52 protein-coding genes (2 of these 52 running past the window's edge) are annotated in these 57671 nt (G+C 57.2%); 22 read left to right on the top strand and 30 right to left on the bottom strand.

Features of this window, described 5'->3' with window-relative positions; translation table 11 throughout:
- The 5 genes from motA to A0U92_RS11925 all read right to left on the bottom strand — a co-directional run.
- Window positions 1–166, bottom strand: partial view of a flagellar motor stator protein MotA gene (gene motA, locus A0U92_RS11905; RefSeq protein ID WP_077813417.1) — the start only. 701 nt of this gene lie to the left of the window's left edge; only the first 166 of its 867 coding nucleotides appear in the window; the start codon lies at window positions 164–166; its stop codon lies beyond the left edge, outside the window.
- A 50-nt stretch (window positions 167–216) separates the two neighbouring features.
- Window positions 217–1455: a flagellar motor protein MotB gene (locus A0U92_RS11910; RefSeq protein WP_149026456.1), complete on the bottom strand. Its 1239-nt coding sequence runs from the start codon at window positions 1453–1455 to the stop codon at window positions 217–219.
- A gap of 83 nt (window positions 1456–1538) precedes the next feature.
- Window positions 1539–3047, bottom strand: coding sequence for a glycosyltransferase family 39 protein (locus A0U92_RS11915; protein WP_236748119.1), 1509 nt, complete (start codon window positions 3045–3047; stop codon window positions 1539–1541).
- Window positions 3048–3069: 22 nt separating this feature from the next.
- Window positions 3070–4239 carry a glycosyltransferase family 2 protein gene (locus A0U92_RS11920; RefSeq protein WP_077813419.1) on the bottom strand — a complete coding sequence of 390 codons (1170 nt, stop codon included), beginning with the start codon at window positions 4237–4239 and terminating at the stop codon, window positions 3070–3072.
- Window positions 4236–4736, bottom strand: coding sequence for an Lrp/AsnC family transcriptional regulator (locus A0U92_RS11925; RefSeq protein ID WP_077813420.1), 501 nt, complete (start codon window positions 4734–4736; stop codon window positions 4236–4238). The genes A0U92_RS11920 and A0U92_RS11925 overlap by 4 nt, the downstream gene beginning before the upstream one ends.
- Before the next feature lie 225 nt (window positions 4737–4961).
- On the opposite strand from A0U92_RS11925, the gene trxB reads away from it, so the two are divergent.
- Window positions 4962–5924: a thioredoxin-disulfide reductase gene (gene trxB, locus A0U92_RS11930; protein ID WP_077813421.1), complete on the top strand. Its 963-nt coding sequence runs from the start codon at window positions 4962–4964 to the stop codon at window positions 5922–5924.
- A gap of 84 nt (window positions 5925–6008) precedes the next feature.
- The gene (locus tag A0U92_RS11935) at window positions 6009–6893 is read left to right on the top strand and encodes a LysR family transcriptional regulator (protein WP_077813422.1); all 885 of its coding nucleotides are present in this window, start codon (window positions 6009–6011) and stop codon (window positions 6891–6893) included.
- A 76-nt stretch (window positions 6894–6969) separates the two neighbouring features.
- Here the strand turns inward: A0U92_RS11935 and A0U92_RS17815 are convergent, their stop codons facing one another.
- On the bottom strand, window positions 6970–7125 hold the full coding sequence (locus A0U92_RS17815) for a hypothetical protein (RefSeq protein ID WP_187668760.1): 156 nt from the start codon (window positions 7123–7125) through the stop codon (window positions 6970–6972).
- 41 nt (window positions 7126–7166) lie between these two features.
- Window positions 7167–7649 (bottom strand): manganese-binding transcriptional regulator MntR, encoded by a 483-nt coding sequence (gene mntR / locus A0U92_RS11940; RefSeq protein ID WP_077814418.1) that lies wholly within the window; start codon window positions 7647–7649, stop codon window positions 7167–7169.
- Window positions 7650–7917: 268 nt separating this feature from the next.
- Between mntR and A0U92_RS11945 the strand changes: the two genes are divergently transcribed.
- A complete protein-coding gene (locus tag A0U92_RS11945) occupies window positions 7918–10128 on the top strand; it encodes a TonB-dependent receptor (protein WP_236748120.1) in 2211 nt (736 codons plus the stop codon).
- Between the two features lie 472 nt (window positions 10129–10600).
- On the top strand, window positions 10601–12373 hold the full coding sequence (locus tag A0U92_RS11950; protein WP_077813424.1) for a putative bifunctional diguanylate cyclase/phosphodiesterase: 1773 nt from the start codon (window positions 10601–10603) through the stop codon (window positions 12371–12373).
- Between the two features lie 92 nt (window positions 12374–12465).
- Here the strand turns inward: A0U92_RS11950 and A0U92_RS11955 are convergent, their stop codons facing one another.
- Window positions 12466–13440, bottom strand: coding sequence for a 2-hydroxyacid dehydrogenase (locus A0U92_RS11955; RefSeq protein WP_077814419.1), 975 nt, complete (start codon window positions 13438–13440; stop codon window positions 12466–12468).
- Window positions 13441–13863: 423 nt separating this feature from the next.
- Between A0U92_RS11955 and aat the strand changes: the two genes are divergently transcribed.
- From aat to A0U92_RS11975, 3 genes are all read left to right on the top strand, one after another.
- Window positions 13864–14535, top strand: a complete 672-nt coding sequence (gene aat, locus A0U92_RS11965; protein ID WP_077813426.1) for a leucyl/phenylalanyl-tRNA--protein transferase — start codon at window positions 13864–13866, stop codon at window positions 14533–14535.
- A gap of 61 nt (window positions 14536–14596) precedes the next feature.
- Window positions 14597–15343, top strand: coding sequence for a DUF4412 domain-containing protein (locus A0U92_RS11970; protein WP_077813427.1), 747 nt, complete (start codon window positions 14597–14599; stop codon window positions 15341–15343).
- 10 nt (window positions 15344–15353) lie between these two features.
- Entirely contained in the window at window positions 15354–15959 is a 606-nt protein-coding gene (locus A0U92_RS11975) for a hypothetical protein (protein WP_077813428.1), read from the top strand.
- On the opposite strand, the gene A0U92_RS11980 is transcribed toward A0U92_RS11975, so the two are convergent.
- A complete protein-coding gene (locus tag A0U92_RS11980) occupies window positions 15932–16531 on the bottom strand; it encodes an acyltransferase (RefSeq protein ID WP_077813429.1) in 600 nt (199 codons plus the stop codon). The two genes, A0U92_RS11975 and A0U92_RS11980, sit on opposite strands and share 28 nt — an antisense overlap.
- A 467-nt stretch (window positions 16532–16998) precedes the next feature.
- Between A0U92_RS11980 and A0U92_RS11985 the strand changes: the two genes are divergently transcribed.
- The 6 genes from A0U92_RS11985 (at window position 16999) to A0U92_RS12010 (ending at window position 25524) form a co-directional block, all read left to right on the top strand.
- The gene (locus tag A0U92_RS11985) at window positions 16999–20289 is read left to right on the top strand and encodes an efflux RND transporter permease subunit (protein ID WP_077814420.1); all 3291 of its coding nucleotides are present in this window, start codon (window positions 16999–17001) and stop codon (window positions 20287–20289) included.
- 462 nt (window positions 20290–20751) lie between these two features.
- Window positions 20752–20880 (top strand): hypothetical protein, encoded by a 129-nt coding sequence (locus A0U92_RS18445; RefSeq protein WP_257788147.1) that lies wholly within the window; start codon window positions 20752–20754, stop codon window positions 20878–20880.
- Between the two features lie 619 nt (window positions 20881–21499).
- Window positions 21500–21967 (top strand): Ros/MucR family transcriptional regulator, encoded by a 468-nt coding sequence (locus A0U92_RS11990; RefSeq protein ID WP_077813430.1) that lies wholly within the window; start codon window positions 21500–21502, stop codon window positions 21965–21967.
- 103 nt (window positions 21968–22070) lie between these two features.
- Window positions 22071–23039: a signal peptide peptidase SppA gene (gene sppA / locus A0U92_RS11995; RefSeq protein WP_077813431.1), complete on the top strand. Its 969-nt coding sequence runs from the start codon at window positions 22071–22073 to the stop codon at window positions 23037–23039.
- Between the two features lie 18 nt (window positions 23040–23057).
- Window positions 23058–23354 carry an integration host factor subunit beta gene (locus tag A0U92_RS12000; RefSeq protein ID WP_010666494.1) on the top strand — a complete coding sequence of 99 codons (297 nt, stop codon included), beginning with the start codon at window positions 23058–23060 and terminating at the stop codon, window positions 23352–23354.
- Window positions 23355–24090: 736 nt separating this feature from the next.
- A complete protein-coding gene (locus tag A0U92_RS12010) occupies window positions 24091–25524 on the top strand; it encodes a mannose-1-phosphate guanylyltransferase/mannose-6-phosphate isomerase (protein ID WP_236748121.1) in 1434 nt (477 codons plus the stop codon).
- 123 nt (window positions 25525–25647) lie between these two features.
- On the opposite strand, the gene A0U92_RS12015 is transcribed toward A0U92_RS12010, so the two are convergent.
- Window positions 25648–26493, bottom strand: a complete 846-nt coding sequence (locus A0U92_RS12015) for an EcsC family protein (RefSeq protein ID WP_077813434.1) — start codon at window positions 26491–26493, stop codon at window positions 25648–25650.
- Window positions 26494–26636: 143 nt separating this feature from the next.
- Here A0U92_RS12015 and A0U92_RS12020 point away from each other — a divergent pair, with 143 nt between their 5' ends.
- A complete protein-coding gene (locus A0U92_RS12020; RefSeq protein WP_236748122.1) occupies window positions 26637–27182 on the top strand; it encodes a hypothetical protein in 546 nt (181 codons plus the stop codon).
- Window positions 27183–27285: 103 nt separating this feature from the next.
- A complete protein-coding gene (locus A0U92_RS12025) occupies window positions 27286–28632 on the top strand; it encodes an autotransporter strand-loop-strand O-heptosyltransferase (protein WP_077813435.1) in 1347 nt (448 codons plus the stop codon).
- A 222-nt stretch (window positions 28633–28854) separates the two neighbouring features.
- Here A0U92_RS12025 and ssb read toward each other — a convergent pair whose 3' ends face one another.
- The gene (gene ssb, locus A0U92_RS12030) at window positions 28855–29406 is read right to left on the bottom strand and encodes a single-stranded DNA-binding protein (RefSeq protein WP_077813436.1); all 552 of its coding nucleotides are present in this window, start codon (window positions 29404–29406) and stop codon (window positions 28855–28857) included.
- Between the two features lie 197 nt (window positions 29407–29603).
- On the opposite strand from ssb, the gene A0U92_RS12035 reads away from it, so the two are divergent.
- Window positions 29604–30011, top strand: coding sequence for a hypothetical protein (locus tag A0U92_RS12035; RefSeq protein WP_236748123.1), 408 nt, complete (start codon window positions 29604–29606; stop codon window positions 30009–30011).
- A 96-nt stretch (window positions 30012–30107) separates the two neighbouring features.
- Here A0U92_RS12035 and A0U92_RS12040 read toward each other — a convergent pair whose 3' ends face one another.
- The 4 genes from A0U92_RS12040 to A0U92_RS12055 all read right to left on the bottom strand — a co-directional run bounded on the left by A0U92_RS12040 (window position 30108) and on the right by A0U92_RS12055 (window position 33604).
- The gene (locus A0U92_RS12040; RefSeq protein ID WP_077813437.1) at window positions 30108–30593 is read right to left on the bottom strand and encodes a helix-turn-helix domain-containing protein; all 486 of its coding nucleotides are present in this window, start codon (window positions 30591–30593) and stop codon (window positions 30108–30110) included.
- Window positions 30594–30674: 81 nt separating this feature from the next.
- Entirely contained in the window at window positions 30675–32258 is a 1584-nt protein-coding gene (lnt, locus tag A0U92_RS12045) for an apolipoprotein N-acyltransferase (protein WP_077813438.1), read from the bottom strand.
- Between the two features lie 27 nt (window positions 32259–32285).
- The gene (locus A0U92_RS12050; protein WP_077813439.1) at window positions 32286–33134 is read right to left on the bottom strand and encodes a GNAT family N-acetyltransferase; all 849 of its coding nucleotides are present in this window, start codon (window positions 33132–33134) and stop codon (window positions 32286–32288) included.
- The gene (locus A0U92_RS12055; RefSeq protein WP_257788166.1) at window positions 33131–33604 is read right to left on the bottom strand and encodes a Fur family transcriptional regulator; all 474 of its coding nucleotides are present in this window, start codon (window positions 33602–33604) and stop codon (window positions 33131–33133) included. The genes A0U92_RS12050 and A0U92_RS12055 overlap by 4 nt, the downstream gene beginning before the upstream one ends.
- A gap of 214 nt (window positions 33605–33818) precedes the next feature.
- On the opposite strand from A0U92_RS12055, the gene A0U92_RS12060 reads away from it, so the two are divergent.
- Window positions 33819–34070: a sulfurtransferase TusA family protein gene (locus A0U92_RS12060; RefSeq protein ID WP_077813441.1), complete on the top strand. Its 252-nt coding sequence runs from the start codon at window positions 33819–33821 to the stop codon at window positions 34068–34070.
- Between the two features lie 5 nt (window positions 34071–34075).
- Here A0U92_RS12060 and A0U92_RS12065 read toward each other — a convergent pair whose 3' ends face one another.
- The 6 genes from A0U92_RS12065 to A0U92_RS12090 all read right to left on the bottom strand — a co-directional run bounded on the left by A0U92_RS12065 (window position 34076) and on the right by A0U92_RS12090 (window position 39716).
- Window positions 34076–35161, bottom strand: a complete 1086-nt coding sequence (locus A0U92_RS12065; RefSeq protein WP_077813442.1) for a glycosyltransferase family 4 protein — start codon at window positions 35159–35161, stop codon at window positions 34076–34078.
- A gap of 94 nt (window positions 35162–35255) precedes the next feature.
- A complete protein-coding gene (locus A0U92_RS17820; protein ID WP_187668761.1) occupies window positions 35256–35417 on the bottom strand; it encodes a hypothetical protein in 162 nt (53 codons plus the stop codon).
- Between the two features lie 65 nt (window positions 35418–35482).
- The gene (locus tag A0U92_RS12075; RefSeq protein ID WP_077813444.1) at window positions 35483–36079 is read right to left on the bottom strand and encodes an HAD family hydrolase; all 597 of its coding nucleotides are present in this window, start codon (window positions 36077–36079) and stop codon (window positions 35483–35485) included.
- Window positions 36079–36549: a hypothetical protein gene (locus tag A0U92_RS12080; RefSeq protein ID WP_077813445.1), complete on the bottom strand. Its 471-nt coding sequence runs from the start codon at window positions 36547–36549 to the stop codon at window positions 36079–36081. Before A0U92_RS12080 ends, A0U92_RS12075 begins: the two co-directional genes overlap by 1 nt.
- A gap of 15 nt (window positions 36550–36564) precedes the next feature.
- Window positions 36565–37704, bottom strand: coding sequence for a DegT/DnrJ/EryC1/StrS family aminotransferase (locus A0U92_RS12085; protein WP_077813446.1), 1140 nt, complete (start codon window positions 37702–37704; stop codon window positions 36565–36567).
- The gene (locus A0U92_RS12090; protein WP_077814423.1) at window positions 37701–39716 is read right to left on the bottom strand and encodes a polysaccharide biosynthesis protein; all 2016 of its coding nucleotides are present in this window, start codon (window positions 39714–39716) and stop codon (window positions 37701–37703) included. The genes A0U92_RS12085 and A0U92_RS12090 overlap by 4 nt, the downstream gene beginning before the upstream one ends.
- Before the next feature lie 109 nt (window positions 39717–39825).
- On the opposite strand from A0U92_RS12090, the gene A0U92_RS12095 reads away from it, so the two are divergent.
- Window positions 39826–40839 carry an MraY family glycosyltransferase gene (locus A0U92_RS12095; protein ID WP_236748124.1) on the top strand — a complete coding sequence of 338 codons (1014 nt, stop codon included), beginning with the start codon at window positions 39826–39828 and terminating at the stop codon, window positions 40837–40839.
- A gap of 89 nt (window positions 40840–40928) precedes the next feature.
- On the opposite strand, the gene A0U92_RS12100 is transcribed toward A0U92_RS12095, so the two are convergent.
- From A0U92_RS12100 to A0U92_RS12115, 4 genes are all read right to left on the bottom strand, one after another.
- Window positions 40929–41867, bottom strand: coding sequence for a GIY-YIG nuclease family protein (locus A0U92_RS12100; RefSeq protein ID WP_077813448.1), 939 nt, complete (start codon window positions 41865–41867; stop codon window positions 40929–40931).
- Window positions 41868–42195: 328 nt separating this feature from the next.
- Window positions 42196–42642 carry a hypothetical protein gene (locus A0U92_RS12105; protein ID WP_077814424.1) on the bottom strand — a complete coding sequence of 149 codons (447 nt, stop codon included), beginning with the start codon at window positions 42640–42642 and terminating at the stop codon, window positions 42196–42198.
- 196 nt (window positions 42643–42838) lie between these two features.
- The gene (locus A0U92_RS12110) at window positions 42839–43297 is read right to left on the bottom strand and encodes a MarR family transcriptional regulator (RefSeq protein ID WP_077813449.1); all 459 of its coding nucleotides are present in this window, start codon (window positions 43295–43297) and stop codon (window positions 42839–42841) included.
- 150 nt (window positions 43298–43447) lie between these two features.
- Window positions 43448–44857: a leucyl aminopeptidase family protein gene (locus A0U92_RS12115; RefSeq protein WP_077814425.1), complete on the bottom strand. Its 1410-nt coding sequence runs from the start codon at window positions 44855–44857 to the stop codon at window positions 43448–43450.
- A 152-nt stretch (window positions 44858–45009) separates the two neighbouring features.
- On the opposite strand from A0U92_RS12115, the gene A0U92_RS12120 reads away from it, so the two are divergent.
- Together A0U92_RS12120 and fdxA are read left to right on the top strand one after the other, a co-directional pair.
- Window positions 45010–47631 (top strand): helicase-related protein, encoded by a 2622-nt coding sequence (locus A0U92_RS12120; RefSeq protein ID WP_077813450.1) that lies wholly within the window; start codon window positions 45010–45012, stop codon window positions 47629–47631.
- Window positions 47632–47804: 173 nt separating this feature from the next.
- A complete protein-coding gene (gene fdxA / locus A0U92_RS12125; RefSeq protein WP_077814426.1) occupies window positions 47805–48137 on the top strand; it encodes a ferredoxin FdxA in 333 nt (110 codons plus the stop codon).
- Window positions 48138–48510: 373 nt separating this feature from the next.
- On the opposite strand, the gene cyoD is transcribed toward fdxA, so the two are convergent.
- From cyoD to A0U92_RS12150, 5 genes are all read right to left on the bottom strand, one after another.
- A complete protein-coding gene (gene cyoD, locus A0U92_RS12130; protein WP_077813451.1) occupies window positions 48511–48846 on the bottom strand; it encodes a cytochrome o ubiquinol oxidase subunit IV in 336 nt (111 codons plus the stop codon).
- The gene (gene cyoC, locus A0U92_RS12135) at window positions 48846–49451 is read right to left on the bottom strand and encodes a cytochrome o ubiquinol oxidase subunit III (RefSeq protein WP_077813452.1); all 606 of its coding nucleotides are present in this window, start codon (window positions 49449–49451) and stop codon (window positions 48846–48848) included. Before cyoC ends, cyoD begins: the two co-directional genes overlap by 1 nt.
- On the bottom strand, window positions 49451–51442 hold the full coding sequence (cyoB, locus tag A0U92_RS12140; RefSeq protein WP_077813453.1) for a cytochrome o ubiquinol oxidase subunit I: 1992 nt from the start codon (window positions 51440–51442) through the stop codon (window positions 49451–49453). The genes cyoC and cyoB overlap by 1 nt, the downstream gene beginning before the upstream one ends.
- 7 nt (window positions 51443–51449) lie before the next feature.
- Window positions 51450–52373 (bottom strand): ubiquinol oxidase subunit II, encoded by a 924-nt coding sequence (gene cyoA / locus A0U92_RS12145; RefSeq protein ID WP_077813454.1) that lies wholly within the window; start codon window positions 52371–52373, stop codon window positions 51450–51452.
- A gap of 469 nt (window positions 52374–52842) precedes the next feature.
- On the bottom strand, window positions 52843–53607 hold the full coding sequence (locus A0U92_RS12150) for a Bax inhibitor-1/YccA family protein (RefSeq protein WP_077813455.1): 765 nt from the start codon (window positions 53605–53607) through the stop codon (window positions 52843–52845).
- A 575-nt stretch (window positions 53608–54182) separates the two neighbouring features.
- Here A0U92_RS12150 and A0U92_RS12155 point away from each other — a divergent pair.
- Both A0U92_RS12155 and A0U92_RS12160 read left to right on the top strand, forming a co-directional pair.
- A complete protein-coding gene (locus A0U92_RS12155) occupies window positions 54183–56414 on the top strand; it encodes a PQQ-dependent dehydrogenase, methanol/ethanol family (protein WP_077813456.1) in 2232 nt (743 codons plus the stop codon).
- Window positions 56415–56470: 56 nt separating this feature from the next.
- Window positions 56471–57671: the 5' portion of a c-type cytochrome gene (locus A0U92_RS12160; protein WP_187668952.1), read on the top strand. 230 nt of this gene lie beyond the right edge of the window; the window shows 1201 of its 1431 coding nt (coding positions 1–1201); its start codon is at window positions 56471–56473; its stop codon lies beyond the right edge, outside the window.

Genomic DNA, 57671 nt, shown 5'->3' on the forward strand with positions numbered 1-57671 from the left:
TATCCGCCATCGAATTGGCCATGGCAAACGTGCCGATACCCGCACCAAGAATCGTAATAAGCTCGAACGGCATGGATTTGACAAGCGGCCCGATCGCGCCACCCGATGCGGCAAACGACCCGAACACACAGAGCAGCAGAAACACCAGCCCACCGATTAGCAACATCTAGTCTATCCTCGTTTCAAGGCCGGACAATTGCGCCGCGCCACTTGTCTTCACTGTGTATTCGGCGCCTGGGTTGCCGCGTCTGCGGCAGACTTCGGCTGATCACCGCTTCCTGTCAGGGGAGAGGCATCATCAGGCAATTTCACTTCATGTTCCCGATGCAGCACGAGGACCACGCGCCTGTTCACCGCCGAGGCCGGGTCATCCGCATCCGCCAGATCGTGCGCCGCGCGTCCGACAACTTCAGCCAGCCGCTGTTCAGGGAAACCCGCAGCCGACAGGACTTCACGAGCCGAATCCGCCCGCGCCGCGGATAATGTCCAGTTGGAAGCACCCTTTTTCTTGTAAAGAGCGCCATCGGTGTAACCGTAGATTGAAAGATTCTGCGGCATCGCCGTCAGATACGGTGCGATCTTTTGCAGCAGGCGGGTCGCCCGCTCGTTCAGGCGCGCAGAGCCCGTATCGAACATGGGGTTACGATCGCTCTCCGCGAGCTGGATACGCAGCCCGACAGGAAGCACATCGACCGAGATCTGCGACTTCAACTGTGCCGTAGACGGGTCCTGCGCCAGCGCCTGCTCGATCTGCTTCCGGTCCGCCTGAAGATCCGCTTCTTCCTTTTGTGCCGCGGAATTTTCGCCATCACCAATAGACGTAGCCGCTCCGCTCTTCTCGCCACCAATCGGTACGATACGAGGAAGATCAGGAGGCAGCGTCACTATTTTTCCTATACTTCGATCAGGAAACGCCGGATTGGGTACAGCGAAAACGCCACGTGTGCGGGCGTCAGTGCCTGTGCCGGAATTCTCATTGCCGACAACAATGGAAATACCGGCTCCCATGCCTTCCGCCGTAGCATTCTTGTCTTTTTTACTGAGAGTCAGTGCGCCCGGCGGCAGAATCGCATTCTTCGCGTTCTGAGAAACCTGCAACTTCTCGGACGCCTGCGCCTGCTGGGAGGCCTGTTCTCCAGTCATCTCGGAACCGGTCGCATGTCCGGCATTATCCGCGTCGCCCTGCACGACGGAAGATGAGCGCCCCGGACCACTCGTTGTCTGCGCTGCGGCATCCCCGGTGGTGGCCATCGGATTGAAGAAATTGGCAATGCCCCGCCGGCGCTGTTCCGTAGTGGCGTTGATCAGCCACATCACAAGAAAGAACGCCATCATGGCGGTCACGAAATCCGCGTAAGCGATCTTCCATGCGCCGCCATGATGACCCGCCGCACCTCCGCCGCCACGCTTGACGACTATGATTCGCGCTTTGTTATCCCCGTTTTTACGTGGCATCTGCCTCTCCAACCGCCAGGCCATGCTGGAGGAAGCGGCTTAAAACACGCTTAACAAGGACGTGATGGCGTTACATTGCCGTTTCAGCCACGCCCTGCACCGGGGAGTTTCCGCAACCAGCCCGCAGGCTCCGGCGGTATCGGGCAAGGGATCTGGTAAAGATCATACCGCTCGGCTTCACGCCCTCCGCGCGAACGCACGATGGTCCCGACCGGTTTTGCGAGAGTCGCCCAGGGGCTGCCGGGGGGAAAGGAGCGACGCCCGTTCCGCACAAGCAGGCCCCAACCTGCCCTGCAGGACCAGACAGGCAGATCAAACAGCGTCCAGCGCGGCTCAGCGCCGAGCACCACACGGTTGGGCAGGCTGAAGGCCAGTTCCGACGCAAGGCCATATTCGTCAGAGGCGATAAATGCGGCCTCCTGAGAGCGCAGCGCAATATTTTCGGAAAAAGTCGTCCAACCGCCACCCTGCCGCAAGGCAACGTCAAAATGCCTGTTCAATGGCAGAAACCCTGTCGCCGCCTGACACACCAGCAGTCCCCACAGCGCGTATCCGAGGCGGACAGCCCCTTTCCACCTGCGTTCAGCCTGCACACCGATCAGGCACATAAGAGCCGGATAGATCAGCACGGGCCAGTTCGGCTGCACGCGATCGCCCAGAGCGTGCTGAAGAAACACAGCTCCCGGCACGCACGTCAGACACAGCAACAACCGGTCAACGTCGGTGCGTCTGCGAAACGCAGCAACAAGCGCCATCCCGGCCAGCAGAAAAACGCCCGGCGTCAGCAATCCGAACTGCCCGGCCAGCAGTTCGCCGAGATACCCGGGAGCACTCGCCGGATGCCAGTCGCCCGTGCGACCGCCCTGCCGGACAAAACTGGCCCAGCCATGCGTGGCATTCCACCAGACCACCGGGGCGGTCAGCGCTGCGCCTATGCCCAATCCGGACCACGGCCATGGGGTGAGCAACTGCTTTCGCCGCACTGAAGACAGCAGGCACCACAGACCCAGTCCGGCGACTGGCAGGATCATGGTGTATTTACTGTCGAATCCAAGGCCGGCGCTGACACCAAGCAGCACCCACCAGCGAAGATCGCCGGTCCGCACCAGTCGCGCCGCAGCCCGGAGAAACAGGGCCATGAAAAAGAGCAGCGGCGTGTCGGGGGTCATCAGGGTCGCCCCAACGCCGAGCGCCAGCGTGGCATTGAGCAGGATTCCGGCAGCTACCGGATCCAACATCCGTACCAGCGGCCTGTCCCGTAACAGGACAGTCTGAAAGTCCCGGCAGGCCAGAACGGCCAGAATGGTGCCGACCGCCGCTGCGATCGGGGCTGTCAGCCTGATACCAAGGCCGGTATCGCCGCAGATCAGCGTGCTGATGTAAATCCACCACGCCACCATCGGTGGATGGTCCAGATAACTGGCCTGAAGAGTATGCGACCAGATCCAGTAATAGGCTTCATCGGGGGTAACCGGCAGGCAGGCTGCAAGCAGCAGACGCACGACCGTCAGCGCCACCAGACACATCAGTGGACGCGTCATGGGAACTTTCAGGAATCGGGCCAGCGCACTCCGCGCAGGGCGCAGACTCACCGCCGCATTCCTGACGGATGCGTCACTTCCTGCGCCAGATCAACGTCGAGGACACCGCATAATTCCAGACGACACCGATCACCGCCCCGGTGGCGCTTGCCCGGTCGAAAGTCTGGCCATCATCACGGAAGAGTTGCGCAATACCGATATTGGCCCATGCGCCTGCCGAACACACGACAAGAAACACCAACAGGCCACCGTACAGCCGGATACCCCTGAGCCTGCGGTCACGATAGGTCAGCGTATTGTCGAGCCAGAAATTGACCAGCATGGCGGCGAAGGTGCCCACCGTCTGGGCGACTGAAAAGTCGGTGCCAGACAGACGCAGCACATTCATGATGGCGATGTTCACGATGATGCCGATCAGGCCGACAAACGCAAAGACCAGAAAACGCATCGGCAGCCAGCCATGAAACAGCTTGTCGAGCATCAGCCCGAGGAACTGGAGCATGACAAGGATGTCGAGCTTGCTCTCTCCGGCAAGGCGCGGCTTGAACGTGCAGGGAATCTCTTCCACACGCACTTTTTCAGGTGCGGACAGAACCAGGTCCATGAGGATCTTGAAACCCGCTCCGGACAGACGCGGGGCCGTACGCACGAACAGATCCCGGCGCAGGGCGAAAAATCCGCTCATCGGATCACCCAGCTTCACCGGCAGGATCATCTGCGCCAGCGTGATGCCGCCGTTGGACAGGGCATGTCGCCACACATTGGCAAGACCACTGTTATCGCCACCCGCGACATGCCTGCTCCCGACAGCAATATCACAATGTCCGCCTGCAAGCGCGTCGAGCATGACTCCCAGCCGGGTTTCATCATGCTGAAGATCGCCATCCATCACGGCGATATAGGTCGCGGAGGAAGACAGTGCGCCTTCGATCACGGCCGTTGACAGCCCACGCCGCCCGATGCGGGAGATGCCCCGCACACGCCAGTTGCTGCGCGCAAGCTCCCTGACAGCCTCAATGGTGCCGTCAGGAGAATTGTCATCGACAAAAACAACTTCCCAGTCGCGTCCGGCCAGAGCCTGCGTGAGCGCGTCCACCAGAGGCCGCACATTCGGCGCTTCCCGGTAGCAGGGCACCACAACCGTGATCTCGGGACTTCCTGCACGCATGTCTTCAACAGCGGTGAAGGTGGAGGTGGCGGTGGCGGTTCGTGACAACTGATCCGGCAGGACGAGAGTGGTCACGGCAGTTTGCCGTCCGCCGCCCCTTCCGGTGACGGAAAACGCGAAAGGGTCGTACGGATTGTCTGGAGAGTCTGCACGCGCACCACGTGAGGAGCCTCTGTCAGGCGGCGGGTCATTTCATTCTCCTGCGTCGTGTTCCGTGCAACCATCCGGACCAGAAAGTCGGTGCTGCCACGCATCATGTGGCATTCGACAGCCTCAGGCCATGACGACACCATGGCCTCGAACTGTGACAGAACTGTTTCTTTCTGACTGTCGAGGCCGATCAGGGCGAACAGCGTGATGGGCCAGCCAAGCGAGTTGGCGTCGACTTCGGCATGATATCCCTTGATGACGCCGATTTCTTCCAGCCGCCGCACGCGACGAAGACAGGGAGGCGCGGAAATACCCACTCGACGGGCGAGTTCCACATTTGTCATGCGTCCGTCCGCCTGCAGTTCGACAATAATCAGCCGATCCACCGCATCGAGCTCCGCTTCCGTCACCAGCCTCTCCATCCGCGACCTCGCGTGCATATAGGACGAACCCCGTCATCTGTCCAAAACCCTTTAGCGTCTGCCAGTCCTGCATCAGAAGCTTTCCGCCGGCGCTTGCCCCAGGCGGAAAACAGGACCATATCGCTCCTCAATCAGTTCCATCGGGCAACACGATGGATGCAGGAACAGGGCACTTTCTCCAGACCGTGCCGGATGACAGGACGAAAGCGAAAGGCGTCGCGCACCATGACAAAAACCACTGATCTCCTGATCATTGGCGCAGGGCCGGCCGGTTACACCGCCGCCATCTACGCGGCCCGCGCGAATCTCAAGCCCGTTCTTGTCGCCGGCATGCAGCCCGGCGGCCAGTTGATGATCACCACCGAGGTGGAAAATTATCCCGGCTTCGCGACCGCCATTCAGGGACCGTGGCTGATGGAACAGATGGCGGCGCAGGCCGAGCATGTCGGGACGCAGATTGTCCACGATCTTGTTACTGAAGTTGATTTCAGAAACGGCTCGCCTTTCCGCATCACGCTCGATGGTGGCGACGTCTATCTCGCCCGCAGCGTCATCATTGCGACCGGCGCGCAGGCGAAGTGGCTCGGGCTGCCTTCTGAAAAGGCTCTTCAAGGCGCCGGTGTTTCCGCCTGCGCCACCTGCGACGGCTTCTTCTTCCGCGGCAAAAAGGTCGCGGTCATCGGTGGCGGCAACACGGCGGTCGAGGAAGCGCTCTACCTCACGCACCACGCGTCCCACGTTACGCTGATCCATCGGCGCGACTCGCTACGCGCCGAGAAAATTCTTCAGGACCGCCTGGAGGCCAATCCGAAAGTGTCCGTTATCTGGAATTCGGTCGTGAGCGAGATCCTCAGCACGGGCAATCCGGCGACGGTCGAGGGCGTGAAACTGCTCAACACTCTGAACGAAACCATGAGCACGCTGGAAGTCGAAGGCGTATTCATCGCCATTGGACATTCTCCGAACACCGCTCTCTTCCACGACCAGCTGATGCTGGATGCGGAAGGCTATGTCGTAACGGAACCGGGCACGACCCGCACGTCTGTGCCGGGCGTCTTTGCGGCGGGCGATGTGCAGGACAAGATCTACCGTCAGGCCGTCACAGCGGCTGGGACAGGTTGCATGGCCGCTCTTGACGCCGAAAGGCATCTGGGCGGACTCGTTTCGGAATCAGGACAGAATACTTGACCATCTGAAGGATTTCCTTCACCAAAAACCATGTAGGCACATCAGATCAGACGATGTGCCTCAAACCAGACAAGGGAGATCGGGGTGGACTGGGACAAACTCAGGATATTCCATGCGGTTGCGGAAGCCGGGTCGTTTACCCATGCGGGTGACGTGCTCAACCTCAGCCAGTCTGCCGTTTCACGTCAGATTTCAGCACTGGAGGAGGTTCTCCAGGTACCACTTTTTCACCGTCACGCCCGTGGTCTTATCCTGACCGAGCAGGGTGAGACGCTGAATCACACTGTCAGGGAAGTCTTCTCCAAACTGGAGATGACCCAGACACTTCTGACAGAAAGCAAGGAGAAGGCCGCAGGACGCCTTCGCGTCACCACGACCACCGGCTTTGGAAGCTGCTGGCTGATGCCGCGCCTTCATCGCTTCATGACGCATAACCCGGATATTTCCATCACGCTGATCCTTGAGGACAATGACCTCGATCTGGGCATGCGTGAAGCCGATGTCGCCGTCAGAATGCACGCGCCGCGCCAGCCGGACCTCATCCAGAGACACCTTGCGGACTTCCCGCTCTCTGTCTTCGCCTCTCCGCGCTATATTGAGCAGTTTGGCCAGCCCACCTCGCTTGAAGACCTTTCCAGTCACAACCTCGTGGCGTTCGGCGGCTATCACCCGCCGGTTCCGCATGTGAACTGGCTGCTGGAAGCCGGGCTGCCGGAAGGCGCGCGGCGCACGGCCCGACTGGAAGTCAACAGCATGGTCGCCATGGCGGATGCCATCTCCGCCGGTCTCGGCATCGGGTCGGTTCCGGGCTACGCCGTCGCGGAATATCCGGACCTGATCAAGGTGCTTCCCAATGTCGATTCCCCCAAGGTAGAGGCTTTCTTTGTCTACCCGGAAGAATTACGCAGTTCGAAGCGTGTCGCCGTCTTCCGCGACTTCCTGACCAGCGAACTGGGGTTGCGTTCCTGAACGCCGCTTCCAGTTTCTGAGGTTTTTCAGGCGGGTATTGTCATGATACCCGCCTTTTCTGTCTTAAACGCCGGTATCAGGGCTCTTCAAAGACCGTAATGGCGCCCGCGAGCAGACCCACCAGCCCCAGACAGATGGCAATGGTTTCTCCGGCCGGGGCATAATGCGGGGCGCCATAAGACACAGCGACACACATGACCCAGCCGACAAGACAGACAATCAGCATGGACATGGCACGGAAACCTTCCTGAATTGCGTGGAAACTCGAGGCATTTATTTGTTCGCAAGTCGATTGATGAAGTCGTGTAATCCACCATCAATCGCCCGCTTGAAAGCGGCAAGGGTTTCATCCCCGACATAATGCTCAATACCCTCGGCATCGACCACCACACTGTCCTCACTCACGCCAAGCGCCCGCAGAAACGCTTCGACGATCCGGTGCCGGCTCCTCGCCTCTTCCGCAATTTTCTGCCCTGCTCCGGTGAGGAAAACGCCGCGATACGGTTTTTGCACAACGAAACCATCCGCCACGAGCCGCGCCAGCATCTTGGCGACGGTCGGCTGCGACACTCCCAGACGCGCCGCAATATCGACCTGTCTGGCCTCCCGCGATTCCTCCAGAAGGTCGGAAATCAGTTCCACATAGTCTTCTACCAGAACCTTGCGCCGCGCTTCCCGATTGGCCCGGAAGCTCTCTGACTGCGCGGTCGGATCCGGCAAGGAAGGCAGTGTTTTCTGTATGCGTGGCGACTTCAAGATCACGACTTTCCCGGATGATTATTCCGGATGGAATAGATCATTCCTCATGTGTGATCCAGCTTTCCCTGACCCATAATATAGCATATTGCATATATCTTAGTCATTTGTTTTAATAATAGAGAAAGCATCATTCAGGTGTAACTGTTACCGCACTGGCGCGCCCTGTTCCTGACCGTTCAGAGTGATCGGGTCCGCTCTTTCCCAGCCCATAATATAGCATTTGCTATATTGAATTGCAGAGACGTTACCGATGACACAACGCAAGATGACTTTGAGATCAGCCCTGATCTGCAGCATCGTCTCAATCGCCCCACGGAGCGCCATTGCCAACATCGCAAGCAGTCTACCCTTCCCCGACACCAAAAAGGCTTCGGAGCACTCTCTGCCAACCTTGCAAAAGCTCCCTTCACGACATTCAACCACTCCTCCTCAAACGGGAAAAGCTGTCGCCATCTCAGAACAGATCCATGTCATGGGCCACATGGATCAGGCCCGGGGACGTATTTTCCCGGCACTGGGGGCAGTCTCCTACGGCATCGATCAGCAGCAGATTCAGGCGACCCCACAGGGACAGAACGCGACCTTCAGCCAGATCATGCTGCGCCTGCCGGGCGTGGTGCAGGACAGTTATGGCGAGGTTCATGTCCGTGGCGAGCATGGCGGCCTGACCTACCGCGTGAATGGCGTGCTCCTCCCGGAAGGGCTCAACGGCTTTGGTCAGGAACTCGACACCCGCATCATCCAGTCCATGAATCTGCTGACCGGCACCCTCCCCGCCCAGTTCGGCTTCCGCACCGCCGGCATTGTCGACGTCAACACGAAAAGTGGCTCCCAGCTCAAGCATAATCAGTTTTCGCTTTATGGCGGCAGCTACCAGACCTTCGCTCCGTCTCTCCAGCTTGGCGGACACAAGGGAAATTTCGAGTATTTCACGACTGTTTCCTACAATCGCAACGCCATCGGCATCGAAAACCCGACCGGATCTTTCCGCCCGGCGCATGATCTGACCGAGCAGGAAAAAGCGTTCGGTTATTTTTCATGGCATCCCGACGATGCAAACCGCCTGTCGCTCCTGACCAGCGCTTCTTACAGTGATTTTGAGATACCCAATACGCCGGGACTGCCACAGCTTTACGCGATTGCTGGCACCGATATCCAGACACCCTCCGTGCAGTCCCGCTTTCTCAGGGACAGCCAGACAGAGCAGAACTATTACGCCGTCGTTTCCTGGCAGCACACTCAGGATGAGCTGAATTTTCAGGCATCACCGTTTTTCCGCTACGGACGCATTGATTATACGCCCGACCCGATCCGGGATCTGGTGTTTCAGGGCGTCTCTGAGCATGAGGTCAATGACTTTACAACAGGCGGCATGCAGTTCGATCTGTCATGGAATATCGCGAAGCATCATACGCTGCGGACTGGCTTTCTCGGGCAATATACTTCCGAACGGCTTGATACGAATTCGCTGGTCTTTCCGACCGGAAGCGAAGGGCCGCAGTTATCGGCAACGCCACAACGGGTGATCGACAACAGCGGCAACTGGTCTGTCGAAGCGGGCGCCTATCTTCAGGATGAATACAAGATCACCCGCTCTCTGACATTCAATTATGGCATCCGCTATGACCGGTTCGCATCCTCGTTCGACACCGAGGGACAACTGAGCCCGCGCGCCAATCTCGTCTGGAAGCCTTTCAGGAACACGACTTTTCACATCGGTTACTCACGCTATTTCGCGCCGCCGTCGCCGCAATACATCTATCCTTCGACACTCACCCGTTTCGCCGGGACGACCAATGCACCGGCATCCCCTGCCGGAGACGCCACGAAAGCTGAGAAATCGCATTACGTCGATATTGGTATTCTTCAGCGTATTACACCAGAATTCCAGATCACCGTGGATGCGTTTTCCAAATGGGCGCATGACATGACCGATCTCGGCCAGTTCGGTCGCGCCGTCATTCTGGCGCCGTTCAGCTATCGCCGCGGCCATATTTACGGCACAGAGCTCGGCCTGTCCTGGCGCAAGGGCCACTGGTCAGTATTCGGCAATTTCTCATTCGTGAAAACTGGCGCCCATGACATCAACTCGGCGCAGTATCAGTTTTCCCAGGAAGAGCTGGACTATATCCGGCACCATGACATCCAGCTGGACCATCAGGGAAAATACACCGCCAGCAGCGGTGCGTCATGGAGCAACACGCATCATCTGATCTATGTCGATTTCATCTACGGCAACGGCTTGCGCAGCGGCTTCGCCAATATCGACAAGGAACCGCAATACGCCATCTTCAACATCGGCTATCAATACACGATTACCCCAGTTCCTCTCGGCCATGCTGTCAGGCTGCGTGCCGATGTGGTCAATCTTTTTGACAGGAAATACCAGCTGAGGGACGGCAGCGGTGTCGGCGTATATCAGGCCCAGTATGGACAGAGACGAGGTGTCTATTTTGCAGCAGTCGCCGATTTTTGACGGGGCTTCTCATCGCACCATCTGGCCGATTCAGGAATAAAATTCGGGAAGTTGATCCATTCCGGAACAGCCTGCACGACATAATTTACATGGATTTAACTCACTGACCCTAAAATTCTTAATTCAATGGCGCTGATTGCGCTGCGATAGTGTTTTCAAAAGGGTGGTTAACGGGCACGTCCTGCTCATGTTGTCTGCGCAAATCAGCGCAACATTCCAAAATATCCTGCGTCGTCAACTGCATTGAGCTTCAGGCGGGCTGGTCTTTTTTCTGCTTTCGCCCCAACGGCCTTCCCTTCCTGAACCACGGACGGTCCGGGTTGACGCCGAAAGCCAATACGGGATATCGCGACGCCCTCCGTATAACCGGAGGCGCCTGGATAATCTGACTTCAGAGGCTTGCCCGTTACAGATACTTAACCAGTTATGCCTCATACAGCCCGACCAGGCACCAAAAGGGATAGACATTGCTATGAAAGAGCAATCCGTTCGTATTCCTGACAGCGATCCGGTAGAACAGAATATCAGGTTTCTCTGGTCGGCAATCGACGAAGTGTTGATCGTCGCCATCACGGATATCAATGGTGTCATTACGCACGTCAATGAGCGTTTTTGCCAGATCAGCGGATACACCAAGCATGAACTGCTCGGCCATACTCACAGGATCCTGAACTCCGGCTATCACAGCCAGACTTTTTTCCGAAACCTGTACGCGACGATCAGTTCAGGGAAAATCTGGAGAGGAAAGATCTGCAACCGGGCCAAGGATGGCTCGCTTTACTGGGTTGCAACCACAATCATCCCCCGCAAGGATGAACGGGGAAAGATCGTTTCCTACATCGCTTACCGCTTCGACGTCACGCCACTGATCGAAGCCCGGAACAGGATGAAGCATCTCGCGCGGCAGGACCCTCTGGTCGATGCGCTGAATCGCATCGGTTTCTCTGAAGGGCTGTCCGATACGCTTGAAAAAATCATGCTGTCCGATGACACGCGCCTGATGGTTCGCATTGATCTTGATGGCTTCAAGGAGGTCAACGATATCTACGGTCATGATGCCGGCGATATCGTGCTGATTGAAGTCGCCCTGAGACTCAGGAGCTTTGCCGGACCTGATGCAATCGTTGGTCGCCTTGGTGGGGATGAATTCGCCATCATCATGGATCATCCTTTTCCGCTCACCTCCGTGGATCACCACCTCGAGCACCTTCTCCGCCATCTTGAAGCCCCGGTGACCTTTGAGGAAACCTGCGTCTCGGTATCGGCCAGCATTGGTTACACAATCCTCGACGCCACGGCTGCATCCGGCCAGACATTCTTGAAAGATGCTGACATTGCCTTACTTCAGGCAAAGCAGAGAGGAGGACAAAGTGTTGTCGCTTTCACGCCGGCCATGGGCACCAAGGTCAAGAACCATCAGTTGCTGATGAGTCAGATTCATCTCGCTGTCGAGCGGGGCGAACTGGAAATGTACTATCAACCGCTCATCAACCTGTCTGTTGGTCAGGTCACTGCCTGCGAGGCGCTTCTGCGCTGGCATCACCCTGAACTCGGCCTTCTGACTCCGGCTTCATTCCCGGAAATCTTCGGTGATTTCCGTACCGGGCTGGCAATCGGCAGATTTGTCCGGCAGTCCGTCATCAGGGATCTCGGCGCATGGATCAGGACAGGTGAATACAACGGCAAAGTCACGCTGAATGTCAGCATGGCTGATTTCGGGACGGATGGCCTCACCCAGGAGTTCTGTGATCTGACAGCGACGGCGGGCGTCCCACGCGAAAAAGTCCAGATAGAAATTACTGAAACCATCTTTCTTGGCGCCACGCGATCAGACCGCGTCAGACGAGAAATATTCAGACTTGCAAGGCATGGTTTCAAAATTGCCTTCGATGATTTCGGCACTGGCTACGCCGCGATCAGCCATCTGCGCGAACTGCCGCTCACCCATATCAAGATCGATCGAAGCTTCATTGCCAATATCGGCCAGAACACACGTGATCTGAAGATCACATCCGGCCTGATCCGTCTGGCGCGCAGTATTGATATGGCGATCATCGCCGAAGGGGTGGAGACCGTCGATCAGTTACGTATTCTGAACGATCTGGGTTGCACCGCCTGTCAGGGCTACCTTTTCGCAACCCCGGTTCCTGTAACCGCCGTGCCTGATGCTGTAAAACACGCCTGCATGATCCTGAATGATTTCAGGAAATCAGCCCACGGCAGTTTTCCATCCGGGTCCGCCTGAGTCTTTCTGACCCTGCAGCCAGCCACTGTCTTCTGGCCGCAGGGTCCATCTTGCGGAAACATCCCTCTCAGTCTTCACTCATCAAGAAGAGGTTACGCCTCCACCGGCGACAGGAGTGGCCTGTCTGCTGCCATTGCAGCGACGTTATCCAGCGCCAGCATCCCCATCTCCGTACGGGTCTCCACCGTGGCGCTTCCCACATGCGGCGTCATGAACAGGTTGGGCAGTTCCAGTAACCGGGGATCAGGGTTCGGTTCATTTCGACAGACATCGAGCCCGGCTCCGGCGAGTTGACCGCTGCGAAGCGCTTCAATCAGGGCGTCTTCATTCACAAGACGCCCTCGCGCGGCATTCACGAAAATTGCTCCCCTGGGCAGTCGGGACAGGAAAGCCTGATCGACCATGCCATCCGTGTCGTCGCTGCCAGGAAGATGCAGGCTGATGATCTGGCAGCGCGGCAGCATGTCTTCGAGACTCTCCACCCATGTCGCGCCATGTTCCAGTTCGGAAGCCAGACGCCGCCTGTTATTATACAGAACGGTCATGCCGAAGCCTCGCGCCCTGCGGGCGACAGCCTGCCCAATACGTCCCATACCGACAATGCCGAGCGTCTTGTTGCTGATCCGCATCCCCAGCATTTCATCCATAGCAAGGTCACGTCCCCAGCCTTTGCGAACCAGTGCCGTATATTCGGCAGCACGCCGGGCGGCGGCCAGAATAAGCAGCAAAGCAAGATCAGCGTTACATTCGGTCAGCACATCGGGTGTGTTGGAGACGGCAATGCCCCGTGAGCGAATGGCTTTCACATCCAGATGGTCGAGGCCCACGCTGACGGTCGCAACCAGACGCACTGAAGAAGGGATCCTGCTGACATCATCCCCCTTGATCGCCGCGTGATGCGTCACCAGCAGGGCTTCGGCCTGCGTCTCCTCCGCCTGCCTGAAGAGAGCCGCCGTATTCAGCGGCTCCGGTGGCGGAGAGGGAGCATCGAACTCCCGTGCAATCCGCGCTTCCACAGCTTCAGGCAGGCGAACGCTGCGTACGATACGGGTGCGCGAGAGGGACATGACAAACTCCATCGGCTATGTGGCGTGCGTTGATCAGGTCGGGATCATGAAGCGAGAAAGAGGAACACGGCAAGAGGCTGTCAGTTTCGTGATGAATGCCCAGCCAGCCACAGGAAGGCGCTCCCGATCGGCAGCAGTTTTCATGCAACAAGGATCAGGTGGCCACATTCTCAGGCTGGATGTCATGCCGGCAACTCACCTCGCAGAGCGTCCGGGAGCTGACTTTTGAAGAGGAGGACAGGCGCAGAAATATGCCGCTGTCCTCCGGCCAGTCTCTCTTTTTCCGGGGACGAAACCAGACATGTCCTGCACACGTGGAACTCTCCGGGCGAATGAGGGTAGTCTGAAAACAATGGATCAGAGCGTTTCCACCACCCCGGAACGGGTAAAGGCCCCTTGCATGAAACAGGAAGAAGGATCGGCATGAACGACCAGATCGAACTGACGCCGGAACTGATGCTGGGAGCATACTCCGTTGGGCTGTTCCCGATGGGAAGCAGCGAAGATCCAGACAGGCTCGACTGGTATGATCCTGATCCGCGCGGCGTCATGCCATTATACGGCTTTCACCTTCCCAAACGCCTGTGTCGGACTGCCCTGAGCGAGCGTTTCACCGTGACGACCGACCGTGATTTCGAAGGAGTCATGCGGGCCTGCGCCGCCCCTGCGCCGGGGCGCGAAACGACATGGATCAGTGAAACGATTCTCAGCCTGTTCTGCCGTCTGCATGACATGGGTTACGGCCACAGCATCGAGGCATGGCGTGACGGCGAAATGGTCGGCGGCCTGTACGGTGTGGCTTTGGGAAGCGCTTTTTTTGGTGAAAGCATGTTCAGCCGGGAGACGGATGCATCCAAGGTGGCGCTGGTGCATCTGGTCGCCCGCCTCCGGCTCTGGGGCTATGATCTGCTGGATACCCAGTTCGGCACGACACATCTCTCGCAGTTCGGCGGCATCGAGATTGATGCCGCCGACTACAAAAATCGTCTACGTGAGGCCACACGCTCCGAACAGCGCTGGACACCCCTTTCTGCAACAGAAATTGCCGCAGAAATCCGACAGATACGTGAAGAGACCCGCCTTGCAGGTGGTTGACTGAGCGATGCAGATAGGGTGCTCTCGACGAGAATGTCATGGAATGAGGACTGTTCGACGTATGCGACAGGTCACCGGGAAGTCTGATGCAAGGAACAAAGCCGGGTTGTGGGGGCAGTGTCTCGCAGTGGGACTGCTGGCGGCCCTGATCCAGGGGACAGCCCATGCAGCGGAGGGAGATCACCCGCCTCTCACCCCGCTGAAAGACGCCGTCATCACCTACAGCGTGCAGCCGGATGGTGCGCCTCAGCCGCAGCAGGTCAAGGTGTGGTTCACCGCCGAGGGGGCGAGAATGCGCATCGACGCTCCTGACGGCTCGGCATCCACCATTCTCAATCGTACCGCCCAGACGGTGACGATCCTGCTACACAAACAGCGTGTCTTCACCCAGCTCGAGCAGCGCGGCAGCGTGCGAAATCCGTTCCTGCTGGATGTGTCCATGCAGTTCACGCGGCATGGCACCCGCACAATTGCCGGGATTCCCTGCACGGAATGGAGCATTGCCTCCGGACATGGTGACGCGACCGCCTGCGTGACGACTGATGGCCTGATACTGGCCGAAAACGGTGTGGATGCCGATGGCGCCAAAGGGCATCTGTCCGCAGAATCCGTTTCCTATGAAACCATTCCGGCTTCCGACTTTGCTCCCCCGTCCGACTATCAGGAGGTCCATCATCATCGTGTCGCGGGCCAGAATGGCGCAGCCACCCTTTCTACCGGCCCGGTAACGGGATCTTCCCCAGCCGGCGACGCTGTCGCGACCCCGGCTCCGGCCTCATCCAGCGAGCCGGATTCCGGACATCCCTGAGACAGCAGCCATGAAAAAACGGACATTTCGGCGTGCTTCGCTCCTGTTGCTGGCGCTCCCTCTGACCACGCTGTTTTCCGCCTGTGAAATCCGTGTAGAGGATGCAGTCGCAGCCACCAGCGGACCTTATGTCACGCCCTCCGTGGATGTGGCCGTGCATTACGAAATGATATCGCCACAAAGTCCGGCACCCGTGCATCAGGACATGCACTGGCAGGTCGCGTCCCTGCGGCAGCGGATCGATCCTGAAAACGCCACTGTCTATATGGTGACATCCTGGCGTGACCACACCCTGAACGTCGTGGATACGCTCGGACACCGGCGGAGCGTCATGCCTGCTCCCGGAGCAGTGCTCACGCCACCGGGTCAGATCGCACCCGGATCATTCAAAAAACTTGGAACAGACATGGTCAGTGGCCAGTTCTGCACGATCTGGCGCACGACCGATCAGGACGGGCATGAAAGCGACGCCTGTTACACTGAGGATGGCATTCTTCTTCAGGTGAAGCAGCAGGGGCGCATTCTGGTCAGGGCGCTCTCCGTTGAACGGGTTCCTCAACCGGATACTCTTTTCGCCATTCCGGAGACTTATTCGGTGGTCGCTCCAGCCCGCTGAATGGAAGGAAACGGTGACGGCACGCGCTCAGCCGCTCGTCCCTTTCTGTGCTCAGGCTTCCCTTTCGGCAGGTCGCGTATTCTGCGGGCTGGTGAACCGACATACAGGCCATCCGGGTCCGTGCTTGTCGATACCAGCGTCCCCGCCCCGATCACACAGCCCTGCCGGATTGTGACGCCCGGCAGGATGGTGACATTCACCCCGATCCAGCAACCGTCTTCAATGACCACATCGCCGAGTAAAGCCTCCATAGTGCAGCGCTGCTTGCTCGGGCCGATTTGATGGGTGGCGGTCACAACCGAGAAAAACTGTCCGATGCGCACATTCTCGCCGATGATCAGTCTTGCCGCCCCATCAAAAAAGAACCCGACGTTGATGAAGCTTTCCTTGCCCATGACAAGACTGGAAGAGCGCAGACGGCAACCCGACCAGATGCAGGCTGAAGGGTCAAGATTTGCGCCAAGCACATTCAGCAAACGAGTCCGCACAAAGGCAGGAATCAGTTCACTGCCAACAGTTGCAAGGCAGACCCTGCGAGCATAACGTGTAAGGATATTATCAAAAAAGGCCATTGGCCCCTCACTGTTTAATATCACCGACAAAACAGGTAATCACCCGCCATTCTATTCCCTGAAACGAATTACACAAAAAAACAACAAAAAACAATTTCATAATTCATGACTTATTTTAAAAAATAATACTGTTTATAATTTTAGACTGAGTTACTTCTGTTTTTCGTTTCATTTTACCGTTTATTACACACCATCAAATATATCCACTCAATCAATTTTAAAAATATCGATTTCCTTCTTTTATACCCTACCCATAGATACAACCCGACTTTTCAAAGCCTATGGCCACGGCTACAGAAGGTTTTTGCTTATCAGCACAACGATACCATTGAGTAGAATGATCAGAAACGTCAGGTCTTTCGCACATGGGCCACGCATGGTCGCGCACAGGATGCCCACTCTGAATTCGACACGCTTCCCCGAAGAACTGCTGCGAAACCAGGCATCATGATCTGGAGAAGATGACAGTGAATCTGTGCGCTGTCTTTATCCGTCGTCCTGTCGCAACCACTCTTCTGGCTCTGGCGATGGTGTTTGCCGGGGTACTGTCTTACCGCGTCATGCCGGTCGCCGATCTTCCGGACATTTCCGTTCCCGTCATCTATGTCATCGCCAGCCAGCAGGGCAGCTCCCCTCAGCAGATGGCCAGCGCCGTGACGACCCCTCTGGAACGTCGCCTCGGAAGCATTGCCGGACTGACCCAGATGACCTCCGACACCACGGACCGATCATCCTTCATCCTGCTGTTCTTCGACGACCATCGAAATGTAGATGGCGCCGCCCGTGATGTCCAGGCCGCTCTTCAGGCGGCTCGACAGGACATGCCGAACACACTGATCGATACGCCGCAATATTACAAGGCCAATCCTTCCGACAATCCGATCATGGTCGCCGTGCTGACATCTGACACGCGGCCTCTCACTGAACTCCGCGACCTCTCGGAAACAAGACTGCTTCCGCAACTGGCTGGCATTCACGGCGTCGGATGGGTGCAGCCTGAAGGCGCCGCCAAACCCGCCGTGCGCGTCGAGATGAACCCCTATCTGCTCTACCATTACGGTATCGGGTTCGAGGATATCCGCTCCGCTCTCGCGTCCGCCAACGCCAACACGCCCAAGGGCTTTCTGGATATCGGCACGCAGCGCCTGATGCTGACCACAAACGATCAGGCCCGGAAAGCCGAACAATATCGTGACCTCATCGTCGGCTACCGCAATGAGCGTCCCGTCCGCCTGTCCAGCGTGGCGACAGTACGTGACGGTCCGCAGAATGAACGCGAGGCAGCGTGGTTCAATGGCAAGCCAGCCGTGATGGCGATCATCCGGCCGCAGCCCGGCGCAAATGTCATTGAAGTCACCGACGCCATCCGTGCACACGCCCCCAAAATTCAGAGCGTACTTCCCGGAGATGTCAAACTTACCCTGGTCAATGACATGTCCCGGTCAATCCGTGCAGCGCTCACAGACACCCAGCTCACCCTGCTGATTTCAGTCGTTCTGGTCGTGCTCGTGGTGCTCGCATTTCTTCGTTCCTGGCGCTCAACCCTGATACCGGCGGTCACAGTGCCGGTGTCACTGGCGGGCTCCCTGGCAGCGATGCACCAACTGCATTTCTCGCTGGACACGCTTTCCCTCATGGCCCTGACCATCGCCACGGGATTTGTGGTGGATGATGCGATTGTTGTTGTCGAAAATATCGCCCGTCATATGGAAGACGGCATGGATCGCATGGAAGCGTCCCTGCTTGGCTCACGGGAAATCGGCTTTACCGTGGTGTCGATCACCATCTCGCTGATCGCGGTCTTTCTGCCCCTGCTCCTGCTCTCGGGAATTGCGGGTAAAATCTTTTTCGAATTTGCCATGACGCTGACAACCGCTGTGGCCATTTCGCTCTTTCTGTCCCTCTCGCTGACACCGATGATGTGCGCGTATCTGCTTGAAGTTCACCATGGGGAAACACCAGCCGGGAACACTGGGTGGTCACGCCGGATGCACCATCTGTTTGATGGTGTTGAAGTCATCCTGAACAGCCTGCTGCATTTCTACATGCGGTCGCTGGATGTCGCCCTTCGTCATCGCTGGCTGGTGCTGGCCTCCCTGCCGGTCAGTCTGGTCATCACTGTCGCCGTTGTTGTTTTCATGCCGAAAACAATCCTGCCCCCGGAAGACATCGCTCTCGTTTCCGCCTATCTGAGCACGGATCAGACAAGTTCGTTTCAGGCCGTATCCGACAAGACCCGCCGCGTCGCCAACACGATGATGCATGATCCGCAAGTGACATCCGTTGTGGCATTTACAGGTGATGACGCGGCGAATGAAGCGTCGGCCTTTGCCTCGCTCACGGACAAATCCACACGACCCGACACACCGGAAGCCATAGCCAAACGAATACAGTCAAAGGTGGCGAACATTGCCGGTCTGGACGCGCATATTTCCAACTCAGGCGATGTGAATGGTGGAGGCTCCCGCCAGCAGACAGGAAACTACACCTATGTTTTCCGAAGCGAAGCCGTCGATGACCTGACAACATGGGTTCCACGTCTCAGTGAAGCCCTGCGCCACAGCAGCATCATCTCCGACGTCAACACCAATATCCACAACAACGGCGCATCGTTGCATGTAGACATTCGCCGTGACGTCGCCGCACGTTATCTTGTGACACCCCAGTTGATCGGGAACGCCCTGTTCGACGCTTTCGGCCAGCGCACGGCATCGAATATTTCCACATCGCTGACGACCTATTACGTCGTGATGGAAGCCGCCCAAGTCTATCGGGAAAATCCAGAAATGCTGAAAACGCTCTGGGTTTCGACGGCTGGCGGGACAGCTGGCGGTGGAACCGTCTCGAACTCGATCCGTGTACCCCGTTCAACAGATTCCAGAGAAGCAGCCTTAAATCGTCTGTCTTTCCGCAACCAGATTGCCAACCGTCTGGCCGGGGGCGCCGGGGCGTCCAACGGTTCAGCGGTGTCGTCATCGGCCGAAACCATGGTGCCGCTGATCTCGGTGGCTGACCTCGTTACGCGCCCTACTTCCCTCCAGGTCAGTCATGAAGACAACTTTGTCTCCGGCTCAATCTCGTTCAATCTTCCTTCCGGCAAAGGGCTTACGGATGCTGAAGCGGAAATAAAGCGGGTAGGTGAAGCCATCCACATGCCCGACACCATTCGCGGGAGTTTTACAGGGCGCGCAGGCGATTTCAAGAAAGCGCTGGTCAATGAAGTTCTGGTGTTTTTGGCCGCTCTCGTCACCATGTATGTCACTCTGGGAATACTGTATGAAAGCTACATACATCCTCTGACCATCCTCTCCACACTGCCGTCCGCTGCCGTTGGGGCTGTGGTTGCGTTGTGGCTGTCGGGGCAGTCCTTTTCTCTGATCGCCATGATCGGGGTGATCCTGCTGGTGGGCATCGTCAAGAAAAACGCAATCCTGATGATCGATTTTGCGCTCCATGCAGAGCGGCAGCAGAATATGCAACCTTCCGAGGCCATACGCGCGGCTTGTCTGACACGCTTTCGTCCCATCCTGATGACCACACTGGCGGCGGCACTTGGAGCCCTTCCTCTTATTCTGGGAAATGGTTACGGAGCCGAGTTACGCCGCCCACTTGGAATTGCCGTCGTCGGCGGCCTTGCAATGAGTCAGCTACTCACTCTTTATTCAACGCCAGCGGTCTACCTGTTGATGATCACAACGGGACAGTGGTTGCGGACCAGAGGGCGCCGACTACGAAAAAAGCTCCGAAAACACGCATAAAATAACGCATTAACGAGACATCTTTGCGCAAAACCACTATAAATCCTGCATGTGAGAGGTTTTCAATTACAAGAGAATGTCCAAATGAGGTTTTTCAGGAAAACCCGATAAGTGTCACCATTGCTTTCAAAACAACGGTCTTCAGTTTTTCATCAGCAGGTCATTGCAAAACAAGGTACCGCGAAAGGCAGTCAGACCGAGAAAATCACGATTTGATACATTTTCGAAAAGCCATTTTCATACCACAAATAATGACAAGCCATTCCATATGTTTCCTGCATGCGGCACTGAATCGTCAGCATTTCACGTTACTGGCACGCTCACAGTTTATTACGAAACAGTCACATTCAGGATAGTATTGCTTTTCTGACCGACATGCTAGATTTTCAGGCATCGACTGTATTTATGGATATCTATGGTCGATATTGCATAGTTTTAACAGACGTTTCAGGGAACAGTTTGATGGCCAAGAATGACTGCAAAACAGGTGGCTGCGCTCCGGCAAAAAAAGGCTGCTGCAGCCTTAAGAAAATTGCCGGCGCCGTGATCGTAGCCGGAATCATCGGATTTTTGTGGAAAAAATTCAAGTAATCGAAAAGTGCATAATGCCCGAAATCCATTTCGGGCATTTTCACCCCCTTAAATACACAGATTCCAAAAAGATATATTATATGCAATTGAAATATATCTTTTTGGATAAAGGCGCATTCTACAAGTAAATACATATATATTATATCGAAATAAGCATGAAATCTTATCCTAAAAGTTAAAACAAGATCAGATTCAAGATAAATCATCAAATATAAATGCAAGACAATTCAAAAATAATATTTAATTTTACTAAATAACAATAAAATAAAATTATATACATCAGGACTGTTTACATAAAAACACCCCCAAATCAAACATTTAAATAAATTTTAGAAACCTCATGGTAATGTTAGAAAAACCCGAACCACTCTTCGCTTCCCACGCCTTTCTTTTCTGTCTCTTCAAGAAAAGGCGCCTTGTCATCCTCCTTATCCGGACGAAAATCAGAGGAAATTTCTACTTTATCCCCCCTACATTAAAGAACTTGCTGCATATAATATAACCGGCAGGTCTTGCACTAGGAAGCATACTTCATTATTTCAACAAACAGAGCCGAATGGTTCCACTTGGTTTTCCGTAAATGTGCGCTGAATTGTTTTAAATTGTAACGGAGTTTTTTATGTCTGAAAATAAACCTCTCTCCCCTCTTCTCGAACTGACAGCGCAAATCGTTTCGGCTCATGTTTCAAATAATTCTGCTCCGGCAGAAACACTGCCGAGCCTGATCCGTGACGTGTTTACAGCTCTCGAAACGGCCGGTCAGGCAACGCCTGAGCCTGAGAAGCTGCAACCCGCCGTCCCCGTGAAGCGTTCTGTCTTTCCTGACTACATTGTCTGCCTGGAAGACGGTAAGAAGCTGAAAATGCTGAAGCGCCATCTGCAGAGCGCCTATGGCATGACACCTGAGCAGTACCGTGAGCGTTGGGGTCTGCCCACAGACTATCCCATGGTCGCTCCGAACTATGCCGAGCGCCGTTCAACTCTGGCTCGTGAAATTGGTCTTGGCCGCAAGATCAGCGCAACCACCAGCGTTTCTTCGGACAGCGAAGAGGTCGCACCGCGTCGTCGTGGTCGCAAGGCTCAGTAAATCTGCCACATCGGCATGGTTCATTTCTCCGGGACCATGCCGAATATTTCTTCATGGAAACACTTTTCCATGAACCTTTGCTGTTGTGCTGGAATAAACTGTAATGAGTTCAGGCGTTGATGAAACTGTGGCGCACTCTGTCCAGAAGCGGAGACTGCGTCGCTGGCGAATTGGCGCAATCGCAGCTGTTGCCGTCTCGGTCCTGATTGCCGGACGTTATGGTCAGCAGCAGTCCGGCAACTGGCGCAGCGTGGCAACAGCAAAAACGCCCCACCTCGTACAGTTAAAAATACACGGCATGATCGGTTCCGATGTCTCACGCTGGACAAAAGCCCTTGCTGACGCACGTAAAGATACGAACGTCAAAGGCCTTCTGCTCGACATTGACAGTCCCGGCGGGGCTGTGACCGGCGGTGAAGAACTGCATGATGCCGTAGAACAATTTGCTCGCAGCAAACCGGTAGTCACCACCATGGGTGGAATGGGCGCTTCTGCTGGCTATATGATCGCGTTACCGTCCAAACGTATTTTTGCCGAGCGAAGCACCCTGACCGGCTCCATCGGCGTATTGATGGAAGCACCGGAATTCTCCGGAATTCTTGGTAAAATTGGCATCAATGTTCAGGAACTGGTCTCCGGCCCGCTGAAAGGGCAGCCTTCTCTCACCAAACCGATTTCTCCTGAAGGTCGCGCAATGCTTCAGGGCGTGGTGAGCAATCTTTACGACCAGTTTGTTACAATGGTTGTTACGGGCCGCCATTTGTCTGAAGAGAAAGTGCGCTCCCTTGCCGATGGCCGTCCCTATACGGGCGAGCAGGCGCTGAAGGTCGGACTGATCGACAGTATAGGTGGACACGAGGAGGCGCGTCTCTGGCTGAACAAAGCCTCCGGCCTGCCCGGTTACCCGAAAATCGTCACGATTGGCGAAGAGCATAAGGCCTTCAGTTTGAAACGGCGCATCTTTGGATGGTTTGGCGGTCAGCTAACGTCATGGCTTGGCCTTGATGCGGACATTTTTCTGCCTCAGACGCATGAAGCTATTGACGGCGCAGTTTCGATCTGGAAACCTTAGTCCTCGGCGGGAGGCGAGATGACCAGATCCGAGCTTGTCGCTGAAATAGCAGCGGCGAATCCTCATCTTTTACTCAAGGACGTTGAATTAATCGTTCATACGATTTTCGACGAACTGACAAGTGCGCTTGCACGCGGAGATCGTGTAGAACTCCGCGGTTTCGGAGCTTTTACCGTCAAGAAACGGGAAGCCAGAGCGGGGCGCAATCCACGCACTGGAGAATCCGTTTCTGTGGATGAGAAAGTCGTGCCTTTTTTCAAGGCTGGCAAAGAGCTGCGAGAGCGTGTCAACGGAGCAACGCCACAAGACGAATAGCCGCGTCATAGCGTCTCATGCAGATTAACGCCCTCACCCCACATGCCTTGTGCGTGCTTCTGATATACTGTTAGAACTGATCTTATTGCACGGTCAGATTTCGACGGCCGTTTTTCCGGGCGCTGTTATGGCTTTCGTTTGCGGCTTGTCAGATTGCAGCTTAAAGCGGGCAAACAGCCTGAGGCTCACTGCGTCGAAAGCTGGAGGCCTGCTGCTTATCGCCTGTCTGACTGTCCAGACACAGGCGCATGGGCACGACCTACCCGGGTACGCATCCCCGCCGCGCATCGCCTTCCACGGTAAAGCGCATCATCATAAAAAATCAATATTTCAAGGCTGCCTTTCCGGCGGCTCCGTTATCGTAACACATGGCCGCAAACTGCGCGCCATCGGTTCTCACGGCAGGCTTCTGGCTCCCGTCGGGCGGGCCATCTATTACACGGATGGCAAACATGGCTGCATGCCGGGTAAACATATCCGCCGTCGTGGATAAAGCCACATAGACACTATTTGATAAGATTTTAATCAACCCACGATGAAATAGCCTTTTCGACAAATTATCTCTCTGTTTCATTAGCCTTGATTTATGATCCTACGGATTACATCCCGATCTTTGTTGGGCTAAGTTTCGTGCATCAGCGGCCTGCGGCGAAAATGTTTTCTCGGAGTGTCATCAGACTAGACGTCTGACTCGCGAAAGGAAGCAAGCGTCGTCATGAACAGAACAGGGATCCAGATGACAGACAAAAATGCTTCGACCGTCATACCCGTCATTCTTTCCGGGGGTTCGGGAACCCGTTTATGGCCGATGTCACGCGCAAGTTTCCCCAAGCAACTGTGGCCTTTGCTGAGCGCCCAATCCCTTCTGCAGGAAACGGCTCTGAGAGCGAGAGACGTTTCAGTCTCCGCACCTGTGATCGTCTGCAATGAAGAACATCGTTTCCTGATCGCGGAACAACTCCGTGAAGCAGGAGTAGACTCGCCGAAAATCCTGCTGGAACCGGTGGGGCGGAACTCCGCTCCAGCCATTGCCGCCGCGGCCCTGCTGGTCGCCCAGACAGATCCGCAGGCTGTATTGTGGCTCATGGCCGCCGACGCCGCCATTACAAAGCCGGAAGCCCTGAGTTCCGCCATGCAGAACGCTGTCGCCGGCGCTGAACAGGGACTGGTCGTGACCTTCGGCATGAAGCCGACACGCCCCGAAACCGGCTACGGTTACATCGAAGTCGGACAGGCGATCTCCGGATTGGAAGGCGTCTCCACAGTCAAGGCTTTCCGTGAGAAACCAGACACGGAACAGGCCGAGTTCTTCCTCAGGTCCGGCGATTATCTTTGGAACTCCGGCATGTTCGTGTTCAGGGCCGACACCCTGATTCGTGAAATGGAAGAGCATGCGCCGGAGGTCATGACGGCCGTACGAGCCGCCTTCGAAGCCCGGAAAGGTGATCTTTTCTTCGAGCGCCTCGGCATCGAGGAATTCAAGGCCGCACCCGATATCTCGATTGACTACGCCATCGCCGAACGGAGCAGCAATGTCGCCGTGGTGCCCGCAGATCTCGGCTGGTCGGATGTCGGAAGCTGGGATGCGCTGTGGGATATCAGCCAGAAGGACCCGGCTGGCAATGTCGCCGTTGGTGATGTGCTGATCGAAGATTCGAAGAACAGCTATGTGCGTTCCGAGAAATATCTGACGGCGGTCGCCGGGGTCGATGATCTGGTGGTTGTAACGACGGATGACGCCGTTCTGGTCACCCATCGCGATCGGGCGCAGGACGTCAAGAAAATCGTCGATCGCCTGAAGAAAGCCAAACGTCCGGAAGCTGCGAGTCACAACCGCTGCTATCGTCCATGGGGGTTCTATGAGAGCCTGATCCAGAACGATCGCTTTCAGGTCAAACGGATTGTCGTCCAGCCGGGAGAGAAACTCTCTCTGCAGAAACACTTCCACCGCGCCGAACACTGGATTGTGGTCGGTGGCGTCGCGCTGGTGACACGCGATGAAGACAAGGTTCTCGTGCGTGAAAACGAGAGCATCTATCTGCCGCAGGGCTGCGTTCACCGCATGGAAAATCCCGGCAAGATCCCGCTGACCCTGATTGAAGTACAGACCGGGGCCTATCTGGGTGAGGACGACATCGTACGGCTCGAGGATACCTACAACCGGTCCTGACAGAATTTTTACGCTTTGTGGAACCAGAACAGAGGCTTCTCCAGAGAAGCCTCTGTTCTCATTTCAAACCGCTTCCAGATTTTTCCGGGAAATACCTGTTTCCAGAATGCTTCTCACAAAAAATCATTCGTCCTGATTACTCGCGAGATCACGCAACGCAATGGCGGTATCCCGTACCGTTGGGCCATGCTCACGTTCCAGGCGACGGATGGTAAAGTGCGCCCGCGCCAGGGCCTGATAATGAGCGAGGAACGCCGCGTTCAGGGACGCCCCGCAGAGCGCGCCCGCCACCGGCATAAGTTGCAGCGAGATCTTCTGACCCAGCGCCAGCCCGTAATGCGACGCGACCTCGGAAATCAGCATGACAACCGGGCGACCACGCAGCACTGTACGGGCGGAAAAATACCCCAGTTCGCTCTCCCGCCCCTCGCCAATATTGGGGAAAGCCCGCAGAGCGAAGACTTCAAGACAGGCACGACGGGAGTCGGGATCAGACAAATCCTCACCTTCCTCGCGGGCAATCCTCGCGATCTCCCGCATGATGGTCAGGGTGGTGAAACTGATATCGGGCGCCAGCCCGGCGAGACCTGCGAAGCCGCCTACCGCACCGGATACGGCGACAGCAGCCTGCAAGGTTTTCTCACGCACGCCTTTGCCCGCCCGTCGATCCGCTGCTTCACCACTGGCGGCAGCATCGACCGGGCCGGACATCCCCAGAATGGCCACATCAAATGACCGGGCGATGGCTGTTTCGGCAATCCCTTTGAGCTTGTCCTGTATGCGGGGCGTCATCCCGAGTCCCCGCAGACCGAGTCGGGTGGCGTGTCCAACAGCGCCGCCCATGAGGTCAGCCATGCGAACCAGAATGCCCCGCCCGGCCTCCACCTGTCTCAGTGCATTTTCAAGCTCCAGGATCTGCCCATCCGTGAGAGCTAATGGAGCAAGTTGTTGTCCTGTGCTTACGGTCATCGGATGGTGTCCTGTTCCAACTGGCTCATGTGTTGCTACTTATAAATATAAGCGCTTTCGTTCGCGCAAGGTTGCGGAAACATTCATTGACCGCAAGCGCCATACGTCCGACTTTGCCGTTATCGCCGTGTCAGGAAGGCATCATGACCATGTTATCGTCCACCCCCATGGGGTCGCCCTCTTCGCGAAAGGGCCTGTTCAGAGTGGTTCTGGGAAAAACGACCGCCAGCCTCACTCTGGCCATTATTCTGGCCGGGCCGGTGTTGTGCCAGCACGCAGTCGCGGCGACGCATACGCCTCGCCACAAGACAAAGCAGCATGCCGATCTGTCTTCCGGCAAGCTTGCGCCGGCGACAACGGCCCGTTCGGTGGAATCGCAGGAAGGCGCTCCGCCACCGCCGGACGGTTATGAACCTGTCGAAGACATCGATGAGACCATAGAATCGCATTATTCTCTGGACGTGCGCAAAACGCCGCATGGCGAGCCGCTGCCATCCATTGAAGCACAGCAGATTCCGAGAGACGCCAATAACGGCGCAACGCAGTTCGATATCTTCGGCGTGCCTGTCAAATTCATCGCACCTGTTGCTGCGCCCTACAATGCGCCTTTCACCTATCATACCTACGCAGGTCAGTCCGGACGTGGGGGCGATGCTGTCGGAAGCGCAGGGTCCGCCGGCGAACCTTAATGCCGACAGTGGGCAGACCGTCATTAGCTGTTTCTTATAATATTTCACCTTTAACAGCTGAAACGTTCCTGAGCCCTGCAACCTTCCGTTTATCAAGAGCCTCATGTCTGCAACAGAAGCCCCCCTCTCTGATGCTCCGGTCACGGATGCTACCCTTCCTCTGACCGGCTGCTCCTCTGGAGAGGCGCCCGGTGCAGATGTCGGCAGTGTGGGAGACGGCAATACCGGCAAAAAAGACGAAAAGGCCGAGAAGGCCGCTTTCATCGGCGCAGCCAGGCTTCCCACACAGGAAGGCCCGGCTGGCATACGCTACGATTTCAACCTCGGCTGCCGTGTCGCTCTGCCGGATGGAAAGTGGACGATTCGCCTCAGGGATCTCGATACGGGAAACATCCTGTTCGAGACGACAACAGGCAAAGCGACCGTCAACAGCTCCAAACGTTTCTACGTCCGCTTCGGCATCCAGATTCATGATGAAGCCGGAACCCTTGTCCTGTCACACGAGTACGACTGCCGGAACCGGTCTGTCCTGATCCAGCTTCCGGTCGGCACGCTGGGCGATACGCTGGGATGGTTCCCCTATGTCGCCCGCTTCGCGGAAGTACGTGACTGCAAGGTGACATGCGTCATGGCCGCCCCGATCATCCCGCTGTTCAGGAGTTCCTACCCGCACATCACTTTTGTCACGCCGGAAGAAATCGAAAACAGCGACACGCTCAAGACCTTCTATGCGACCTATACAATCGGTCTGTTTTTCGACGATCAGGCCAACATCTGGCAGCCGACCGACTTCCGTCTTGTGGGTCTGCACAGGACCGCAGGCTACATCCTCGGGGTCGATCCGACAGAAGAGCAGCCGGTCATCGCACCGGACGAAGATCCTACCCGACCGATTGAAGAACCTTATGTCTGCATCGCCGCACAGAGCAGCTCACAGTGTAAATACTGGAACAATCCCGGTGGCTGGCTTCAGCTTGTCGCGTATCTGAAAGACTGCGGCTATCGGGTTATCTGCATCGATCAGAAGCCCGTTCATGGGACCGGCATCGTCTGGAACCAGATCCCCTATGGCGCGGAAGATCAGACCGGTGACCGGTCACTGGCGGAACGTGTGCGATGGCTGCGTCATGCCGAGTTCTTCATCGGTCTCTCCAGCGGTCTGTCATGGCTGGCATGGGCCGCACGTTGCAAGGTTGTGATGATTGCCGGGTTTACTCACCCCACCAACGAATTTCACACGCCATGGCGCATCGTGAACTGGCACGCCTGCAATTCCTGCTGGAATGATCCGACACACCGGTTTGATCACAAGGATTTTCTATGGTGTCCCCGTCATGCTGGCACACCGCGTCAGTTTGAGTGCACGCGCCTGATCACGGTCGAACACCTGAAACGGGTCATCAAAACGATCCCGGGCTTTCCGGTGAAAAACCCTGAAGCCGCCTTTTAGGCAGGGCTTCTGGCGCACGGTTTCACACGAACACCGGAAATAAATCCGGGACATGAGACATGTGCCGCTGGTGGAACCGTGGGAGGCGTCCGGACGTGAAAAGTCCGTTTTATTGAAACACTGTGCCGAAAGCGTTTTCGGTCTGTCAGTGGCGCGTTTCCAGCGGGCGAGACGGAGCAGGACGCCCCGCCTCACGATCAACTCTCCTGTAATACGGGTCGATCAGAACGGGATTTCGTCGTCCAGATCGCTGCCACCCGGCGCATCCCAGCCGCCTGTGGATGCAGGACCGCTGCTACGCGGAGCTGAAGCACCACCGCCGCCGGGAAGACGACGAGCGGCCGACGCGCCACCACCATAACCGCCACCAGCCGCTTCCGAGCCGCCACCGTAACCACCGGCATCGTCACCATCACCGGAACCCCGACCATCCAGCAGCACCAGTTCGCCACGGAACCGATCCAGAACGACCTCCGTCGTGTATTTTTCCTGTCCTGACTGATCGGTCCATTTGCGGGTCTGCAAAACACCTTCGAGATAGACCTTCCGGCCTTTTCTCAGGAATCGTTCCGCTACGTCCGCCAACCGGTCATTGAACACCACAACACGATGCCACTCGGTACGTTCACGCCGCTCGCCAGAGGCGCGGTCGTTCCATGTGTCGCTCGTAGCCACTGAAAGCGACACGATTTTCTGCCCGTTCTGGCTGGTACGGATTTCCGGATCTTTCCCGAGATTCCCGACCAGAATGACCTTGTTCACGCTGCCTGCCATTATGGCTCCTCATTTATTCTGCCGTGCAGAGTTCCTGCGTTCCGTGGAAAGGGACATGGCACTCTCACCGTGGATGTCTGGTAACCCTCAGCCGGTCTTCCTGCAAAGCGATTAATCTGCAATCGAACGCATCAGCTCTTGAATTAACATGCCATCTCCGCGCTTATTGTTCCATCATTCTCAGTCATGGCCAGCACTTGAACCGTTCTCCCCCGCCACACGATCCGGCAAAAAACCCGACCTCTTCCGGAGCGTCCACCCCTCACCCGACAGCGACCCGGCTGATCGGTCGGGAGCAGCTCGAAGCCGCGGCTGAAGCCTACTACGCCTATTGCGGAGCGGCCTGGGATGATCTCGACCCCAAGGCCCGGGCTCATTACCGCACGCGGATGCAACTGGGGCTTGAAGCATTCGTCGCCAATATCTGGCGGCCCATCAGTTCAGCACCCCGCGACGGGAGCGCTGTCCTGCTGTTTCTGCATATAGAAGGCCGGGGAGATTATATCTGGATGGATCTCTGGGATGCGCAGGATCGCCGCTGGCGTCTGGCTCCACATGGTCGCCCGACACACTGGACACCCCTTCCCGGACCACCGCAGCCGTAAAGAACGGCGTCTTTTTCAGATCAAGGGAGCGGGCGCAGAAAAACGGATCAGGCAGAAATCCGGAGTATCGGAAACCTCTGCCCTTTATTCTTCGGATTACTCTGTGGGGGCCATTGAACGGATCAGATCCAGCACGCGCTTTCTCACGCCGGCGTCGGGAATACGGTAATAGGCCCGCACAAGCTCAAGCGTTTCCCGGCGAGACAGCACAGCCGCATCGACCGTTGCCGGGGAAGGCGTCCCGGACATGGGCGGACCGCCAAATCCCTGCTGCGCCTCGGCAAACCCCATGACCGGTCCGGTCTGCGGGGCTTCGAGAGGCACTGCGGAAGGCGCCAGAGGCATATCATCGTAGAAGAACCCGATGGGAACATCGAGAACCTTGGCAATCTCGAACAGGCGCGAGGCGCTGACACGGTTTGTGCCGCGTTCATATTTCTGGATCTGCTGAAAGGTCAGGCTGATCGCCTCACCCAGTTTTTCCTGGGACATCCCCAGCATGGTGCGACGCAGACGGATGCGGGCTCCCACATGGGCGTCGAGGTCGCTGCCTCGTGATCCGCCTTCTTCTGTTGTCGCCATACCCTTGTCCCCCGGAGCAACCACACCTGTGGGTTAGAAGAATGTAAACATACAACCTGAAGATGAATTTGTTAACCTGTATTAACCATCTGACCGCAAGCGCCATCCTGAACGTGATGGGAAAAGCGCGATAAGCGCCGCCAGAAGACACAACGCGGCCGGGATCTTCTGTCCAAATCGCGAGAAAAATGTTGGAGGCAGCGCGGGCGGCATGGCCCTGACCAGCGCACCTTCCATCCCCCATTCCAGTCTGCCGAGGTCATGGCCCCGTGCATCATAAACGATCGACACACCGGTATTGGCGGCACGGGCCACCGGCAGTCCTTCTTCCACAGCCCGCAATCTGACAGCCGCCAGATGCTGACGGGGACCGGCGCTGTTACCGTACCACGCATCGTTCGTGACGTTGACCAGCCAGCCCGGTCGGTCATGAGGGTCAATCACATGACCCGAAAAAATCACTTCGTAACAGATCAACGGGCCCACCGCTTCAAGACCCGGAAAATGCCAGCTCCGAGGCCCAGGGCCTGGCGTCATACCGCCGCCCGGAACCACCTGTAACGGCAGGAAGCGCGGCTGATATTCGCCGAACGGCACAAGAGTCGCCTTGTCATAGACACCCGTGACTGTCCCGGTTTCATCAAGCTCAACAACAGAATTACGCCAATGCTGATCCGGCCCGATCCGTAGCGTGCCGATAATCCCCGCGCTGGCTCCCTCCGCCGCGCGCGCGATCATGGAGCGCGCTTCCGGATCCTCTTCCAGCACGCCGGGGAAAGCCGTTTCCGGCCAGACATAAACAACCGGATGAGCCGCGCCCTGTGTCCGGCCACTTTCTTCCAGCGCCTGAGTCACACCTTGCCGGGTGAGACGCAGATAACGCTCGAAAACCTTCTGCATGTCAGAGCGGCTGATCTTTTCCTGTTCCGGCACATTACCCTGCACCAGCGCGACAACAGGAGTCGTGGCGCTGGCTGCCGAAACATCCGCCTGACGTTCAAGACCATAAAAACGCAGCACACCAGTTCCTGCCCAAAGCAGAACCGCGATGACGCAGAAAGCAGCAACCTTGCGCCCCAGAGGCATGATCAGCGCGAGAAGCACCGTCAGAAGCGTCAGCCCGTCCACACCGATCCATGCGGCAGGCTGGATCATGATGTCGCCCGCAAGTCCATGAACAGCCCAGTCACTCCCGAGCGGATTCCACGTAAAGCCGCTGAACAGGAACAGACGTCCCATATCGCAGAGGGTCCATGTCGCCGCGAACAGAACGCACCGCCGCCATCCTGCCGGAACACAGCGACATAATGCTGCCGGTAGCGCGGCGAAGGGCGCAAGAATCAGCGCGCAACCGAGTGACGGGAACGGAACGAACCACCAGAACTCGCTGGCGCGAATCAGGATGGCGTTGATGAGCCAGTAAAGGCCGACAGCATGCAGGCCAAACCCGAAAGCAAAACCGGCCAGAGCCGCCTGCCGCGTGCTGCGGGCACGATCAATCGCGCGCATCAGCACCAGAAAGGCGAAGGGAAGAAGCGGAAGAAGGTGCAGGGGTGGAAACGCGAAAGCGGCGACACCGCCCGCAAGAAGTGGTTTCCACGTATCGCCCAGAGCACTCCCGATCCGCTTGGGCAGTCCTGCCGCCTTGCGGTCAGCAGCCCTCATCGGATCACAAGCCAGACTGCAGTTCTCTCAGTCGAGAGCGTCACGCAGCCGACGCTCATAATGACGATAATATTTATCGGTCATCAGCTCGCTTTTCACGAGAACGGCGACATCGGTTGTCCTGAACTGCGGGTCCACCACCGCGCCGTCACCAACATATCCACCAAGACGCAGATAGCCCTTGATCAGCGGCGGCAGGCGGGTAAGCGCCCGGCGGCGGTCGAGGGTCAATGGGTCCTGCCGCAGCATTTCCACCCGACGATCGGGAAGAGCCTTCACCCGCAACGCGGGAGGCGCGAGGTGATTATGGTAGAGATAGGTCAGCTCTTCGCTCAGCTCTTCGGGGTTTGTCCCCGGCAGACTGGCGCAGCCGAACAGAACGTCGATCTTGTGCAGAAAGATGTAGGACGCAATGCCGCGCCAGAGCAGTTGCATGGCCGCACGCCCGCGATAACGGATGTCGATGCAGGAACGACCGACTTCCAGCAGGCGTCCGGGAAACTTTTTCAGCGGACCGATATCGAATTCGCTCTCGCTGTAGAAACGACCAAGCTTTGACGCCCGATCGCCCTGCATGAGACGATAGGTTCCGACCACACCGGCCGCGCCGGAGGAAACGGCGTGGTCGATGACCAGAAGATGGTCCGCATAATCATCAAATTCGTCGATATCGCGCTTGAGACGAAAGGTGCGCTCATCAGGCTGCGCACCCATTTCCTCGAAAAACACACGATAGCGGAGCGCCTGGGCAGCCTCGATCTCTTCCTGCGTGGACGCGATCCGAACGCCGAGATTTCCGCCGCGCAGTTCATGAAAGCCGTCACGGTCCAGATCGAGAGCGGAGAGACCGCCGGTTCGCGGGCTTTCAACACTCACTTGCCGGTTCCCCGTGCTTTTTTTGCCGCTTTGGGGCGCTCGCTCTTCGCCACATCTGGAGTCGCCAGACGCCGACCGAACAGTTCGAGCCGCATGGAAATCAGTTCGAATCCAAGGCGGTTGGCAATCTGACGCATCAGCGCCTCATGCTCCTCATCCTCGAATTCCAGAACCTTGCCGGTTTCAACATCGATAAGATGATAGTGACGGCCATGCTCCGTCGCCTCGTATCGGGCACGGCCGCCGCCGAAGTCACGACGCTCGAGAATACCTTTTTCCTCAAGCAGACGCACGGTCCTATAGACCGTGGCGACCGAAATCCTGGGGTCGAGATCGGACGCGCGGCGATACAGCTCCTCCACATCCGGATGATCTTCCGCATCCGAAAGGACACGGGCGATCACACGGCGCTGGCCGGTCATCTTGAGCCCGCGTTCCACGCATAGCCGTGCAATGCGGGAATCGGACAGATCTTCTGCCTTGGCTTTGGAAGCCTGACGGAAAGGAGATGGGGTAGAAGCCGGACTCACGGCATACGTCCTGCTGCCTGTGTATGCGCAACCATATGCTCCGCCTAGCTGATTTTCACGCGGTTTGTCCACTCACAGGCCGCGCTTTGTTGATACTTACCACACAATTCCGTGGAACTTGAAGCGGACCGCTCCTGCCGCCACATAGGACGCCATGAAAGAGTCCGATACCCTTCCCCTTCTTCTGGATATCACCCGAGAGACCTGTCCCATGACATTCGTGCGGACCCGGCTCGCTCTTGACGGAATGCCCGACGGCGGCCTGCTGCGCGTCACGCTTCATGGTGAAGAGCCGCTGAAGAATGTCACACGCTCCGCCAAGTCGCTAGGTCATACGATTCTCGCCATCGAAGAAGAAAGCGACGGGAACCACATCCTGACGATTCGCAAGAAGGAAGAGGGCTGAAGCCGTCAGACCGTCCCGCAGACGTCGCGTGACAGCGCAACATACCGTTGCGCGTAGGCGACGGAGCTCAGGGTCGTCTTCATGCGCTCCTGCGCCTTTTCAACACGCTTTTTCGCGACCTCCGGATTCTCCCTGACCGACCGAATCGCGGCAGCGAGCGCCGCAGGATCACCCGGCGGCACGTAAAGAACCGAATCGTGATCAAGATAGTCCGTCAGACCACCGCAGTCCGTGGCGACAACCGGCACACCAAAATAAACCGCCTCAAGAATGACCGTAATCCCCGAGGCATGACGGTTCTCGCTCAACGGCACCACCACGACATCGGCGTGCTCATACGCCGCGAACAGGGTGGCGTTATCGCGGATTTTCATCACTTCAATATTGCGGTGCCCTTTCGCCGCCCTGGCCGCGGCCTTGGCGCCGCTGGCAATCCGCAGCGTCGCGTCCGGCAGGGATGACATCGCATCACAGAGCGTCGGCCAGTCACGATGCTCGTCATTGCCTAACGAGAGAACTTTCAGCGGACCATTGTTATGCGGACCACGCGCCGGCCGCATGCCATCCGCCTTGATCCCGAAGAGAACACTTTCCACGCGCACCCATGGAAACAGGGACCGGGCATCGCTGCAATTCAACGATGATAACGTCGTCAGCACGTCCAGCCGATGCAGCAGAAAGCGATAGAGCAGGCGGCGCGGCCATGGCTGTTTCGCCCATCGGTCCACCAGCCAGACAGTCTGGCCGAGCAGCCTGGGAACACGCCCCCGCGTCAGATGAAAGAGCAGCAGCACACCGAGCGTCTGGGACTCCGTATGAGTCCACACAACATCCGCCGCCAGCAGCTTCTCGCGATTCCGCCACGCATGCACGACGTCGAATCCGAGGATGGCGCGTCCGGCATAACGGACAAGCTTCTGAAGCCGTGTCTCAGGGAAATCGGACGCGTAGACGACCTGCACATCGGGAGAAGCGGCATGATCATACCCGTAGGCATGTTCTTCGTTCAGACCGAGCAGTTTGCCAGACCGCCAGCGCTCTCCCCATGTCTCATCACCAAATCCACGGGCCAGATGCACAAAAACTTTCATTCGGCCACTCCTCAGGCTCGCCGCCTTATCTGGCAATTGATGGTCATAATAATGGTCTTCGCCATCTGTGTGCAAAACAGAGACAAAGGGAAGTTCAGCACGGCGTTTCTGTCAGCTTGCTGAGTCCGTCTGTGCTGGTATCAGGCTGAATATCATTGACCGGAGCCGACGTCATGACAGCGACAAGACAGGTTGGATAGTAACAGCCTTCATTCTTCTGACCGGATGGAACAGGCAGTCCCGGCGGCAATTCCATGCACCAGCATTCCGAAGATGCCAGGCACTCCAGCGGAGCATGACAGCGGGCGCAGCGAATTTCCATCACATGCCCTCACGAAAGTCCGACCACGACCGCACATCCTGCGCCGACATACCTGCCGCATGAGCCGCTTCCAGTCCTTCATTACTGTCTTCAAAGACCAGACAGCATGACGGCTCCACACCCAGCCGCTTCGCCGCCAGCAGATAGATGTCGGGCGCAGGTTTCGGACGCCCCACGTCCTCGATCGTCACGATAGCATCAAAAACCTCGAGCAGCCCGATGGCCGCGAGAGATGCTTCCACCACCTCCCTTGAACCGCTGGACGCCACGGCGAGCGGTAGTCGTCCCACCCATTCCCGCACCAGCGCCACAACCGGCACGTTCTGTTTCACGCCGGGCAGACGGTTGCGCACCCCTTCCCGTGTAGCGGCCATGATCGCAGCCCGGTCAAGCGCGACACCGCGCGTCTTCTCCAGTTCCGACAGGACCATCCCTTCGGAATAGCCCCGGCGACTGAAGAACCAGTCCGACGACACGTCCAAGCCACCCTTGATCTTCAGAGCCTCAAGCCAGGCCGCGAGATAGAGCGGCAGACTGTCGACCAGCGTGCCGTCGCAGTCAAAGATGAGCGCTTCCGTTCCGGCGACCACCTGCATCAGGGGAAAGCCGACCGGGGGAAAACCTGTCCGTCAGCAAGTTTGCGGAGTGGCTCGAAGTCCTTGTCGGAGAAGCTTTCCGTACGCACCTTTGAACCGTCCGGTGATTCCAGAAAAACGGTGTTGTTCCAGTCCGCCGCGCTGATCCCGGTCCACAGCGTCAACACGATCGGATCAGCATGACCGTCTGTGGTGCCTTCAAGTTCCACACGCGCATCGCCACTGGAAGGAGGCGTCTGGCTCAGCGGTCCCCACCCGCCCGGATGATGTCTGAACCAGTCATTCAGCATGGCGACTTCACCCTGCGTGAGCGGACGGGACTGTCGCATCGGCCCCGTCACGACCTTGCCCGCTGTTACTTCGGGAAATCTGACGGCCACAAAATTCGGCAGCGCCGCCATCCAGATCACCAGCGCCGTTCCGATTGTGAACACCAGAAAGGTGATGATGAACGCGGTTTCCTTCCTCATAATCCTGTCAGTCCTTCAGCCACGCATGGCGGCGATCACGCGGGCGACCTCCGCGTCAGTCAGTTCGGGGTGGATCGGCAGCGCCAGAATCCGCTGTGCAAGGGATTCGGAAACCGGCAGCGCAACACCGTCATGATGATCCCGGTACGCCGGCTGATGGTGCAGCGGCAGCGGATAATAGATCGCCGACGGCACGCCTGCCGCTGTCAGCCGCTCCTGCGTCGCACTCCGCTCGGCGGAATCCTTCAGCAGGACGGCATAGATCGCCCACGCGCTGGCGCTGTCCGGCACACGGGCAGGCACAGCCACTACATCCTTCAGTCCGGCATCATAAGCATCCGCGATCGCGTCGCGTCGCGCCAGTTCTTCCCTGAACACGTCCAGCTTGGCCAGCAGAACAGCCGCCTGCAACGTGTCGAGACGCCCGTTCATGCCTGTGCGAAGCACCTGATAACGGGTCTTTCCCTCACCATGTGTGCGCAGTGAACGATACAGCTCGGCCCGCTCCGCATCATCTGTCAGGATTGCGCCGCCATCGCCATAACCGCCGAGCGGCTTGGATGGGAAAAACGACAGGGTCGTCGCAACGGCTTCCGCGCCAAGATTACGGCCATGATACGCGCCGCCAAAGGACTGGGCGCAGTCATCCATCAGGAACAGGCCATAATCCGAAGCAATCTCGCGCAACACATCCCACGGCGCGGGCTGACCGAACAGGTCCACGCCAACAATCGCGCGCGGTTTCAGCTTGCCGTCCCTGCGGACTTTCTCGATCCGCTCGCGCAGACTGGCCGGATCGATCTGGAACGTAGCCGGATCGACATCGACGAACACCGGCGTTGCCCCCAGCACGAGAGGCACTTCCGCCGTCGCCGTATAGGTGAAGGCCGGAAGGAACACGGCGTCGCCGGGTCCGATATTCTCCGCCATCATGACGATCTGGAGCGCATCCGTGCCGGATGAGACGCCGACGCAATGGCCGACTCCCGACCATGCCGCGAGCCGCTCTTCCAGCTCGGTGACTTCCGGACCAAGCACAAAGCGGCAATGTTCCAGAACAGTGTCGATCCGCTGCTTCAGCGGCGCGCCGAGGCGACGCTGCTGCGCCGGGAGATCAAGGAAAGCAATCGGCTTCTGCCCGTCCGGCGTGGTCATGAGGTCAAGCTCTCCCTGTCCTGATCGATGTCCGGCGGGGCGTCCTTCGCCTCACCGGTCGCGTTGTGATCGAATTCCGGCACAAGATAGCGCAACACGGTCATCGCCGCTTCCGTGTCTCCTGCATGCGCCAGAACCGCAATCCGGTCTACCGCGTGCGCCACATCCTGATAGTCCACAACACGCGGGGCTGCCATCAGCAGGCCCGGCGCATCGGTCGGCACAGGCGCCTCGCGGCCATGAAACAGTTCCTCGAACAGCTTTTCACCGGGACGCTGGCCTGTGAAGGTGATCTTCACGTCCTCGTCAGGGCGCAGGCCCGCAAGCCGGATCATCTGACGCGCCAGATCCACGATCCGTACGGGCTGCCCCATGTCGAGCACGAAGATCCCGCCTTCCCGCAGCAGCGCGTCGGTTCCGGCAACGCGTTCCGTCTGTGAAGCGCCCTCGCCTGTATCCCGCTCGAACCGAAGACCGTCAGTGCCCCGCACGCTGGCCTGCAAAACGAGACCGACCGCCTCCGGCACGGTCATGAAATAACGCCGCATATCAGGGTGGGTGACTGTCAGCGGACCACCGCGCTCAAGCTGCCTGCGGAACAGCGGCACGACCGAGCCGGTCGAACCCAGCACATTACCGAACCTGACGGTCACGCAGCGCAACGGCTCACCGGCATGGCGTGTGGCGATGTCGAGCGCCTGACAGTACATCTCAGCCGCCCGCTTGCTCGCGCCCATCAGGCTGGATGGATTCACCGCCTTGTCGGTCGAGATCATCACCAGCGCCCGAACGCCATGACGCCGGGCTGCATCCGCCACGACCCGCGTGCCGACGATGTTGGTCAGCAGCCCTTCACAGGCATTCGCTTCAACAATCGGCACATGCTTGAGCGCGGCCGCGTGAAACACCAGTGCCGGGCGGAACTGCGCGAACACCTCGTCAATGCGGTCACTGTCGCGGACATCGGCCACGATCACGCTGCGGGAAATATGTGGAGCCAGCTCTCCCAGCTCCACGTCGATCTGCCACAGGGCGAACTCGCCGTGATCCAGCAGCACCAGATGTTTCGGACCGAATCCCGCGATCTGCCGCGCCAGTTCGGAGCCGATGGTGCCGCCTGCGCCGGTCACGATCACGACTTCCCCGCGAATCATGCGATCCATGCCCGCCCTGTCGAGCGGCACCTGCGGCCGGTTCAGAAGATCCTCGATGGCGACAGGACGCAGTGCGATCCTGTCCGCAGGTGTGAGGTCGGTGAGAACCGGCGCGCGCATGACGGCGATTCCGTGCGCCTCGGCGGCCTCCAGAACACGCCCGAGACCCTCACCGCGAAAATTCGAGTCCGTCACCACCAGCGTATCGGGCAGGGTGTGATGAGCAGCCATCGTATCGAGCAGGGCGGCGATATCCGTCACATGGCCGAGAATCGGCACATTATGGATACGGCGACCGGCCTGGTGCGTCCCCTGCCCGATCAGTCCCGTCACCCGGACGCCTGCCTCCGGATTGCGCCCGAGCGCACGGAGATAAAGGTCGGCGATCTGGTCCGCGCCGACCAGCACGATCCGTCGCTGCACGATATTACGCCGCGTGATGCCATTGCACAGGCGATAGGCCATGCGCAGCCCCCCGAGCATGGCTGTCAGTGTCAGGGCGTAGATAAGAGGGAAAGTCGGACTCGGAAGAGGGAAGCCCGTGGCGTACAGCCCGAGCGTGAAGAGACCGGCGCTGGCGATGGACGCACCCGCGATGCCCAGCAGATCGGACAGGCCCGAAAAACGCCAGTATTGCTGAGGCATCCTGAACGGCAGGCCACTGACCACCAGCGTGATCGCCCCCCCGGCCAGAAACCAGAGCGGATGCAGCAGTCCGTCACGCGGCGCAGCCAGCCAGCGCGCGAACGGCGCGGCGACAGCGGCCACGCTGCCGTCAAGCAGGACATTGACCAGAATCCGATTGAGCGGTCGCAGCCGTGTACTTCGCGGCGCGACATCCGGGCGTTGCGGGACTATCACGCTCGCCCTATAGCCCAGCTATGCGTCGGCTAGAAGGAACGAAGCCGAGGTTTTTCATCTCAGTTCGTGGCTTTTTATGTTTCACATGTATCCGGCCCTTGGCCTTATGGTTCTTGCCTACATCATCTCGGCGCTTCTCTGCCGCCGGATGATTGCGGTCGCCGTGCTCGACACGCCGGGGCATCGCAGTTCTCACACAGCCCCGACACCGAAAGGCGGCGGCGTTGGTGTGATCGGCGCTTTTCTGATCCTGTTCTTTCCGATGCGGCATCTGTGCGGACTACCCGCCCTCACGCCGGACAGTGTGACATTCTGGTCTGCCGTCGCACTTCTGGCGGCCGTTTCCTGGCTCGACGATGTGTATCAGTGGTCTCCGCTGATCAAACTTGCCGCCCAGATCCTGTCTGCGGTGATGGTCACAGCCGCCATCCTGCCGACGGGTGGCTTCGCAAGTCCGATGTGGTTTCTCATTGCCGCCCTGTGCGCCATCCTATGGACAGTGTTCGTGACGAATGCAGTCAACTTCATGGATGGGCTCAACGGTCTGGTCTCCGGAACACTCTGTCTGGCGTTCCTGTGTCTTGCCCTGCCTTTCTGGCCATCGGACACACCTGAACTCCGGATGCTTGCAGCCCTCATGACGTTCGGACTGCTGGCTTTTCTACCGCTCAATTTTCCCCATGCCCGCATTTTTCTCGGTGATGTGGGAAGTCAGGCCTGCGGGCTGCTCATCGCGGCGGCTGCGCTGATGCTGGCGACGCCTCCCATAGCGCCCGCGATTCCTGATCTTCATGCAGCCCTGCTGGCTCCCTGCCTGATCGCTGGTCTGCTTTACGATGTAGCCTTCACGCTCATCCGTCGTGCTTGCGCCGGTGATAAGCTGTTGCAGGCGCATCGAGGGCACCTCTACCAGCTTGCTTTCCGGTCTGGTGTGCCGATGCCAGTAGTAACTTTAATGCACTGGAGTTTTGTCCTGTGGGGCGCGGGGGTTTACGCCCTGCTTTCACTGCCGCCGGTCGGAACGTTCTGGCTCACCATTACAGCGGTTGTTCTGCCACAACTTGTCTGGACAGGATTTGTGGTTATGCGGGTGAGGAAACACCCGGTAGGACAGTGGTAGTAGCGATAGAACCTGAAGGAAAAGTGCCATTATTGACTACAAAAAAACCATCAGAGATGGATATACTGTAATATTACTATACGAATTCATTATGCATCGACATTTTCTTGTATAGCTGTCCGCCCCACCACTTCGCCAAGAGAACGTCCTGCGTCGTCTTTCCACTCGAACCATCCATTTGCGGCACGCCCAAGAAGAAAGACAGCCGCCGGACTCGGGGACTTGAACAGAGTGTCTCGCGTATACACAAGACGTGGGCCGTCTAGCTGCAAGACACCCTGATCAATCAAATTTTGTCTCTTGCGATAGTAATTATGCTTCAGGAAACCGCTCGACACTTCTGATCTGCCATAAGATCCAGCGAGCACAACAAGACCCTCGTCAGTGTAGCGGGCGTGTCCTTCAACTCCGGGTGAATTGCAGTAAAAATCACGACCATCACCGTCCTGCAACACTAGTGCGTGTGGGACCGCCTGAGACATTGGGGAAGTCGACGAAACCGTTTCAATGCGTGGACGCACAAGAGGATCGAACAGCGGATAACCAAGTGTCGTCAACAGGGTATCCAGTGTCTCAAAGACCTCACGGCATTCCGCTTCCATAGCGGGAGGCGTGTGCGGTTTGCTTCCTACCGTTCCGTTTTCCAATTCAAAGCGCTGCGCTTGTGTAGCTTTGCTGATTGCCAGCCATTCCAGATAATGCGCATGGGTTACTGTAAGACTCTGTGTCAACGACAAGGCAATTAGAGCACGATTCCAGAAACTTTTTTTCTCGTTATGCTGCTTTAAGCGTGTCCCGAAATTTCCTGTCTGTCCGATATAGGCCTTTGGAACACCCGTCTCCTCATCCTCACCGAATAACATATAGATCCCGACAAAATCGGCTTCGGGTGTGTTCAGGAATACATCCAGACGAGCACGAGGCACCTCTATCACCTGAACTATACGCGTGGTGATAGAGGCCACACGAATACCTTGCGGATCGCCTGAAGGAAGAAAAATCTGAATAGTTTGAGGATGCATAACCATGCAATAACGAAACAACAGTGGCTACATACCTGTCAAGCAAGCAGAAAAATCTCTATTTTTCAGAATATAACTTAAAATATCAGATCATTACGCCTTCCATTTAACGATCGATCCTGCGTAGTCTTTGAATCAGTAGATATATCCCAAACAATGATCGCCACCTTCAATCAAAAGAAAAAAGGCACAACAATTAAAAATTACGGCAATACATTTTTTATTCGCCTCACTTCGTAATATCCCAAAAATGTTTGACATTCAGTGTAATCCCAACAAAAAGCCGGAGACCTTCTGATCTCCAGCTCGCATTAACATTACGAATGGAAACGACTTACTTCAAACGCTCAAATGTCAGACCGCCCGCACCGGCGGAGAGGCGTGCGCCTTTGGCGTCGCTTTCCAGTTTCAGGCGAACACCGTGCTTGTTCTCAAGAAGAGCACCGCCAAGGCCTTCTCCAAGAGTGGCTTCACCGCTTGTTACGGCAAAGGAACCTTCCATATCGGCGATATTGTGAAGGTTGTAGACCGTTCCCTTGCTGACGAGCTCAGAGAAGCCGACCGCCGCAATCTCTCCACCTGTCACCTTGTAATGGTAGACCTTCTTGTGGAACGTCACACGGGCATCGCCCCACGTGTAACCGACCCCAACATCGGCCGACTTGGTCTTGATGGTCAGAGTGGCGGAAGGCGTGCCGAGAGCGTCAGCCGCCATAGCCGGAGCAGCAAGATATGTTGCGGCGGACAGGGTGGCGGCAACAGCGAAAGGTGTGAAACGCATTGTGGGCTCCTTGAATTTTCCCAACAGAACCATAGGGGTATCGGCGTCCATTGTGCAGAGACAACGCCTGAACCCGCCATCCGGTTCATTGAGACATCCAGCCACAATGCTGTCATCACATCAAATTTCATCTTGTTCATGAAAAAGGCCGCTCCTGAGAGCGGCCTTTTTCAAAACCCCAGACGATGCGTGGGAGTCATGCAGCGCGGCGGACAGCGCGGGATACACGCTCCTCTGTGGCTTCCTTGCGAGCAGCCGGAGCGGCTTCACCCATAATGGAGCGAATTTCACGCAGGTAAGCAGCACCTTTGAGGGTACGCTGGACCAGCACCGAACGACGATCGAGAGGATCGACCTTGCGGCGCGCCAGATCAAGTTCACCCAGACGGTCAAGAGCACGGGTGATGGCTGGCTTGGACACATTCAGGTCGGAAGCCAGACCACGAACGGTGTGTCCTTCTTCCTGAAGATAGCAGGTCAGGAACACAGCCAGCTGGCGGGCGGAAAGATCCGGACCGTCACGACGGACAAGAGAAACCATCGTGTCACGCAGTGTACTGACCAGATGATCAGCTGTCGCATTCGTCTGGGGCTTCGCCGCGGCCTTTGCCGCGGATGCGGTGCGAAGTGTCGTTGTCCTGGCCTGAGCCATCATATTATTCCCTGTTTCCAGACAGGTAAGGTAAGCACCCTGTCCGCTGACACACGGTCAGCTTCATTTCTCATTGCAAACACATATAGATTGTTCTGATACGATTTAAAGTCGAAACAAATGAATAGTTTTTTAGGTGAAACATTATTTTCACTAATTTAATAAATCCGTCATCCCCAGCACATGCGGGAGAGCCGCGTAAATCGCCCGCAACCCAAGGATTTCTCCACCTTCCGGACGTCCACGCCGCGTTGAATCATTCCATGCATAACTATCGACATGCGTCCAATGCACATCTGATCCAACAAAACGCTCAAGAAACAAAGCCGCAGTTATCGCCCCTGCGAAAGGTTTTGAAGCAATGTTGTTCAGATCAGCCACAGAACTCTTCAACCAGTCACGGTATCCATCCCACAGAGGCAGCCTCCAGAATGGATCGGATACAGTTTTCCCTGCCTCAAGCAGTCCCTCGATCATCGCATCGTCATTTCCGAGCACAACCGGCAGATCGGGACCGAGCGCAACACGAGCCGCGCCAGTGAGCGTCGCCACATCAATCAGCGCCGCAGGGTGGGCCTCGCTGGCTTCCGTCAGCAGATCAGCCAGCACCAGTCGCCCTTCCGCGTCGGTATTACCGATTTCAACCGTCAGACCATTTCTGGCTGTCACCACGTCCAGCGGGCGCATCGCCGTGCCGGAAACCGAATTCTCCACACAACCAAGACGCATCTCCAGCCGCAGCGGCAGATCCTGCGCCATAATGAGACGCGCCAGCGCCAGAACCGTTGCGGCCCCTCCCATATCCTTCTTCATCCGCAGCATGCCCGAAGAAGGCTTGATGTCGTAACCGCCGCTATCGAAGCACACCCCCTTCCCCACCAGAGACAGGAGCGGCGCGTCCTTCTTCGCTTTCGAACCAGTCCAGTGCGCCACCACAACACGCGGCCGTCGCCCGGAGCCGTTCCCGACATGCGCGACCAGTGGATAAGCAGTCTCAAGCGCTTTCCCCTTGATGATCTTCACTCTGGCGCCGAAAGGCTCCAGCGCCGCCTGAGCAGCCGAAGCCAGTTCATCCGGCCCCAGAAGGTTGGCGGGCATATTGATCAGATCACGCCCCAGCCAGATCGACTGCGCCATTTCCAGAGCCAGTGGATCAGGCTTTTTTTCATACAGATGGACCTGCAGGGGTTTCGCCTCGCCAAGCGCATAGCGATACGCACCCAGAGCAAAACCGAGGACAGCAGCACTCCGGTCCACGTCATCCGGTAACGACAGCGTCCAGGTACCTTTGGGCAGATCTCTCGCCAGCCCCCCGAAAACGAAAGGGTCAATCCTGTCGGGAGCAGGCAGCCCCAGAAGCGCCGTCACCTCCCCCGAAGCACCCGGCACCAGCACCAACTGTCCTGCTGCTGCGGTAAAACCGGCCTCTGCCGCAAAGCGTGCGCCAGCGGCCCCGACCAGTGATGTCAGCGCCTTGACGTCGACGGTCCTGACACTGTGAACAACACGGATCGGTCCCTTCACACGTCCGGTTACAATGCATTCCAACCCATTTGCACGCATCCGGTCTCTCCATGCTTCATGAATGGTCAATGGACGCACGGCAGCGTCCGGCAAGAGACCCTCAGGCTGCGCCCGAACACAGTAGGACGCAACATTGCCTGTCATCACAGGAGACCCTTGCATTTCCCATCGAGCCATCGGACCATGCCCGCATGACAGGGTTCTCCGCCCACCCGTTTCCGCTCCACCCCTTCCCCGCCAGCGCTCCGGCGGGAGGCGATGGTTCTTTTGCCGGCTCGCAGGGCCGCAGGCGTCATGATGGGGCGGGTAATGAGACGGACCACCATCTCCACGCCATCCTCGGACCAACCAATACCGGCAAGACGCATTTCGCCATCGAGCGCATGCTGGCCCACCCTTCCGGCATTATCGGCTTTCCGCTTCGGCTTCTGGCGCGTGAGAATTACGAACGGCTGGTCGCCCGCAAAGGGGCCTCTCGCGTCGCACTGATCACCGGCGAGGAGAAAATCATCCCGCCCGACGCCCGGTGGTTTTCCTGCACGGTCGAAGCCATGCCCGTCGACAGGCAGGTCTCCTTTCTCGCCATCGACGAAATCCAGCTCTGCGCCGATCCGGAACGCGGCCATATCTTCACGTCCCGTCTGCTCCATGCACGCGGCACCGGCGAGACGCTCTTCCTCGGCGCCGAAACCATCGCGCCCCTGATGCGTCGGCTGGTTCCACAGATCAGCATCGACACACGACCCCGCCTGTCAGCCCTGACCTTTACGGGACCGGCAAGACTGGAAAAACTCCCGGCCCGCTCGGCGATCGTCGCTTTTTCGGCAGCCGAACTCTACGCCATCGCGGAACTGATCCGCAGCCGTCGTGGCGGGTGCGCCGTGGTCATGGGGCAGATGTCGCCGCGCACACGCAATGCGCAGGTGGAGCTCTACCAGAACCGGGAAGTCGATTATCTCGTCGCGACGGACGCCATCGGCATGGGCCTCAACATGGATATCGCCCACGTCGCCTTTGCCGGTCTTGCAAAGTTCGATGGCTCGCGCCGTCGCCTTCTCACCGCAGCCGAAATCGCTCAGATCGCCGGACGGGCCGGGCGCGGCGCGAAAGACGGCACGTTCGGCACGACCGGGCGCTGTCCTCCGATGCCGGACTCCGTTATCGAGGCTGTTGAAAATCATCAGTTCGACCCCCTCGAACGTCTGATCTGGCGGAATGACCGGCTGGATTTCTCCAGCCCTAGCGCCCTGAAAGCCAGCCTGTCAGTACCACCACCCTTACGCGGCCTGCAGGCCAGTGAACCGACGAGTGACGCCCTGATCCTCGCCACACTGACGCACGAGCCCCATATCATGGCCACCGCCACGGGACGCGCCCGCACAAGGATGCTGTGGGACGTGTGCCAGATTCCCGATTTCCGCAAGATCGGAGAGCGGAGCCACGCGCAACTCTGTAGTCGTGTATTCAGCCTGCTGGTCGAGCAGCGCCGCCTGCCTGCCGCGTGGATGGAAGAGCAGCTCGGTCGCCTTGATCGTGTGGATGGCGATGTCGATACGCTCATGCAGCGCCTCGCCGGTATCCGTATCTGGTCCTATATCGCCAACCGGGAAAACTGGGTCACAAATGCCGCGATGTGGCAGGAGCGTACGAGGAGTGTCGAAGACAAGGTTTCGGACGCGCTTCATGAGCGTCTGACAGCCCGTTTCGTCGACAGACGGTCGGCTCACCTGATCCGGCTACTGGAAAACGAAACCAATGCGCCGCTGCTTTCGGCGGTCAAAAGCGATGGCGAGGTTATTATCGAAGGGCATCCTGTCGGCAGAATGCAGGGCTTCCAGCTTCATCTTGATTCGGATCTGCCACAATCTGACAGGGCCACACTCGCCCGCGCCGCCCGACGCGCTCTGAAAACCGAGATTCCGCTGCGTGTACAGGCCTGCCAGCATGCCGATGATGACGCTTTTTCCCTCGATCATCAGACCGGGGAAATCAGTTGGGAAGGCATCGGGATCGCCCGTTTACGCTCAGGACGGGATGTGCTGCATCCGACAGTGACGTTGCGGGGTGATGATCTTCTGGACACCCGCCAGCGGGACAATGTCCGCGCGCGTCTGGCAGAATTTGTCTCCTGTCATGTTGAGCGGGAACTGGCTCCCCTTTTCAGGGCGCACGCTCTCGCCGCCAGCAATGCCGAAACGCGGGGCGCTCTGCATGAAATGATGGAAGGCGCCGGACAGGCCCGCGCCCGTTTTCCATTGACGAAAATTCATCCTCTCCACCGTTTGGGCGTGCATTGCGCCCTGGGGTGGCTCTATCTGCCGGCTTTGCTCAAACCCCGGCCAATGCGTTTCCGGTCCCTTCTGTTGTCCGTGTACGCCAATATAGAGCCGATGGAGCTTCCTGCTCCTTCCGCTGTCTCGATTCCCATGACCGCATTCCCTTCATCCCACCTCGATGCTCTTGGATGGCCTGCCTGCGGTCCGGTCCGACTCCGTCTCGATATGGTGGAGAAACTTGTGGAGACGCTCTCTTTTCGTGTGCGTCAGCACAGTGTGGCGCTCCCCGAGCATTTCGCTCCCTGGCTGTGCAAGAAGACAGTGGACATACCCGCCATACTCCGCTCTCTTGGTCTGCGGCTGGAAACACCCCGTCCCCTGCCGACCAATACTGCCGGACCCAGTCCGTTCTGGATGCTGTCACGGCTTCAGAATGGTGGGAAAAAGTATCCGTCGCAGTCAGGAAAGGGGTGTCAGCCTGCAAAAGAAACGCCTTTTGCCATCCTTTCTTCCCTGCTGGCGCGCACTCCCGCCTGAACGCCATTCGCATACGGGCCATTCGGCAACACCCGTGCGATTTCAGCACCAATGGCTTGCGTCTGCGGGAAATCCGCCGCATAGGTGCGCCTCGATATGCGGGCTGAGTTCCGGCCGTCCGTTCACACCCGGCTTTGACACCCGTGTCAGGCCCCTGATAATCGGAGATGACGATGACCTACGTGGTCACTGAAAACTGCATTCGCTGCAAGTTCATGGATTGCGTGGAAGTCTGCCCGGTAGACTGCTTCTACGCTGGCGAGAATTTCCTCGTCATTAATCCTGATGAATGCATCGATTGTGGTGTTTGCGAACCGGAATGCCCGGCCGAAGCCATTTTCCCTGACAGCGATGATCGCGCCACGGCCTGGGCTGAGATCAACACAAAATATTCGGCGCTCTGGCCAAACATTACCCGCAAAGGCACCCAGCCAGCCGATGCGGAAGAATGGAAAGACAAACCCAACAAAGCTGAGCTGCTCTCTCCTGAGCCTCATAAAGACTGAGCAGACACCGCTCTGTCCTGAAAAAAGCCTGCCTTTCCATAAGGCAGGCTTTTTTTATGATGACCTGATCATCCCGGATTTAATCCGAGGGGAGAATCTACAGTTTCGCAGGAGCGGGTTCCTGACGTCACACAGAAATCTCAGCTTCGTGGATGCCGTTTTATTCTGCGTCAAAGAATGGTCACAACCTTGGCGCGCAGGCTGACCGTTTCGTTGTCGCCGATACCGGTCGTCAATAAATGACCCTGCTCAAGCCGGTGTTCGCGCCTTTCCAGTCAGAACACCTGCATAAAAAAAGCCCCACCCGAGTAAACGGGCGGGGCTTTATCAGATCTCGCATTCAGCCGCTGAAGCGACTGAATCTGATGATCTTTTAGCGCGACATCATGTGTGCGGCCGTGTTGTCCATGATGAACAGCGTACCGACAATGAGGATCATCACAAAGCCAAGGGTAAAGAGGAAGACCTTGTTATCCCAGGCGTGCTCGGATGTCGTGTTCATGTGCAGGAAGAAGATCAGGTGAACGACCACCTGAACTGCTGCCAGCACTGTAATCGCCGTCAGTGTCGCAGAGGGTGAGAGACTATGTCCCATCACCACGAAGAACGCTGCGGCCGTCAGGATAACGGCAAGGACAAACCCGATGATATACGAGGTTGCACTACCGTGGCTTGAGCCCCCATGGGCTGCTGAATGGTCGTTACTCATCAGATCATGCTCGCCAGATAGACATAGGTGAACACGCAGATCCACACGATGTCGAGGAAGTGCCAGAACAGGCTCAGCATGGTGAGCTTGTTCATCATACGCTCATTGATCGCGCTCACACCCGAGAGCTGGATGATCATGACAATGATCCACACCAGACCACAGCTCACATGGAGACCGTGAGTGGAAACCAGCGTGAAGAACGCGGACAGGAACGCACTGCGATCCGGACCAGCGCCATCAGCGATCATGTGAGCGAATTCCTTGACTTCAAGGAACACAAACCCAAGGCCAAGAAGGAAGGTCACGGCCAGCCACATCTGGACAGATTTGATCTGGCCCTTGTGAGCCGCGATCATGCCGAAACCATAGGTGATGCTCGAAATCAGGAGGAGCGCTGTTTCCAGCGCAAGCCCCGAAATTTCGAACAACTCCTTACCCGTCGGTCCGCCCGCAAACTGGTTGCGAAGGACCGCAAAGACGGCGAACAGCGATCCGAAGATGATGCAGTCCGTCATCAGATACACCCAGAACCCGAACACCGTCGGAAGTTCGTGGTGTTCGTGCTCTGCGTGCGCGTCAGAGAGAGTTGTATCGTGCGCCATTACTCAGCCGCCTGTGCCATAAGTTTGCGGGAGTGCTCGTTCTCGATCCGGGCAACTTCCTCGGCGGGGATGTAGTAATCAACATCCTGGTTCGCACTGCGTGCGATAACCGTCGCGAAAACACCCACAAGAGCGATCGCTGCCAGCCACCAGATGTACCAGATTGCAGCAAAACCAAGCACGAAGCTGAACGCGCCGACCAGGAAACCGGACGCTGTATTCTTCGGCATGTGAATCGGCTGGTAGGGTCCACCCGCCTGACGCGTGTCGATACCGTTTTCCTTGTCGTGCATGAACGCATCAAGATCATGAACGTGCGGAACGATAGCGAAGTTGTACGGCGGTGGTGGTGAGGAGGTTGACCATTCGAGCGAACGACCATTCCACGGATCACCCGTAACATCACGGTTTTCAGCAAGGTTCATGTCACGGATCGAGACATAAAGCTGCGTCACCTGACAGACGATACCGAACATGATCATCACGGCGCCGATTTCAGCAATCAGCAGCCACGGATGCCACTGCGGGTTGCTGTAGTGGTTGAGACGACGCGTCATACCCTCGAAGCCGAGGACATACAGAGGAACGAACGCGAAGTAGAAGCCGACAAACCAGCACCAGAACGCCCGCTTGCCCCAGGTTTCGTTCAGCTTGAAGCCGAAAACCTTCGGGAACCAGAAGTTCATGCCACAGACATAACCGAAATACACACCGCCGATGATGACGTTGTGGAAGTGGGCAATGAGGAAGAGACTGTTGTGGAGAACGAAGTCAGCAGCCGGGATCGCCATCATCACGCCGGTCATGCCGCCGATGGTGAAGGTGACCATGAAGCCGACAGCCCAGTACATCGTGGCGTGAAATTCAACGCGCCCTTTGTACATCGTGAACAGCCAGTTGAAGAGCTTAACGCCCGTCGGGATGGAGATGATCATCGTCGCGATACCGAAGAACGCGTTGACGTCAGCACCTGCACCCATGGTGAAGAAGTGGTGAACCCAGACGAGGAACGACAGCACCATGATGGCACAGGTCGCGTAGACCATCGTCGCATAACCGAAGAGCGGCTTGCGGGAGAACGCCGGAACGACTTCCGAGAACACACCGAATGCCGGGATAACGAGAATGTAGACTTCCGGATGACCCCATGCCCAGATCATGTTCAGGTAGAGCATCTGGTTGCCGCCACCGTCATTCGTGAAGAAGTGCATCCCGAAATAACGGTCAAGGCCAAGAAGAGCCACAGCCACGGTCAGAACAGGGAAGGCGACCATGATCAGCACGGAGGCGCAGAAAGCGGTCCATGTGAACACAGGAATCTTCATCCAGGTCATGCCTGGCGCACGCATCTTGACGATGGTGACGAAGAAGTTGACGCCTGTCAGCAGCGTGCCGACACCCGAAATCTGAACTGCCCAGATATAGTAATCGACACCGACACCGGGGCTGAACTGGGTCTCGGACAGCGGCGGATAAGCCAGCCAGCCGCACTGGGAGAACTCACCGATGAACAGTGAGACGTTGATCAGCGCGAAGGCGACTGCCGTCATCCAGAAGCTCAGGTTGTTCAGGAACGGGAACGCAACGTCGCGTGCACCGATCTGAAGCGGCACCACGAAGTTGAACAGGGCCGTCATGAACGCCATCGCCATGAAGAAGATCATGATCGTGCCATGGGCCGAAAAGATCTGGTCATAGTGATGCGGCGGCAGATAGCCGGGGTTGCCTGCGTAAGCCAGCGCAAGCTGGGTACGCATCATGATGGCGTCGGCGAAACCACGAACAAGAGCAAGCAGGGCGACGACGACATACATTACCGCCAGACGCTTGTGGTCAACGGAAGTCAGCCACTCTTTCCAGAGATAACCCCACTTGCCGAAATACGTAATCAGGCCGAGAACGGCGATACCAGCTATCGCGACGCCGAGAAATGTGCCGACAAGGATCGGCACATCCAACGGGATATCCGCGAACGATAATCTCCCTAGCATTTTGATCCTACTCCTTCATGTTCATGTCGGACATCGCGGACTGAACGTGGATCATTTTGCCCGTGCTCTTGTCCATGACCATGCCGTTATTGTACTTCGCCACGATCTGGTCGAAGAGGTTCGGCTCGACATGAGAATAGTATTTAACCGGCTCGGCCTCGCTTGGAGCAGCAAGACGCGGGTAGGTCTGGTCATCCAGCTGATCGGATGAAGAACGCACTTTCTCGACCCATGCTGCATACTGATCCTGCGGCATTGCGAGTGTACGGAACTGCATATCCGAGAAGCCACGACCACTGTAGTTGGCGGACTCACCGAGGTAGTCACCGGCTTCCGTCGCCATCAGATGAAGCTGCGTCTGCATGCCCGCCATGGCGTAGATCATCGAACCAAGACGCGGAATGAAGAACGAGTTCATAACGGCATCGGACGTGATGACGAAGTGAACAGGTGTATTCACCGGAATCGCCAGCTGGTTGACGGTGGCGATACCTTCATTCGGGTAGATGAAGAGCCATTTCCAGTCCAGAGCAACAACCTCGACCTCAAGAGGCTTGGTGTTCGCTTCGGCGTCCAGCGGACGATAGGGATCCAGCGAGTGGCAGGTCTGATAGGTGATGACCGCCAGGAAGATGATGATCAGGGTCGGGATACCCCAGATAGCCGCCTCGATCTTGTTCGAGTGACTCCACTTGGGAAGATATTCGGCTTCCGTATTGGACTCCCGATACTTCCAGGCAAAGTAGCATGCCATGATGATTGTCGGGACAACCACAATGAGCATTGCGATCGTCGACTCAACGATCAGGGTTTTCAATTGGTCTCCCACTGGCCCCTTGGGGTCCAGGATGTCCCAGTCACATCCCGCCAGTGGAAGCACCGAAGCAAGACCAGCCAGTCTGGCTGCTCCCTTCAGGCACTTGTTTCTCATCGTACGTCCCTCGATTCTGACATACTTGTAGGTCTCTCTCCAACAAGGTCGTTCCGGATCACACCTGCCCACAGGCACAGGATCACTTCCGTCCGCGTTGCATTACAATGATTCAATAATCCCACAATTTAGTTATCACAATGCACCTTGCGCCTCTCTCTTCCGCCGTTTCCGGCCACAGGCAGGCCAGATCATCCCAAATATGGCATCACGTAATATTTCAATATATTTCATAAGCAGAAAAATGCATCCATTTACCGCCACAAACCCGACCTTTAGCTATCCTCGCCTTCTTCACAGAATTGCGTTTCTTTCTAAATGTTTTCGCATAAGTGTTATTTTTTTTAATGTGCCATGCATAACACGGGAAGGACACGCTCACTAAGCGCGGAGACTCTTTGAACAAAAAAAGCCCCGACCTCTGGAAGGCCGGGGCAGAGTCGCACAGATCAGGCGAAGTTCAGCACCTTCACTCGCTGTTGCTGTTCCGGGTTCCCATGAACTGCAGCATAAACTGAAAGAGGTTGATGAAGTTCAGATACAGTCCCAGCGCGTCATAGACCGAGCGTTTCGCAGCACCTTCCGGCCCCTCATAATAAGCGAATTGTGGGTAGGTCACCTTGATCCGCTGAGTGTCGAACGCTGTCAGTCCGATGAAAAGGAAGACGCCCACCACACTGTAGATGAAGTAGATTGCCGGGCTGCCGATGAACATATTCACCAGACCCGCGATCACGAGACCGATCAGCCCCATCATCAGAAAAGACTGAAAGCGGATCAGATTGGCGCCGGTGGTGTAGGCCCACAGGGACGTTGCCCCGAAAGTTGCAGATGTCACGAGAAACACCCGCGCTACCGAGACGCCGGTGTAAAGAAGAAGGATGCTGGAAAGGCTGGCCCCCATCACTCCACAGAACAGCCAGAACATCATCTGCACGGCTGAACGGGAAAGACGGTTCACACCGAAAGACATCACCATAACGAAGCCCAGCGGCGCAATCATCGCCAGCCAGCCCAGGCCCGTTGGCGCAACCTGATAGCCCTGAACATGGAAGAACAGGGAGCGCACAGAAGGTATCTCGGCGATCAGATAGGCAACAAGCGCTGTAAGCAACAGGCCTGATGCCATCCAGTTATAAACTCGGAGCATGTAAGCCCGTAGCCCTTCATCCACAGTCGCGGACTGAGCGCCGGTGGCAAAAGGCGACGAACGAAAGTCGCGACTGAAGGACATAACCACTCCTTAAACTGTCAGACGGCCTGACTGTGTGCTTGCTATAATATTATATAGGCTTGGAAGAACGCTCTTCAAGAACGCCACCATCCGAACCGCTTTACACTTCTCTCTTATAGAGCATCGCCAGGGCAAAAGGCGACTCTTACAATCAAAGACGACGGCGCCGCGCACGGGAAAAACATTACAGCCTCGTCACCGAAACGATTCTGCGACAGTCTGGTTCCTCCCCCTCCTTATCCATCACCTTTCCGTGAGACTGGATAAGGACTCTTTCCTTCCGATGCGCTCCTCACCCCCCTGATTTTGGACGTTTACACCACCTTCAAAAAACAGGCTGCATTCCGACATACACCCGTCACACCAAAGAAAAGCGCAATTTTCTGTCCATTTTTTCATGTTATCAAACCGTATGATCCGTTGGAGCCGTGAGGTTCCTCTCCATTTCACGCATAGGCCGTAATCAGATGACACGATTGACATCATTGGTTCATGTCGGCTGACTGCGACACAACGGTAATTCCGCATTGATTTGCCGACTGAATCTGCAATCAGTGAGCATGAGGACTATAATTATGAGCCGTCCCTCAGCCGCCAGGAAAACTTCCTTTCTTGGCCTTCTCGCGGCAGGAACCATCCTGGCCGCGGCCCTGGGTCAGCCTACAGGCGCTGCACGCGCCGCTGACGATCAGGGAGCCACCGGAGAAGCGATCATCCACGCTGATGATCATCCGGAAAACTGGCTCTCTTACGGGCGAACCTACTTAGAGCAGCGCTACAGCCCGCTCGACCAGATCAATCGTCAGAATGTTGGCGATCTGAAGCTGGCCTGGTTCTACGAATTTGACTCCAACCGTGGTCAGGAAGGCACGCCCCTGATCATTGATGGCGTTCTCTACGCCTCCACGAACTGGTCCAAGATCAAGGCCCTGAAGGCTGACACCGGTGAGCTGCTATGGGCCTTTGACCCTAAAGTTCCCGGCAATGTCGCCGTCCGTGGCTGCTGTGACACCGTTAACCGCGGTATCGCCTACTGGAATGGCAAGATCTATTTCGGCACGTTCGACGGTCGTCTGATCGCGCTTGACGCCAAGACCGGCAAGGTCGTCTGGAGCGTCAACACCATTCCCAAGGACGCCGCTCTGGGCAACCAGCGCTCCTATACGGTCGATGGCGCTCCGCGTATCGCCAAGGGCCGCGTTATCATCGGTAACGGTGGCGCCGAATTCGGCGCCCGTGGCTTTGTCTCCGCATTCGACGCCGAAACCGGAAAGCTCGACTGGCGCTTCTTCACGGTTCCGAACCCGAAGAACGAGCCGGATCACGCCGCGTCCGACAGCGTGCTGATGAACAAGGCCTACAAGACCTGGAGCCCAACGGGCGCATGGACGAAGCAGGGTGGCGGCGGAACCGTATGGGATTCCATCGTCTACGACCCGGTGACTGACCTTGTCTATCTGGCCGTCGGCAACGGCTCTCCCTGGAACTACAAATATCGTTCCAACGGTATCGGCGACAACCTGTTCCTGGGCAGCATCGTTGCCGTGAAACCGGAAACCGGCGAATACGTCTGGCACTTCCAGGCAACACCGATGGACCAGTGGGATTACACCTCGGTTCAGCAGATCATGACGCTTGATCTGCCGATCAACGGTGAAACCCGCCATGTCATCGTCCACGCTCCGAAGAACGGCTTCTTCTACGTCATCGACGCGAAGACCGGCCAGTTCATTCAGGGCAAGAACTATACCTACGAGAACTGGGCTTATGGCCTTGATCCGAAGACAGGCCGCCCGATCTTCAATCCTGAAGGTCTGTATACGCTGAACGGCAAGGACTGGTACGGCATTCCAGGTCCTCTGGGTGCGCATAACTTCATGGAAATGGCGTACAGCCCGCGTACGCACCTGATCTATCTCCCGGCTCACCAGATTCCATTCGGCTACAAAAATCAGGCCGGTGGCTTCAAGGCCCACCCTGACTCCTGGAACCTCGGTCTCGACATGACCAAGACCGGTCTGCCTGATACGCCTGAAGCCCGTGCGGCTTACATGCAGGATCTGAAAGGCTGGCTGCTGGCGTGGGATCCGGTCAAGCTACAGGCGCAGTGGTCCATCGAGCGTCCAGGCGGCTGGGATGGCGGCGTGCTGGCAACGGGTGGCGATCTGGTCTTCCAGGGTCTCGCAACCGGTGAATTCCACGCCTACGACGCCACAGACGGCAAGGATCTGTTCAAATACGATCTGCAGAGCGGCATCATTGCAAACCCGGTGACCTACAGCGTCAACGGCAAGCAGTATGTTGCGATCGAAGTCGGCTGGGGCGGTATCTATCCTATCTCCATGGGTGGCATGAGCCGTACTGCCGGATGGACAGTCAACCACTCCTACCTCGCCGTGTTCTCGCTCGACGGCAAGGCCAAGCTGCCGACATGGAACAGCATCGGCTTCCTGCCGGTGAAACCTCCTGCACAGTTTGACGAGAAAGTGGTCGACAAGGGCTACTTCCAGTACCAGACCTACTGCCAGACCTGCCACGGCGATAACGCCGAAGCTGGCGGTATGCTTCCGGATCTTCGCTGGTCCGGCGCCATCCGTCACAAGGATGCTTTCTACAACGTCGTAGGACGTGGCGCTCTGACGGCTTACGGCATGGATCGCTTCGATACGTCCATGACGCCGGACGAGATCGAGAGCATCCGGAACTATCTGATCAAACGTGCGACCGATACGTACGAGCGTGAGACTGAAGCCCGGAAAAATCCGAGCAAAATTCCGACCGCTCCTGCGCTCGGTATCACCCCGTGAATGGGAGACCGTGACAAATGGCATCCTTCCAACACAAGCACCGCGGTGGTGAGACAATGATCAAAGGACTCAAGGCTGCGCTTGGCGCAGCTGTAGTCGGACTTCTTGCAGGGACGGCGCTTAGCGCCTCCCCTGCTCTGGCGCAGAATGCTGACAGCGATCTGGTAGCCAAAGGCGAGTATATTGCGCGCCTTGGTGACTGCGTGGCCTGCCATACAGCGCTGCACGGCACGGCCTTTGCCGGTGGCCTCCAGATCAAGACTCCGATTGGCTCGATTTATTCGACCAACATCACACCTGACACCAAGACCGGCATTGGCAACTACACGCTGGAAGACTTCGACAATGCAGTTCGCCACGGTATCCGCAAGGATGGCGCTGCCCTGTATCCGGCAATGCCTTATCCGTCCTTCGCCCGTATGTCGGAAGACGATATCAAGGCGCTGTATGCCTATTTCATGCATGGCGTAGCTCCGGTGGATCAACCTGACAAACCGGTTGATATCTCCTGGCCTCTGTCCATGCGCTGGCCGCTCGCTTTCTGGGGAAAGATGTTTGCTCCGGTCCCGAAGGCGTTCACACCAGCTCCGGGTACAGATCCTGTCGTCGCTCGTGGTGAATACCTCGTCACAGGTCCGGGACATTGCGGCGCCTGCCATACGCCTCGCGGTTTCTCCATGCAGGAGAAGGCCTACGATGCGGCTGGTGGTCCAGACTTCCTTGGCGGCGGCGCGCCGATCGACAACTGGATTGCCCCCAGTCTGCGTAGCGATCCAGTTCTGGGTCTCGGCCGCTGGTCGGAAGATGATCTGGTTCAGTTCCTGCGTTCGGGTCGTATCGATCACTCCGCGGCATTCGGCGGCATGGCCGATGTGGTGGCATGGAGCACCCAGTACTGGTCCGAGGACGATCTTCGCGCCACGGCAAAGTATCTGAAGAGTCTGCCGGAAGTGCCGAAAGCCAAGGGTGATTACACGTATGATCCTTCCACGGCTCAGGCGTTGGATGCCGGCAAGACAGCAGGCATCACCGGCGCCGACACGTATGTGCAGCAGTGCGCTATCTGCCATCGTAACGACGGTGGTGCTGTAGACCGGATGTTCCCACCGCTTGCAGGAAATCCTGTAGTCGTTTCGGAAAATCCGACCTCTGTCGCTCATATCGTCGCTGCTGGTGGCGTTCTGCCTCCGACCAACTGGGCTCCTTCAGCTGTAGCCATGCCTGGCTACCAGAAGATCCTGGACGATCAGAAGGTTG

Source organism: Acetobacter aceti (assembly GCF_002005445.1).
Classification (GTDB): domain Bacteria; phylum Pseudomonadota; class Alphaproteobacteria; order Acetobacterales; family Acetobacteraceae; genus Acetobacter; species Acetobacter aceti_B.

Coding starts and splice junctions, on each gene's coding strand:
- A0U92_RS11910 (WP_149026456.1), bottom strand. CDS start 1,455: ATGCCACGTAAAAACGGGGATAACAAAGCGCGAATCATAGTCGTCAAG.
- A0U92_RS11925 (WP_077813420.1), bottom strand. CDS start 4,736: ATGGAGAGGCTGGTGACGGAAGCGGAGCTCGATGCGGTGGATCGGCTG.
- trxB (WP_077813421.1), top strand. CDS start 4,962: ATGACAAAAACCACTGATCTCCTGATCATTGGCGCAGGGCCGGCCGGT.
- A0U92_RS17815 (WP_187668760.1), bottom strand. CDS start 7,125: ATGTCCATGCTGATTGTCTGTCTTGTCGGCTGGGTCATGTGTGTCGCT.
- A0U92_RS11945 (WP_236748120.1), top strand. CDS start 7,918: ATGACTTTGAGATCAGCCCTGATCTGCAGCATCGTCTCAATCGCCCCA.
- A0U92_RS11950 (WP_077813424.1), top strand. CDS start 10,601: ATGAAAGAGCAATCCGTTCGTATTCCTGACAGCGATCCGGTAGAACAG.
- A0U92_RS11955 (WP_077814419.1), bottom strand. CDS start 13,440: ATGTCCCTCTCGCGCACCCGTATCGTACGCAGCGTTCGCCTGCCTGAA.
- aat (WP_077813426.1), top strand. CDS start 13,864: ATGAACGACCAGATCGAACTGACGCCGGAACTGATGCTGGGAGCATAC.
- A0U92_RS11970 (WP_077813427.1), top strand. CDS start 14,597: ATGCGACAGGTCACCGGGAAGTCTGATGCAAGGAACAAAGCCGGGTTG.
- A0U92_RS11975 (WP_077813428.1), top strand. CDS start 15,354: ATGAAAAAACGGACATTTCGGCGTGCTTCGCTCCTGTTGCTGGCGCTC.
- A0U92_RS11980 (WP_077813429.1), bottom strand. CDS start 16,531: ATGGCCTTTTTTGATAATATCCTTACACGTTATGCTCGCAGGGTCTGC.
- A0U92_RS18445 (WP_257788147.1), top strand. CDS start 20,752: ATGGCCAAGAATGACTGCAAAACAGGTGGCTGCGCTCCGGCAAAAAAA.
- A0U92_RS11990 (WP_077813430.1), top strand. CDS start 21,500: ATGTCTGAAAATAAACCTCTCTCCCCTCTTCTCGAACTGACAGCGCAA.
- sppA (WP_077813431.1), top strand. CDS start 22,071: ATGAGTTCAGGCGTTGATGAAACTGTGGCGCACTCTGTCCAGAAGCGG.
- A0U92_RS12000 (WP_010666494.1), top strand. CDS start 23,058: ATGACCAGATCCGAGCTTGTCGCTGAAATAGCAGCGGCGAATCCTCAT.
- A0U92_RS12010 (WP_236748121.1), top strand. CDS start 24,091: ATGACAGACAAAAATGCTTCGACCGTCATACCCGTCATTCTTTCCGGG.
- A0U92_RS12015 (WP_077813434.1), bottom strand. CDS start 26,493: ATGACCGTAAGCACAGGACAACAACTTGCTCCATTAGCTCTCACGGAT.
- A0U92_RS12020 (WP_236748122.1), top strand. CDS start 26,637: ATGACCATGTTATCGTCCACCCCCATGGGGTCGCCCTCTTCGCGAAAG.
- A0U92_RS12025 (WP_077813435.1), top strand. CDS start 27,286: ATGTCTGCAACAGAAGCCCCCCTCTCTGATGCTCCGGTCACGGATGCT.
- ssb (WP_077813436.1), bottom strand. CDS start 29,406: ATGGCAGGCAGCGTGAACAAGGTCATTCTGGTCGGGAATCTCGGGAAA.
- A0U92_RS12040 (WP_077813437.1), bottom strand. CDS start 30,593: ATGGCGACAACAGAAGAAGGCGGATCACGAGGCAGCGACCTCGACGCC.
- lnt (WP_077813438.1), bottom strand. CDS start 32,258: ATGAGGGCTGCTGACCGCAAGGCGGCAGGACTGCCCAAGCGGATCGGG.
- A0U92_RS12060 (WP_077813441.1), top strand. CDS start 33,819: ATGAAAGAGTCCGATACCCTTCCCCTTCTTCTGGATATCACCCGAGAG.
- A0U92_RS12065 (WP_077813442.1), bottom strand. CDS start 35,161: ATGAAAGTTTTTGTGCATCTGGCCCGTGGATTTGGTGATGAGACATGG.
- A0U92_RS17820 (WP_187668761.1), bottom strand. CDS start 35,417: ATGGAATTGCCGCCGGGACTGCCTGTTCCATCCGGTCAGAAGAATGAA.
- A0U92_RS12075 (WP_077813444.1), bottom strand. CDS start 36,079: ATGCAGGTGGTCGCCGGAACGGAAGCGCTCATCTTTGACTGCGACGGC.
- A0U92_RS12080 (WP_077813445.1), bottom strand. CDS start 36,549: ATGAGGAAGGAAACCGCGTTCATCATCACCTTTCTGGTGTTCACAATC.
- A0U92_RS12085 (WP_077813446.1), bottom strand. CDS start 37,704: ATGACCACGCCGGACGGGCAGAAGCCGATTGCTTTCCTTGATCTCCCG.
- A0U92_RS12095 (WP_236748124.1), top strand. CDS start 39,826: ATGGTTCTTGCCTACATCATCTCGGCGCTTCTCTGCCGCCGGATGATT.
- A0U92_RS12100 (WP_077813448.1), bottom strand. CDS start 41,867: ATGGTTATGCATCCTCAAACTATTCAGATTTTTCTTCCTTCAGGCGAT.
- A0U92_RS12105 (WP_077814424.1), bottom strand. CDS start 42,642: ATGCGTTTCACACCTTTCGCTGTTGCCGCCACCCTGTCCGCCGCAACA.
- A0U92_RS12110 (WP_077813449.1), bottom strand. CDS start 43,297: ATGATGGCTCAGGCCAGGACAACGACACTTCGCACCGCATCCGCGGCA.
- A0U92_RS12115 (WP_077814425.1), bottom strand. CDS start 44,857: ATGCGTGCAAATGGGTTGGAATGCATTGTAACCGGACGTGTGAAGGGA.
- A0U92_RS12120 (WP_077813450.1), top strand. CDS start 45,010: ATGACAGGGTTCTCCGCCCACCCGTTTCCGCTCCACCCCTTCCCCGCC.
- fdxA (WP_077814426.1), top strand. CDS start 47,805: ATGACCTACGTGGTCACTGAAAACTGCATTCGCTGCAAGTTCATGGAT.
- cyoD (WP_077813451.1), bottom strand. CDS start 48,846: ATGAGTAACGACCATTCAGCAGCCCATGGGGGCTCAAGCCACGGTAGT.
- cyoC (WP_077813452.1), bottom strand. CDS start 49,451: ATGGCGCACGATACAACTCTCTCTGACGCGCACGCAGAGCACGAACAC.
- cyoB (WP_077813453.1), bottom strand. CDS start 51,442: ATGCTAGGGAGATTATCGTTCGCGGATATCCCGTTGGATGTGCCGATC.
- cyoA (WP_077813454.1), bottom strand. CDS start 52,373: ATGAGAAACAAGTGCCTGAAGGGAGCAGCCAGACTGGCTGGTCTTGCT.
- A0U92_RS12150 (WP_077813455.1), bottom strand. CDS start 53,607: ATGTCCTTCAGTCGCGACTTTCGTTCGTCGCCTTTTGCCACCGGCGCT.
- A0U92_RS12155 (WP_077813456.1), top strand. CDS start 54,183: ATGAGCCGTCCCTCAGCCGCCAGGAAAACTTCCTTTCTTGGCCTTCTC.